At 70.7% G+C, this 54,899-nt stretch carries 54 protein-coding genes and 1 tRNA gene; 27 read left to right on the top strand and 28 right to left on the bottom strand.

The features are described from left to right. Positions 1 to 67 precede the first annotated feature (67 nt). Entirely contained in the window at positions 68 to 859 is a 792-nt protein-coding gene (locus ACBJ32_RS36850; RefSeq protein WP_375130677.1) for a MauE/DoxX family redox-associated membrane protein, read from the bottom strand. A 5-nt stretch (positions 860 to 864) separates the two neighbouring features. After that, a complete protein-coding gene (locus ACBJ32_RS36845; RefSeq protein ID WP_375130676.1) occupies positions 865 to 1,806 on the bottom strand; it encodes a hypothetical protein in 942 nt (313 codons plus the stop codon). Between the two features lie 217 nt (positions 1,807 to 2,023). Between ACBJ32_RS36845 and ACBJ32_RS36840 the strand changes: the two genes are divergently transcribed. Next, positions 2,024 to 2,521 carry a SigE family RNA polymerase sigma factor gene (locus ACBJ32_RS36840; RefSeq protein WP_375130675.1) on the top strand — a complete coding sequence of 166 codons (498 nt, stop codon included), beginning with the start codon at positions 2,024 to 2,026 and terminating at the stop codon, positions 2,519 to 2,521. On the opposite strand, the gene ACBJ32_RS36835 is transcribed toward ACBJ32_RS36840, so the two are convergent. Then, positions 2,490 to 3,011, bottom strand: a complete 522-nt coding sequence (locus ACBJ32_RS36835; protein WP_357874738.1) for a MarR family transcriptional regulator — start codon at positions 3,009 to 3,011, stop codon at positions 2,490 to 2,492. The two genes, ACBJ32_RS36840 and ACBJ32_RS36835, sit on opposite strands and share 32 nt — an antisense overlap. Before the next feature lie 97 nt (positions 3,012 to 3,108). Here ACBJ32_RS36835 and ACBJ32_RS36830 point away from each other — a divergent pair, with 97 nt between their 5' ends. Both ACBJ32_RS36830 and ACBJ32_RS36825 read left to right on the top strand, forming a co-directional pair. Then, the gene (locus ACBJ32_RS36830; protein ID WP_357874740.1) at positions 3,109 to 3,672 is read left to right on the top strand and encodes a YceI family protein; all 564 of its coding nucleotides are present in this window, start codon (positions 3,109 to 3,111) and stop codon (positions 3,670 to 3,672) included. Positions 3,673 to 3,845: 173 nt separating this feature from the next. Further along, positions 3,846 to 3,935, top strand: a tRNA-Ser gene (locus tag ACBJ32_RS36825). 254 nt (positions 3,936 to 4,189) lie between these two features. On the opposite strand, the gene ACBJ32_RS36820 is transcribed toward ACBJ32_RS36825, so the two are convergent. Next, positions 4,190 to 4,759: a dihydrofolate reductase family protein gene (locus ACBJ32_RS36820; RefSeq protein WP_375130674.1), complete on the bottom strand. Its 570-nt coding sequence runs from the start codon at positions 4,757 to 4,759 to the stop codon at positions 4,190 to 4,192. Between the two features lie 97 nt (positions 4,760 to 4,856). Continuing rightward, positions 4,857 to 5,201: a hypothetical protein gene (locus tag ACBJ32_RS36815; protein ID WP_375130673.1), complete on the bottom strand. Its 345-nt coding sequence runs from the start codon at positions 5,199 to 5,201 to the stop codon at positions 4,857 to 4,859. A 1,005-nt stretch (positions 5,202 to 6,206) separates the two neighbouring features. Between ACBJ32_RS36815 and ACBJ32_RS36810 the strand changes: the two genes are divergently transcribed. The 3 genes from ACBJ32_RS36810 (at position 6,207) to ACBJ32_RS36800 (ending at position 8,579) form a co-directional block, all read left to right on the top strand. Beyond that, a complete protein-coding gene (locus ACBJ32_RS36810) occupies positions 6,207 to 6,530 on the top strand; it encodes a helix-turn-helix domain-containing protein (protein WP_375131010.1) in 324 nt (107 codons plus the stop codon). A 331-nt stretch (positions 6,531 to 6,861) separates the two neighbouring features. Next, entirely contained in the window at positions 6,862 to 7,869 is a 1,008-nt protein-coding gene (locus ACBJ32_RS36805; RefSeq protein ID WP_375130672.1) for an aldo/keto reductase, read from the top strand. Between the two features lie 56 nt (positions 7,870 to 7,925). Then, positions 7,926 to 8,579, top strand: coding sequence for a YoaK family protein (locus ACBJ32_RS36800; protein WP_375130671.1), 654 nt, complete (start codon positions 7,926 to 7,928; stop codon positions 8,577 to 8,579). A gap of 102 nt (positions 8,580 to 8,681) precedes the next feature. Here ACBJ32_RS36800 and ACBJ32_RS36795 read toward each other — a convergent pair whose 3' ends face one another. The 3 genes from ACBJ32_RS36795 to ACBJ32_RS36785 all read right to left on the bottom strand — a co-directional run bounded on the left by ACBJ32_RS36795 (position 8,682) and on the right by ACBJ32_RS36785 (position 10,702). Beyond that, positions 8,682 to 9,047, bottom strand: a complete 366-nt coding sequence (locus tag ACBJ32_RS36795) for a VOC family protein (protein ID WP_375131009.1) — start codon at positions 9,045 to 9,047, stop codon at positions 8,682 to 8,684. A gap of 2 nt (positions 9,048 to 9,049) precedes the next feature. Beyond that, the gene (locus ACBJ32_RS36790; protein WP_357874757.1) at positions 9,050 to 9,427 is read right to left on the bottom strand and encodes a VOC family protein; all 378 of its coding nucleotides are present in this window, start codon (positions 9,425 to 9,427) and stop codon (positions 9,050 to 9,052) included. A 144-nt stretch (positions 9,428 to 9,571) separates the two neighbouring features. Further along, a complete protein-coding gene (locus ACBJ32_RS36785) occupies positions 9,572 to 10,702 on the bottom strand; it encodes a S1 family peptidase (protein ID WP_375130670.1) in 1,131 nt (376 codons plus the stop codon). A gap of 182 nt (positions 10,703 to 10,884) precedes the next feature. Here ACBJ32_RS36785 and ACBJ32_RS36780 point away from each other — a divergent pair, with 182 nt between their 5' ends. Beyond that, positions 10,885 to 11,343 carry a hypothetical protein gene (locus ACBJ32_RS36780; protein ID WP_375130669.1) on the top strand — a complete coding sequence of 153 codons (459 nt, stop codon included), beginning with the start codon at positions 10,885 to 10,887 and terminating at the stop codon, positions 11,341 to 11,343. On the opposite strand, the gene ACBJ32_RS36775 is transcribed toward ACBJ32_RS36780, so the two are convergent. From ACBJ32_RS36775 to ACBJ32_RS36765, 3 genes are all read right to left on the bottom strand, one after another. Next, on the bottom strand, positions 11,332 to 12,480 hold the full coding sequence (locus ACBJ32_RS36775; protein WP_375130668.1) for an MFS transporter: 1,149 nt from the start codon (positions 12,478 to 12,480) through the stop codon (positions 11,332 to 11,334). The two genes, ACBJ32_RS36780 and ACBJ32_RS36775, sit on opposite strands and share 12 nt — an antisense overlap. Before the next feature lie 116 nt (positions 12,481 to 12,596). Then, positions 12,597 to 13,049: a MarR family transcriptional regulator gene (locus ACBJ32_RS36770; protein ID WP_357874769.1), complete on the bottom strand. Its 453-nt coding sequence runs from the start codon at positions 13,047 to 13,049 to the stop codon at positions 12,597 to 12,599. Further along, complete coding sequence (locus ACBJ32_RS36765; protein ID WP_375130667.1) at positions 13,046 to 13,399, bottom strand: winged helix-turn-helix transcriptional regulator; 354 nt, start codon at positions 13,397 to 13,399, stop codon at positions 13,046 to 13,048. Before ACBJ32_RS36765 ends, ACBJ32_RS36770 begins: the two co-directional genes overlap by 4 nt. 87 nt (positions 13,400 to 13,486) lie before the next feature. Between ACBJ32_RS36765 and ACBJ32_RS36760 the strand changes: the two genes are divergently transcribed. Both ACBJ32_RS36760 and ACBJ32_RS36755 read left to right on the top strand, forming a co-directional pair. Next, on the top strand, positions 13,487 to 14,065 hold the full coding sequence (locus ACBJ32_RS36760; protein WP_375130666.1) for an NADPH-dependent FMN reductase: 579 nt from the start codon (positions 13,487 to 13,489) through the stop codon (positions 14,063 to 14,065). A 15-nt stretch (positions 14,066 to 14,080) separates the two neighbouring features. After that, positions 14,081 to 15,364 carry a TIGR04013 family B12-binding domain/radical SAM domain-containing protein gene (locus tag ACBJ32_RS36755; RefSeq protein ID WP_375130665.1) on the top strand — a complete coding sequence of 428 codons (1,284 nt, stop codon included), beginning with the start codon at positions 14,081 to 14,083 and terminating at the stop codon, positions 15,362 to 15,364. 27 nt (positions 15,365 to 15,391) lie between these two features. Here ACBJ32_RS36755 and ACBJ32_RS36750 read toward each other — a convergent pair whose 3' ends face one another. Together ACBJ32_RS36750 and ACBJ32_RS36745 are read right to left on the bottom strand one after the other, a co-directional pair. After that, entirely contained in the window at positions 15,392 to 15,643 is a 252-nt protein-coding gene (locus ACBJ32_RS36750; protein WP_357874781.1) for a hypothetical protein, read from the bottom strand. 39 nt (positions 15,644 to 15,682) lie between these two features. Continuing rightward, positions 15,683 to 16,192, bottom strand: a complete 510-nt coding sequence (locus ACBJ32_RS36745; protein WP_375130664.1) for a VOC family protein — start codon at positions 16,190 to 16,192, stop codon at positions 15,683 to 15,685. A 160-nt stretch (positions 16,193 to 16,352) separates the two neighbouring features. Here ACBJ32_RS36745 and ACBJ32_RS36740 point away from each other — a divergent pair, with 160 nt between their 5' ends. From ACBJ32_RS36740 to ACBJ32_RS36715, 6 genes are all read left to right on the top strand, one after another. Then, positions 16,353 to 16,544, top strand: a complete 192-nt coding sequence (locus ACBJ32_RS36740) for a hypothetical protein (protein ID WP_375130663.1) — start codon at positions 16,353 to 16,355, stop codon at positions 16,542 to 16,544. Positions 16,545 to 16,587: 43 nt separating this feature from the next. Continuing rightward, positions 16,588 to 17,733 (top strand): xylose isomerase, encoded by a 1,146-nt coding sequence (xylA, locus tag ACBJ32_RS36735; protein ID WP_375130662.1) that lies wholly within the window; start codon positions 16,588 to 16,590, stop codon positions 17,731 to 17,733. After that, the gene (locus ACBJ32_RS36730; RefSeq protein WP_375130661.1) at positions 17,730 to 19,163 is read left to right on the top strand and encodes a xylulokinase; all 1,434 of its coding nucleotides are present in this window, start codon (positions 17,730 to 17,732) and stop codon (positions 19,161 to 19,163) included. Before xylA ends, ACBJ32_RS36730 begins: the two co-directional genes overlap by 4 nt. Positions 19,164 to 19,295: 132 nt before the next feature. After that, positions 19,296 to 19,979, top strand: coding sequence for a DUF998 domain-containing protein (locus ACBJ32_RS36725; RefSeq protein WP_375130660.1), 684 nt, complete (start codon positions 19,296 to 19,298; stop codon positions 19,977 to 19,979). 56 nt (positions 19,980 to 20,035) lie between these two features. Next, positions 20,036 to 22,381, top strand: a complete 2,346-nt coding sequence (locus ACBJ32_RS36720) for a nitrate- and nitrite sensing domain-containing protein (RefSeq protein WP_375130659.1) — start codon at positions 20,036 to 20,038, stop codon at positions 22,379 to 22,381. Then, complete coding sequence (locus ACBJ32_RS36715; RefSeq protein ID WP_357874800.1) at positions 22,378 to 22,752, top strand: DUF742 domain-containing protein; 375 nt, start codon at positions 22,378 to 22,380, stop codon at positions 22,750 to 22,752. Before ACBJ32_RS36720 ends, ACBJ32_RS36715 begins: the two co-directional genes overlap by 4 nt. A 6-nt stretch (positions 22,753 to 22,758) precedes the next feature. On the opposite strand, the gene ACBJ32_RS36710 is transcribed toward ACBJ32_RS36715, so the two are convergent. From ACBJ32_RS36710 to ACBJ32_RS36685, 6 genes are all read right to left on the bottom strand, one after another. Continuing rightward, positions 22,759 to 23,331, bottom strand: coding sequence for an ATP/GTP-binding protein (locus ACBJ32_RS36710; protein WP_080043843.1), 573 nt, complete (start codon positions 23,329 to 23,331; stop codon positions 22,759 to 22,761). Continuing rightward, a complete protein-coding gene (locus ACBJ32_RS36705; RefSeq protein ID WP_185111104.1) occupies positions 23,312 to 23,674 on the bottom strand; it encodes a DUF742 domain-containing protein in 363 nt (120 codons plus the stop codon). The genes ACBJ32_RS36710 and ACBJ32_RS36705 overlap by 20 nt, the downstream gene beginning before the upstream one ends. Beyond that, positions 23,671 to 24,078 (bottom strand): roadblock/LC7 domain-containing protein, encoded by a 408-nt coding sequence (locus ACBJ32_RS36700; RefSeq protein ID WP_185111102.1) that lies wholly within the window; start codon positions 24,076 to 24,078, stop codon positions 23,671 to 23,673. The genes ACBJ32_RS36705 and ACBJ32_RS36700 overlap by 4 nt, the downstream gene beginning before the upstream one ends. After that, positions 24,075 to 26,201, bottom strand: a complete 2,127-nt coding sequence (locus tag ACBJ32_RS36695) for a nitrate- and nitrite sensing domain-containing protein (protein WP_375130658.1) — start codon at positions 26,199 to 26,201, stop codon at positions 24,075 to 24,077. Before ACBJ32_RS36695 ends, ACBJ32_RS36700 begins: the two co-directional genes overlap by 4 nt. 164 nt (positions 26,202 to 26,365) lie before the next feature. Further along, positions 26,366 to 27,226: a PrsW family intramembrane metalloprotease gene (locus ACBJ32_RS36690; RefSeq protein ID WP_375130657.1), complete on the bottom strand. Its 861-nt coding sequence runs from the start codon at positions 27,224 to 27,226 to the stop codon at positions 26,366 to 26,368. After that, positions 27,223 to 28,794 (bottom strand): FAD-dependent oxidoreductase, encoded by a 1,572-nt coding sequence (locus ACBJ32_RS36685; protein ID WP_375130656.1) that lies wholly within the window; start codon positions 28,792 to 28,794, stop codon positions 27,223 to 27,225. Before ACBJ32_RS36685 ends, ACBJ32_RS36690 begins: the two co-directional genes overlap by 4 nt. A 249-nt stretch (positions 28,795 to 29,043) precedes the next feature. Between ACBJ32_RS36685 and ACBJ32_RS36680 the strand changes: the two genes are divergently transcribed. Continuing rightward, complete coding sequence (locus tag ACBJ32_RS36680; RefSeq protein WP_357874812.1) at positions 29,044 to 29,718, top strand: hypothetical protein; 675 nt, start codon at positions 29,044 to 29,046, stop codon at positions 29,716 to 29,718. Positions 29,719 to 29,893: 175 nt separating this feature from the next. Here the strand turns inward: ACBJ32_RS36680 and ACBJ32_RS36675 are convergent, their stop codons facing one another. Together ACBJ32_RS36675 and wecB are read right to left on the bottom strand one after the other, a co-directional pair. Then, positions 29,894 to 31,930: a glycosyltransferase gene (locus ACBJ32_RS36675; RefSeq protein ID WP_357874815.1), complete on the bottom strand. Its 2,037-nt coding sequence runs from the start codon at positions 31,928 to 31,930 to the stop codon at positions 29,894 to 29,896. A gap of 54 nt (positions 31,931 to 31,984) precedes the next feature. Beyond that, positions 31,985 to 33,115 carry a non-hydrolyzing UDP-N-acetylglucosamine 2-epimerase gene (gene wecB / locus ACBJ32_RS36670; RefSeq protein ID WP_375130655.1) on the bottom strand — a complete coding sequence of 377 codons (1,131 nt, stop codon included), beginning with the start codon at positions 33,113 to 33,115 and terminating at the stop codon, positions 31,985 to 31,987. A 56-nt stretch (positions 33,116 to 33,171) separates the two neighbouring features. Here wecB and ACBJ32_RS36665 point away from each other — a divergent pair, with 56 nt between their 5' ends. The 8 genes from ACBJ32_RS36665 to hisC all read left to right on the top strand — a co-directional run bounded on the left by ACBJ32_RS36665 (position 33,172) and on the right by hisC (position 44,036). Further along, positions 33,172 to 34,842, top strand: a complete 1,671-nt coding sequence (locus ACBJ32_RS36665) for a glycosyltransferase family 4 protein (RefSeq protein WP_357874821.1) — start codon at positions 33,172 to 33,174, stop codon at positions 34,840 to 34,842. Positions 34,843 to 34,960: 118 nt separating this feature from the next. After that, positions 34,961 to 36,223: a nucleotide sugar dehydrogenase gene (locus ACBJ32_RS36660; protein WP_375130654.1), complete on the top strand. Its 1,263-nt coding sequence runs from the start codon at positions 34,961 to 34,963 to the stop codon at positions 36,221 to 36,223. Positions 36,224 to 36,242: 19 nt separating this feature from the next. After that, positions 36,243 to 37,331: a glycosyltransferase gene (locus ACBJ32_RS36655; RefSeq protein ID WP_357874827.1), complete on the top strand. Its 1,089-nt coding sequence runs from the start codon at positions 36,243 to 36,245 to the stop codon at positions 37,329 to 37,331. 28 nt (positions 37,332 to 37,359) lie between these two features. Continuing rightward, positions 37,360 to 39,180, top strand: a complete 1,821-nt coding sequence (locus ACBJ32_RS36650; RefSeq protein WP_375130653.1) for a DUF4434 domain-containing protein — start codon at positions 37,360 to 37,362, stop codon at positions 39,178 to 39,180. A gap of 88 nt (positions 39,181 to 39,268) precedes the next feature. Then, positions 39,269 to 39,934: an NUDIX domain-containing protein gene (locus ACBJ32_RS36645; RefSeq protein WP_357874833.1), complete on the top strand. Its 666-nt coding sequence runs from the start codon at positions 39,269 to 39,271 to the stop codon at positions 39,932 to 39,934. A 180-nt stretch (positions 39,935 to 40,114) separates the two neighbouring features. Then, the gene (locus ACBJ32_RS36640; protein WP_375130652.1) at positions 40,115 to 41,086 is read left to right on the top strand and encodes a DUF418 domain-containing protein; all 972 of its coding nucleotides are present in this window, start codon (positions 40,115 to 40,117) and stop codon (positions 41,084 to 41,086) included. A gap of 130 nt (positions 41,087 to 41,216) precedes the next feature. Further along, positions 41,217 to 42,956 (top strand): serine/threonine-protein kinase, encoded by a 1,740-nt coding sequence (locus ACBJ32_RS36635; protein WP_375130651.1) that lies wholly within the window; start codon positions 41,217 to 41,219, stop codon positions 42,954 to 42,956. Between the two features lie 21 nt (positions 42,957 to 42,977). Further along, entirely contained in the window at positions 42,978 to 44,036 is a 1,059-nt protein-coding gene (gene hisC, locus ACBJ32_RS36630; protein ID WP_375130650.1) for a histidinol-phosphate transaminase, read from the top strand. A 6-nt stretch (positions 44,037 to 44,042) separates the two neighbouring features. Here hisC and ACBJ32_RS36625 read toward each other — a convergent pair whose 3' ends face one another. Further along, positions 44,043 to 44,954, bottom strand: coding sequence for an SDR family oxidoreductase (locus ACBJ32_RS36625; RefSeq protein WP_375130649.1), 912 nt, complete (start codon positions 44,952 to 44,954; stop codon positions 44,043 to 44,045). Positions 44,955 to 45,044: 90 nt separating this feature from the next. On the opposite strand from ACBJ32_RS36625, the gene ACBJ32_RS36620 reads away from it, so the two are divergent. Continuing rightward, positions 45,045 to 45,617, top strand: coding sequence for a TetR/AcrR family transcriptional regulator (locus ACBJ32_RS36620; RefSeq protein WP_375130648.1), 573 nt, complete (start codon positions 45,045 to 45,047; stop codon positions 45,615 to 45,617). A 52-nt stretch (positions 45,618 to 45,669) separates the two neighbouring features. On the opposite strand, the gene ACBJ32_RS36615 is transcribed toward ACBJ32_RS36620, so the two are convergent. Continuing rightward, positions 45,670 to 46,476, bottom strand: a complete 807-nt coding sequence (locus ACBJ32_RS36615) for a lytic polysaccharide monooxygenase (RefSeq protein WP_375130647.1) — start codon at positions 46,474 to 46,476, stop codon at positions 45,670 to 45,672. 57 nt (positions 46,477 to 46,533) lie between these two features. After that, positions 46,534 to 47,481: an EamA family transporter gene (locus ACBJ32_RS36610; RefSeq protein ID WP_375130646.1), complete on the bottom strand. Its 948-nt coding sequence runs from the start codon at positions 47,479 to 47,481 to the stop codon at positions 46,534 to 46,536. A 132-nt stretch (positions 47,482 to 47,613) separates the two neighbouring features. Between ACBJ32_RS36610 and ACBJ32_RS36605 the strand changes: the two genes are divergently transcribed. Continuing rightward, positions 47,614 to 48,045, top strand: coding sequence for a rhodanese-like domain-containing protein (locus ACBJ32_RS36605; protein WP_375130645.1), 432 nt, complete (start codon positions 47,614 to 47,616; stop codon positions 48,043 to 48,045). Positions 48,046 to 48,424: 379 nt separating this feature from the next. Here ACBJ32_RS36605 and ACBJ32_RS36600 read toward each other — a convergent pair whose 3' ends face one another. The 4 genes from ACBJ32_RS36600 to purD form a co-directional block, all read right to left on the bottom strand. Beyond that, the gene (locus ACBJ32_RS36600; protein WP_148438240.1) at positions 48,425 to 49,714 is read right to left on the bottom strand and encodes a GTP cyclohydrolase IIa; all 1,290 of its coding nucleotides are present in this window, start codon (positions 49,712 to 49,714) and stop codon (positions 48,425 to 48,427) included. Between the two features lie 201 nt (positions 49,715 to 49,915). Then, positions 49,916 to 51,181 carry a UDP-N-acetylglucosamine 1-carboxyvinyltransferase gene (gene murA, locus ACBJ32_RS36595; RefSeq protein ID WP_375130644.1) on the bottom strand — a complete coding sequence of 422 codons (1,266 nt, stop codon included), beginning with the start codon at positions 51,179 to 51,181 and terminating at the stop codon, positions 49,916 to 49,918. 78 nt (positions 51,182 to 51,259) lie between these two features. Further along, entirely contained in the window at positions 51,260 to 52,096 is an 837-nt protein-coding gene (locus ACBJ32_RS36590; RefSeq protein ID WP_375130643.1) for a phosphoribosylaminoimidazolesuccinocarboxamide synthase, read from the bottom strand. Further along, positions 52,093 to 53,307, bottom strand: coding sequence for a phosphoribosylamine--glycine ligase (gene purD, locus ACBJ32_RS36585; RefSeq protein ID WP_375130642.1), 1,215 nt, complete (start codon positions 53,305 to 53,307; stop codon positions 52,093 to 52,095). Before purD ends, ACBJ32_RS36590 begins: the two co-directional genes overlap by 4 nt. A 359-nt stretch (positions 53,308 to 53,666) precedes the next feature. Between purD and corA the strand changes: the two genes are divergently transcribed. Further along, positions 53,667 to 54,776: a magnesium/cobalt transporter CorA gene (corA, locus tag ACBJ32_RS36580; RefSeq protein WP_375130641.1), complete on the top strand. Its 1,110-nt coding sequence runs from the start codon at positions 53,667 to 53,669 to the stop codon at positions 54,774 to 54,776. Positions 54,777 to 54,899: the final 123 nt, after the last annotated feature.

Genomic DNA, 54,899 nt, shown 5'->3' with positions numbered 1-54,899 from the left:
GGAAGCTAGACAGCCCAATAGAGCTATATCGCCACGCCTGTCGAGGGTTGTATATGGCTCTATAGCGTCAGGCCGATACTGCCGTATATTCCGGCAGAGGCGTGCTGCCCTCCGCGCTGACCACGGCCATCCGCACCGCCGGGCGCCGCCCGGTCAGGTAGACGGCGAAGACGACGTCGTCATCGTCGTGGTTGCGGAAGGCGAAGAAACGCCAGCACAGCTCGCGCCAGCTGTCGTGCGGCTCGGCCGAGGCCAGCTCGCCCTGGTGCGCCCGCCACGTGCCGCTGGACCTGAGCCGCGACAGGACGACCGACTCGGCGGGGCCGCGGCGCTGCTCGCAGGGGGCGCGGTACCGTACGCGGTCGATCAGCTCCTCGATCTCGGGCGACAGCGCCGCGAGCACCGCCACCCCCGCCACGAGCAGCCACGACGGCGCGAGCGCCGCCTCCCAGCCCGGCACCGGCGCCCACACCGCCACCGCCGCCATCCCGGTCAGCGCCACCGTCCTGCCGATCGAGCGCAGCCCGACCGGCGCCGAGCTCACCTCGCCGAAGCAGCCGCACCCTGCGTCGGGCCGCCGCCTGCGCAGCTCCAGCAGCACGTACGTGGACAGCGCGAAGAACGCGACCGTGCCCCACCGGAACAGCGGATGCGTCGTGAGCAGCAGCCCCGCGGCCAGCGCCAGCTCACCCGCCGCGCACACGAGCAGCGCCGGGGCCTGGATGCGCTCGGGCACCAGCACCGCCGGCCCCAGCCTGGCCAGCGCACCCGGCTCGCGCCCGGAGCCGACGGTGACCACCTTCGCCGCCGTGCCCAGGCCGAGCATGGCGATCAGGAGCGGGAGCTGCGATTCGAGCACGAGCCTCACCCCAATCCGATCTGCGCGTTGAAGCATCCCTTGACCAGCTCGCCGCCGAGCTCCACGTAGGAGGACGGCGACAACTCCGCGATCCGGCCGCGCGGCGAGGTGTCGCACTCCACGCACCGGTCGCAGAACCGCCCCGCCACACACCCGCACGCGACCACGGGCACGTTCGCGGACCGGTTCGAGCACACGTTCCTGACCTGCAGCAATGACCCCACCGAGAGGTACGGCAGGCCCGCGCACGACACACCCGCCTGGGCGCAGCCGGTGTCGGCACGTTCCAGCATGGGGTAGGCCGCGCCCCGCTCTTCCTCGTCGAACGTGTCCGACCAGGTGGCCGTGCCGGCGATGCGCGCCTGCTTGTAGACCGGGGACGGGGGCGGCACGGAACGCGCCGGATACGGCGGCTGCGAGGTGGCGGGCAGCAGGGCCAGGCTCGCCCCGTCGCGTCTGACGCCGATCGCGTCGAAGAGGTAGCCGGGCTCGAACTTGGGATGGCGCACCTGCAGCCGGCCCGACGAGCGGTAGGGGACGACGACCGTACGGTGGCCGCGGTGCGGCCCGCAGTCGAGCTCGACCGTCAGATCCCTGCGGCCCTGGATGGATAGGATCGTCCCGGTGATCCGGGTGGTGTCGGCCCAGATCCGCTCGATCACGCGGCCGTCGCGCAGCGCGCGCATCAGCACCATGGCGCCGATGGGCAGGCCGGCGGGGGCGACCTCGGCACCGTGCCAGGCGGTGGCCCAGGGGGCGATCACCAGCCGCTCCTCGGCGCCCGCGGGGGTCTCGATGGTGATCAGGTGCGGGCTGACGTCCAGCACCTCGCCCACCACGGCGCGCAGCGGCTCGCCGTCGCCCGGATCGGGGCCGGGAACGCCGCTCTCGCGCCCGAGCGCGGCCGCGGCGAGCACCCGGCGGCGCTCAACGCTCGGATACCCCATCCGCCCTCCCTCGCTCGGGTACTAGATTCACATGACTTGGGGGCGGCTCACACCGTAGTGGCCCAGAACAGAGCAAAATACGCATCCCCGGGGAAGTGCCTTCACCTACGGCGGCGTACAAACCACCACCGACCTTGACGGACCTTTATCCTCGGCGGGCCGAAACCTGAATTGCGGTTCAGGCCCAATAGGGCATCAGGCTGCGATTCTGGCCACGATGCAGACCACCAGCTGGGAAGACGAGTTCCGCGAGTACGTCATGGCCCGCGGCCCCGCGCTGCTGCGCGCGGCCCATCAGCTCACCGGGCATCCGCTGGACGCGGAGGATCTGTTGCAGAGCGCGCTGACCAAGACGTACCAGGCCTGGGAGCGGATCGAGGACCGGGGTGCCCTGGACGGCTACGTGCGGCGGGCCATGGTGAACATCAACATCTCGCAGTGGCGGCGGCGCAAGCTGGAGGAGTACCCGTCGGACGAGCTGCCCGAGCCGGTGACCTGCGACCCGGTCACGTCGTCGGAGATCCACGAGGCGCTCGAACAGGCCCTGCGGGAGCTCCCGGAGCGCATGCGGGCCGCGATCGTGCTGCGCTACTACGAGGACATGACCGAGCCGGAGATCGCCAAGAAGCTCGGGATCAGCGTCGGCACGGTCAAGAGCACGGTGTCGCGCGCGATGGCCAAGCTCAGGGCCGCGCTGGCACTTCCCTCTCAGTAGGGCACGAGCCTTCCGCCGCGGAACCGGCGCCGGCGGTGGCGCACGGGCGCACGACGTCCCTGATCTTGCGCAGGCTCTTGAGGAACGTCTCCAGCTCGTCGGAGCCCAGCAGCCCGGTGAAGCACTCCTCGATGTCGCGCAGGTGATCGGGCAGCACCGACTCCAGCCGCTCCCGGCCCGCGTCGGTGAGGGCCGCGTACGAGGCCCGCCGGTCGCTGGCACACGACTCGCGCCTGACCAGCCCCTCGCGTTCGAGCCGGTCGACGACCCGGGTCACGCCGCTCGTGGACAACTGGGTCTGCGCGGCGAGATCGCTCATCCGCAGCCGCTGGTGCGGGGAACGTGCCAAACGGATGACGGTCTCGAAGTCGATCTCCGACAACCCCGCGGCGTTCAGGACCGGCTGGAACCGGCTCATCAACCCGGAGTGGACCTCGGTCAGCAGTCCGATCGCCGTCAGCCGGGAGTCGTCGAAGTTCGTCACGCTCATACCTTAGCCGACGTTAGTTGACGTGCGGAATATTCCTCATGTAGAAAGTTGTTGCCGCAGACATCCACGCAACAGCTACTCTCCGAGGAGAACCCCGATGACCACCCGCACCTGGGAGTCCCTGACCATCCCCGCCGCCGGCACGTACAACCTCGACGTCGCCCACACCACCATCGGCTTCGTCGTCAAGCACATGATGGTCAGCAAGGTCCGCGGCCACTTCGGCGCCTTCAGCGGCTCCGTCACGATCGCAGAGAACCCGCTCGAGTCCGGCGCCGAGCTCTCGATCCAGGCCGACAGCATCTCGACCGGTGTGCCCGACCGCGACGGCCACCTGCGCAGCGACGACTTCCTGTCCGCCGAGAAGTTCCCGCAGATCACCTTCAAGAGCACCCGCGTCGTCGGTCACTCCGGTGACGAGTTCGTCGTCGCCGGCAACCTGACCATCCGCGACGTCACCAAGGAGGTCGAGCTCGCGGTCGAGTACGGCGGCGTGGGCACGAACCCCTGGGGCCAGGAGGTCTGGGGCTTCTCGATCAAGACGGAGATCGACCGCGAGGAGTTCGGCCTGACCTGGAACCAGGCACTGGAGACCGGTGGGGTGCTCGTGGGCAAGAAGATCAAGATTGAGATCGAGGGCGAGGCCAACCCGGCCGCCTGATGCCCGTCGCGGTAGGTTATCCACAGGCCCGAAGCCCGTCCCAGCTCTGGGCGGGCTTCGTCCACAGGGGGTTACCCACAGGCTGTTGATAACTCTTGGTGAAGACTGCCGCGGTTATCGCTTTGCCGCCTCGCCAGAAGGCCGGTACGCTGTGCTGAGCCGCGGTGGCTCCTGGAGGATTCGCCTAGTCAGGTCTATGGCGCCGCACTGCTAATGCGGTTTGGGTTTACCGCCCATCCGGGGTTCAAATCCCCGATCCTCCGCACGTGAGAGGCCCTCTCCCCGAGTTCGGGGGGAGGGCCTTTCGATCTTCCCCGGGCGTCGTAGTCGTAGTGCTGATTGCAGCGGCTACGGGGATCTCCTGTGTGCCACGTCAGGCAACGTTTGCCCTGTCGCTACCGGAACCTCGGGGCGATGTCCCCCGTCGATATGTCCGCGCGTTCAGGAACGCGGCCAGCGCGACCCCGGGCCGTCGTTCCGTCGCGAGGGAGCGGTCAACGTGCCAGGATAAATCACGTCAAGCCGTAACTCGCATGGGCCGGTATCGCAGGGCGACCGCCCCCGACCGGAACTCACGGCGGTCCACGGGCTCGAGCTGGATGCGCTCGCGCAGACCGGCGAGCAACGTCGGCCCGTGTCCGGCAAGGATCGGCTGCACAAGGAACTCGTACTCGTCGATCAGCCCCAGATCTGCCAACGCCAGGGGGAGCGTCACGCCACCCACCCACAGGCCCTCGCCTGACTCCTGCTTGAGCCGCTGAACCGCTTGTCCCAAGTCGCCTCGCACCAGCTCGGCATTCCAATCGACCCCGATCAGCGTGCTCGACACGACGTACTTCTTCGCCCGGTCGATGGTTTCGGCGAACGGGATCTGCCACTCATCCATCCAGTCAGGCCACGTGTCCGTGGCCGGCTTCCGCCACGCCGACTCCATCATCTCGTAGGTCACCCGGCCGAATAGCAGGGCATCGGCTCGCTCCATCTCAGCGGTCCAGTAACGCATCGACTCCTCGTCCGGGGGGAGCCCTGCCTCGTGATGGCAGCAGCCGTCGAGCGTGACGTTGATCGAGTATCGAAGTGGTCTCATCTCGTTGCTCTCCCTTGATGCGCGCAGCGCGTTTTCACCGGACGTCTACTTAGACGACTGTCGGCGCCATTTCTCATCGGCGCCCGATCCCACCTGCTCAACACCGTCGCGATGCACTACCCCACTGGAAGAAGCCGTCGGGCTCTGGCCACATGGCAAGGGAATGCTCTTCTGGGGAGTCCTCTCTCCACTCTCGGTAGTAGTCCATCTCTTGAGGCATCTGAGCACACGCCTCTTTGCTGAGGAGGCGCATGTCGTGGATGCCGAGCCAGCGAGCGAACCGACAGCTGCCGTAGCGCTCGATGAAGGCGACGTAGTCGTCCGGAAGCCGGATCCCGATATCCGCGAAGAGCTCATCCCATGCGCGAGTACCGAAGCGCGGCGACGACGGCGGAGGGACCAGAGCAACGAGCTGATCCAGAGTCGCGGAGTTGTATGCCACGGCCCCGACGCTAGTGGTAGCGACAGACAAACCCACGCCTCCAGCGAGAGCCTCCGGCTCCGGGAAGCCGGACGCGGACCTTGAGGTCCTGGAGGAGCGTCGACCCGCCTGAAGGGGGGAAGCGGGCCAGGGCCGCGGAGTCAAGGTGGAGCGCCCCGACGGCAGACAGGATGTGAGGTGAGCAGGGAGTGTCTCGGAGGGCGTGATCCATGTGATTACTGACCACCTTCAGTGACTCGGGTGTAGCCGAGGGCCTTCTGGACGACGCGGGTGTGGACGCCCTGCGCTCGCGAGGGTTGCGGTGGTGCGGCGGGTGTCGCGTGCGTCGGCCTGCTTGGGGGGCCTCCCGCTGCCCTCCTGTCCTCGGTGCGTTCGATCGGGCCGTCGAGGTACGCCTCCGCCCGGCGACGTGCCTCGACGGCAACGCCGGAAGGCGGTGTTAGCGCGTACCGAAAATCTGTCATCGCCGTAGTAGACATTCGCGTTCGATGGCGCTAGTGTTTGTGACATCGCAAGGAACGGATCCACCGGGCAGCAGCAACACCAGCACCACGACGAACTGCCCGCAGCAGAATGAAGTCAGTAGTTGGTCGGCAGAAGGTCGGACGTGAAGGGCCAGCGTAGTGGTAAGGGGCCCAGATCGTGGACGCGCTGCTGAAGGTTGAGTTGGACAGTGGTCCGGAAGAGAAAGATGAAGGGAGTGTTGACGCCATCGGGATCGCCCGTTGCCGGCTGAGTTTCGCCGCTCGGGTACCGCAGTTCCACGGGATTGGAAGGTGGTCTACGGTCACGCATCCGCGATCCGCGCATCACCGCCGCTCAGTACGGCGGATGCGGTAAACAGTAAGCCGGCCGATTGGCCGGTAGATGGTGTTGAACTCTTCGGGGCCCCGGCGCAACAGGCGCCGGGGCCCCCTGTGCGCGTGTTCGGGAAAGGAATGCATGGATCAACGTCGCTCGGCTGCCGAGGGTGACACGCTGGCTCGCGGCAGGATTACGGAAACAATGGCCGAACGTACGGCCGAAGACCGGTTCGACGATGAGGACTACCCCGCTTACAGCATGGGTGCGGCCGCCGAGATGCTCGGCGTCACCCCCACGTTCCTGCGAGCTCTCGGCGCCGCCCATCTGATCGAGCCGAAACGCTCCAGCGGCGGCCACCGCCGCTACTCCCGCTACCAGTTGCGTCTGGCCGCGCGTGCCCGGGAACTCGTCGATCAGGGCACTCCCGTGGAAGCCGCCTGCCGGATCATCATCTTGGAAGACCAGCTCGCCGAGGCGCTGCGCATCAACGCCGAATACGAACGTGAGCGCGCGGCTAGGGACTGACACCGCCGGCCTGGTCTCCGACTTTGTGGGCCAGGCCACACCGCTCACCCGGGCACACGGCGACAGGTTCGATCCGCAGAACGCGTGAAGTGCCGGCCAGCGCGCCTTGCACGTCGTCGATTTCAGCGGGACAGCCCTTGGACCGTCCGCCGGCGGACACCCTTGACCTGGAGCGCACTCGAGCTTCTAGCGTCGGTGGCACGGTGGAACGCCGCCCTCGTCGGGGCCGGCGGCCACACGGCTCCGCAGCGGGCCGACGTCCAGGAGGTGCCTCGCAGCGCCTCCCGCTGCTCATCCAGCTTCTGACGCCATCGACGACAGGAGAATTCGCATGAAGACCGTACAGCTCGGCCGCACCGGCGAACAGGTCAGCCAGCTCGCCCTCGGGTGCATGATCATGGGCACCGTCACACCAGAAGACGAGGCCGTCACGATGCTGGACCGGTACGTGGAGGCCGGCGGCAACTTCCTGGACACCGCCGACTGCTACTGCTGGTGGGAGAACCAGGGCAGTTACGGAGGGGAGAGCGAGGAGCTGATCGGCCGCTGGCTGGCCAGGTCCGGACGGCGGGAGGACGTGTTCCTGGCCACGAAGGGCAGCGCCGTCGTACGGGACCTGGACCTGGTCTGGGCCGACGGCCGGCCCGACTGGGGCGCCGCGTACCGGAACTTCGTCGGGGCCGGGGCGAAGACGTTGCGGGATGCGATCGACGGGAGCCTGCGGCGGCTCGGCACCGACCACGTCGACCTGTACTACGTGCACGTCGACGATCGCGCCACGCCCCTGGAGGAGACGCTGGAGGCGCTCGCCGGCATCGTCGAGGCGGGGAAGGCGCGCTACATCGGCTGGTCCAACGTGCGGACCTGGCGGCTGGAGCGGATCCGGCAGTTGTGCGCCCAGCACGGCTGGCCGGCGCCGGTCGCGCTCCAGCAGCAGCACTCCTACCTGCGGCGCCGCGCCGGGCTCCGGCACCTGTCCATCGTGGACGACGAGCAGCTCGACTACCTGGAGACGCACGACGACCTGACCCTCGTGGCGTACTCCCCGATCCTCAAGGGCATCTACGACGACCCGGCCAAGCGCAAGGGTCACGGGGCGATGGGGGCGTACGAGGGGCCGGATGCCGAGGCCCGGCTGGCCGCGCTCGCAGAGGTGGCCGCCGAGGTCGGCGTGACGCCGAACGCGCTGGTCCTCGCGTGGCTGATGCACCAGGCCTCGCCGGCGATCGTGCCGCTGATCGGGCCGCGCACGCTCCAGCAGTACGAGGCGGCGCTGCCGGCGCTGGACGTCAAGCTCACGGGCGAACAGCTCGGCCGCCTCGACGCCGCCGGTGCCTGACGCCGGGTCATGGGGCGATCGCAGGGAGTGATCGATATAGTGCCGGGAGCATGCGGATGGCGCGGTTCTCGGTGCTCGGCCTGGCGCTCGCGGCGGGGGCCGTCGATGCGCTGAGCTTTCTGGCGCTCGGCGAGGTGTTCACCGCGAACATGACGGGGAACGTCGTTCTGCTCGGTCTGGCGGTGGGCTACGGGCGTACGGCGCACGTGATGGGGTCCGGGCTGGCATTCGCCGGGTTCTGCGCCGGGCTGGCGGCGGGCTTCCTTCTGGTCGGACGGAGGGCTGCCGGCGGCGCGGTGCGGGGCCCGGCCGCCACGCTGGGCCTGGAGCTGGTGCTGCTCGCCGGGATCGCCGTGGGGTGGGCGGAGCAGGTGCCGCGTCCCGCGCTCGTGGCGGGGTCGGCGGTGGCGATGGGGTTGCAGAGTGCGGTCACGCGCTGGGCCGGTGGGTCGGGGTTGTCCACGACGTACGTGACGGGCACGGTGACGGGGCTGGCGGGGCAGGTGCTCGCCTTGCGGAGCCCCGGGAGCGGTCAGGACAAGGGCGGTGGGGTGGGGCGGCCGCTCGGGGTGGTGCTGGCGCTTGCGGCGGGTGCGGTGATCGCGGCCCTGGCCTTGCGGCTGTACGAGCCCGCGGCGCCGTTGATCGCTCCGGTCGCCGTGGCGGTGGCGGCGGGTTGGTGGGCCTGGTCCGCGAGACGCGGCCGGTGAGATCCCGGGCGGGGGTTCATGGGGCGCGGGGGCGGCTGGATCGGGTATCGGCCACGGAGGGGGCCCGGCCCCTGGCGCAGGAGGAGCCGGGCCCGCGAGGCGCTACTGCTGCAGCACCGACAGGATGTTCCCCGACGGGTCGGTGAACCAGGCGATCGGCGGGCCGTCGCCCCTGGCGACGCCGCGCTCGTCCTGCTCCATCCCGTCGTAACGCTCGAACCGCACGCCCCGCGCCGCCAGCTCGTCGACCGCCTGGTCGATGTCCTCGACGGGGAAGTTGAGGACGGTGTAGGTGGCCGGCGCGTGAGCGGCTCCCTTGGGGTAGACGAGCACGTCGCTCCCGAGGTGCAGGGTCAGCATCCCGTGCTCCTCCGAGACGCGGACGCCCAGCGTCTCGCCGTAGAACTTCTTCGCGGCCTGGACGTCGTTCACCGAGAATCCGCTGAACGCCTTGCCGGTGTCGAGCATCGTCACATCCCCTGCCGGTGTTCCTCGCTGAGCTGAATGATCTGTACGTAGTTGCCGTCCGGGTCGATCGCGGTGGCGAACAGGCTGCCGTCGCGGTCCTCGAGCTCGGCCAGCCACTGCGTGCCCGCTCGTTCCATCCGGGTGGCGACGGCGCGGGCGTCTTCGACGTCGAAGTTCAGGATGACCCTTCCGGGCTCCGGATTCTTGTCCGACACGTCCGTCCGCGTGTCGATGAACAGGAAGAACTCCCCGAACTTGAGCACCCGGTACCCGTTGACGTCGCTCGTCTCGCCCGGGTCGAGCGCGGCGGCGTACCAGGTGCTCAGGCGCTCGGGGTCGGTGCTGGACAGCAGCAGGCTGCCGAGTACGGGTCGCTTCATCGCGAGTTCCTTTCTCTTTTCCTCGATGTGCAGACCGAGCCGGCGGCCGGAAGTCATCGGTGCGGGACAAGAGAGTTCGGAGCGGGACGAAAAAAGAGCGCGGCGCGCCCGGGGAAGGACGCGCCGCGCGGTATCGAGAGCCGGCTAGCCGGTGGTGAGTGTGAGGCCGTATGCACCCAAGGCCTCGTTGACCGGCTGGTGGTACGTCGTGCCGCCGATGCTGCAGTTGCCGGAGCCGCCGGAGGTCATGCCCTGGGCCTGGTTGCCCGAGATGAACGAGCCGCCGGAGTCGCCGGGCTGCGCGCACGCGCTGGTACGGGTCAGGCCGGTGACGGTGCCCTGCGCGTACCTGACGGTGGCGTTGTGCTGCTGGATGGTGCCGCAGCGCCAGCCGGTGGTCGAGCCGGAGCGGCAGATGGACGCGCCGACGGAGGCCTGGGTGGAGCCTCGTACGGTCACGTTCGCGCCGCCGGAGCCGCGCACGTAAGGCGTCGGCGTGTTACCGGGGGCGGCCACCCAGGCGTAGTCGTTGCCCGGGAAGGACGAGCCCTGGAAGGTGCCGGTCGGGTTGGTCGTCCTGGAGCCGGCCCGGCCGCAGTGCCCGGCGGTGACGAAGCCGGGGGTGCTGCCGCGCGTGACGGAGAAGCCGATGCTGCAGCGGCTGGAGCCGATGTAGTACGCGGCGCCGCCGATGATGTTGATGAACGTCGTCGGCCGCTCGGCCGTCGCCGACACGACGACCGCGTTCCTGTCCACGCCCGCCGCGGCGACGAGGGCCTCGGCGGCCTCGACCGTGGGAGCCTGGACGGAGACGGTGTTGGCCTTGACGTCGACGAACCAGAGCGAGGCCGCGGCCGAGACCCGCCTGGGGGCCCGGTCGAGCTGCTGCATGATGCCGTTGAGCTGGGTCAGCGAACGCTGGACCACGACGGGCTGAGCGCCCTGCGCCTCGATGGTCGGTGCGGCCGCCGGGTCCGTGGTGGCGACCATGAGCTTGGAGGCGTCGTCGTTCAGCCAGGCGCCGCCGAACGTGTCACCCAGTGCGGGGGTGAGGCTCGCCTCGGCGGCGGCGGCGCGCTCCTCGTTGGCCAGGCGAGTGATGACCTGCGCCTCGGAGAGGCCCAGGTCGCGTTCGAGCGCGTCGATCATGGAGGGGGGTGCGGTGGGAGGCGCGGCGGCTTGTGGCGCCGTGTCGGCTGCTGCCGTGCTGAGGGGGGTGGCCAGGCAGACGGCGAGGATGGCGCCGCCTACCAGCGCACAGCGTTTACTCAACATGTGCACTCCTCGGGTGGGGGTGCTGTCAAGCTAACGGTTGCTTCGGTCCCTGTTAGATACCAAACGGGCACTATTTCGGTGTTATGGACCCTTTACGGCCTCCGACTTGAATATGAAATTTTCAGCCTTTAAGGCGCAGGCGCTGATGGGTGGGTAAGGTGCCGTGGCTGGAGGTGTTCTCTGTGCGTAATGGTGTTCGTCATCTGCTCGGCGCCGGCGCAGGACTGCTGGCCACACCGCTGATCGCGGCCGGCCTTCTCTACTTCGCCGGCGGCCGGGCCCTGGCCGCCTGGATCGCGGTCGCCGCGCTCGGCGCCACGATGGTCCTGGTCGGTGTCCTGGCCGGGTCGCGGATCTCGCCGATCGGATCGCTGGTGCCCGGGCTGGCGCTGGCCGTCGTGGCGGGGCTGGCGTACGTGCCGGGGGTTCCGGTGGCGGGCCTGGTGCCCGCCGAGTACGCCGAGCCGTACGCGAGGCTGGCCGGGACCTGGGCCCTGCCCCTGGCCTGCGTGCTGCTGGCCGCCTCGGTGTTCCCCGCGCGCTGGCGGGGCGCCACGCGTCCGGAGCCGCCGGCTGAGCCCGAGGAGGAGGTCGTCCCCGAGCCGCCGCCGCTCCCCAAGCGCATCCCGTCACGCTACTGACCGGCGCGCCCGGGTGGTCGCCAGGGCGATGACCAGGTACGGCAGCGCCAGCAGGGCGAACGTCGCCCCGTGCGACACCTGGGACGACGCCGTCCCGTACGCGGTGTAGACCCCGAGCGTCACCACGTTCGTCCCCAGGCCGGCCACCGAGGTCATGGTGGCGCGCGCCGGGCCGGTGATGCGCTCCTGCAGCCGCACGTCCGCCAGCACCTGGGCGAGCTGGAACGCCCCGACGGCCGGCGCGATCGCCACGAACCCGGCGGGGTGCCCGCTGAGCGCGCCCGCGGCCATGGCCAGCGCCGCCAGCCCGAGCAGCGCGGCGTACCCGCGGGACCGCAGGCGCTCGGCCGGGCCCGCCAGCAGGCCGCCGGCCGTGGCGCCCACCCAGACCAGGAGGATCAGCAGCGGGATCGTGGCCTTGGCCACGCCCGTCTCCGCCCCCAGGTACGGGACGTACTCCTCCAGCGCGCCCCAGATCGCCGTCACGAACGCGACCAGCAGCATCGCGCGCAGCACGCCCCGATCCGCCCGGGCCAGGCCGATCCCCTCACGCAGGGTCGCCAGGTAGCCCAGGCCCCCGGCGGCGGCCGGCGTGCGGTGATCGGGGAGGGTCAGCGCCGTGGCCGCGCACAGGACGCAGGCCAGCACGCTGGCCGCGGCGACGGCGGGATAACCGCCGGCCGCCAGCACCGGCGAGGCCAGGCCGATGGCCGACGCGCTGCCGGCCAGGCCGAGGGCGGTCGCGCGGCCCATGACGGCCGCGTACCTGCCGGAGTGGCCGCGCCGCTCCAGCTCCTCGTAGGCGAGCGCCTCGTACGCGCCGGAGATCAGTGCCTCCCCGGCGCCCCACAGCACGAACCCGGCCGCGAACACCCAGTAGGAGGGGAACATCACCCAGAGGGCGAAGCCCAGGCCGCTCAGCAGCGGGCCGAGGAACAGCAGCAGCCGCCGGGAGACCGTGTCGGCCCAGGCGCCCGAGGGGACCTCCAGCACCATGCCCGTCACCGACCAGATGACGAACAGGGAGGAGACCTCGGCGACGGAGATCCCGGTGTCGGTGAACAGCAGGGCGTACACCGGGTAGATCAGGATGAATTCGCTGAGGAACGCGTAGACGTACAGCGATACGACAAGCATGAGGCCTTCCAGGGGGACGAGTGGGGACTCCGAGTGCTTGCCGTCATCTCGGAGGCCCGCGCGCCCCGCGCCGGCCCCTGGTTATGGATCAATGTCGCCAGGTCATGTGAGCGAGTCTAGACGTTGACGTCCCCGATGCGCTCGCGGAAATTCCGGCGCTCCAGCGCCTGGAGCGTGGCCGTCATGAGCTGCTCCAGCGGCACGGGCAGCTCGGCGTCCAGCTCGCGCACGGCCCGCTCCGTGGCCGCCCACTCGGCCTCGATGAGGGGGAGCGCGGCGCGGGCCCGGTCGGTGAGGTGGACGATGCGGTGGCGGGCGTCGGTGCCCTTCTCCAGGGTGACGAAGCCGCTGCGGCGCATCTGGACCACCGTCTGGCTGGCGGCGGAGTGGGTCACGCCGATCTCCTTGGCCAGGTCGCGGATGGCGAGCGGGCCCCGCGCCACCAGCGTGCGCACGACGGGGGAGTAGCGGGGCCGGTAGTCGGGCAGGCCGTGCTCGGCGTAGATGCCGGCGACGGCGCCGTCCATCAGCTCGTGCACGTGCCGCATCAGCGTGCCAAGGGCGATCACGACACCAAAGTAACAGTGCTGTCGGACTCCTCGTCTGGGAGCGGGATCCACTTGTGGGACCACTTCACCAGCTCGTCCAGCACGGGGCGCAGCTCCTGGCCCATCTCGGTCAGGTGGTACTCGACCCGCACCGGCGAGGTGGCCAGCACCCGCCGCTCGACCAGGCCGGCGGACTCCAGCTCGCGCAGGCGCCTGGCCAGCATCGTGTCGTTGATGCCGGGGATGGCCGCCTTGACGTCGGCGTAACGGTGGGCGCCCTTGAAGATCATGTGGATCACGGCTCCGCTCCAGCGGGCGCCGATGAGCTCTAAGGCGATGTGGAAGCGGGTGCAGACCTGGTCAAGGCTCATGCCTCACAGTCTAGCGTTTGCTAAGGAATCTGTAGTTACTAAATAATGTTGAGGAGCTATCGCACATCGCCACGTATGGGAGCAGTCATGGACAAGCCCGTCCTGCAGGTCATCGTCGCCAGCACCCGACCGGGCCGCGCCGGCCGCGCGGTCGCCGACTGGGTGCACGGCAAGGCCGTGGCCTCGGGGCTCTTCGAGGCGGAGCTGGTCGACCTGGCGGAGGTGAAGCTGCCGTTCCTGGACGAGCCGCACCACCCCAGGCTCAAGCAGTACGTGAACGCCCACACCAAGGAGTGGAGCGCCACCGTGGACCGGGCCGACGCGTACGTGTTCGTGACGCCCGAGTACAACCACAGCTACCCCGGCGTGCTGAAGAACGCCCTGGACTACCTGCACCACGAGTGGCAGCACAAGCCGGCCGGGTTCGTCAGCTACGGCGGCGTCTCGGGCGGCACCCGGGCCGTGGCCGCCCTGCGTCACGTGGTCAGCACGCTGAAGATGGTCCCGCTGCTGGAAGGCGTGATCATCCCGTTCGTGCCGCAGCACCTGGGCGAGGACGGCACGCTGCGCCCCAACGACGTCATGGAGGCCGGCGCCGACGCCATGCTCGCCGAGCTGGCCAGGTACAGCGGCGTGCTGGGCGCGATGCGGCAGCCGGCGGCCTGAGCTACGCTGCGGGGCGTGGCGCTGGCAGTGTGTGTGGTGGTGCGATATCGCAAGGCGGTGACGTACGGCGTGCACGCGCTGCTCGCCGCCCTGGAGACCGCGGGGGTCGAGCACGAGCTGCGGCTCGGCACCACCGCCGAGGAGACCGCCGGGCACATCCTGGCCAGCGAGGCCGACCGGGTCCTCGTGCTCTGGTCGTTCTACTCGCCCGACGCCGAGGCCATGGCCGCCGAGCTGGCCGAGGTCAGGGCGCGCAGCGGCGACCGCGGGCTGCACATCGCGGGCGGCGTGCACGCCACCGCCGAGCCGCAACAGGTCATCGACGCGGGCTGGGACCTGGCGGGCATCGGCGAGGGCGAGTCGACGATCATCTCCCTCGTCCGGGCGCTCCAGGAGGACACGCCGCTCACCGCCGTCCCCGGCCTGGCGATCAAGGACTCCGACGGCGTCGCGCTGCGCACCAGGCCCGCGCCGCAGCTTCCGCTCGACACGTTCCCCTCGTTCGTCGGCAGGAGCGGGCCGATCGAGATCACCAGGGGCTGCCGCTACACGTGCCGCTTCTGCCAGACGCCGTTCATGTTCGGCGGGCAGTTCCGGCACCGGTCGGTGGCCAGTGTGCGTGAGCACGTGCGCGGCATGGTCGAGCGGGGCCTGCGGGACGTGCGGTTCATCACGCCGACCTCGCTGTCGTACGGCTCCCCCGGGCCCGACCCCGATCTCGGGGCGGTGGAGGAGCTGCTGGCCGGGGTCAAGGAGGAGCTGCCGCCGCACGGGCGGGTCTTCTTCGGCAGCTTCCCCTCCGAGGTACGGCCCGAGCACGTCACCCCCGAGGCCATGCGGCTGCTCAGGCGGTACGTCGCCAACGACAACCTGATCATCGGGGCGCAGTCGGGGTCCGACCGGGTGCTGGCCGCCTCGGGGCGCGGGCACGACACCTCGCCCGTACGCGACGCCGTCAGGATCGCCGTCGAGCACGGCTTCCGGCCGAACGTGGACTTCATCTTCGGCATGCCGGGGGAGTCGGAGGCGGATCAGGCGCAGTCGCTCCGGCTCGCGGGCGACCTGGCCGACCTGGGGGCCCGCATCCACACCCACACGTTCATGCCGCTGCCGGGCACGCCGTGGCGTGACGCCGAGCCGGCGTTCATCCCGCTGGCCACGATGAGCGAGCTGGACCGGCTGGCGCAGCGCGGCGACGCCTACGGGCACTGGCGCAGGCAGGCCGAGCACGCCGTACGCCTGGCCGAGGCCGCCAAGGCCTACCCCCGCAGGGCCCGCCGCAGGCGTACCGCCGACTGAGCCCGCAGGGCCCGCCGCAGGCCAGCGTCAGGTCGGCCGCGGCCCGCCGTCGTCCTCGTCGTCCAGCATGCGCAGCGCCCGCTCGAAGGCATCGCTCACCGGCCGCAGCGCCTGCGAGAACGCGTTGACGAGCGGGCCGAAGATCTCGCTCACCTCGGTCATGAGGTCGGGACTCTTGTTCTCGGGAGGCGCCCACCGCATGGCGTCGGCGCTCAGCGTCTCCCACTCGTCGACGACACCGTCGATGGCGTCGAGCACGTGATCAGGGTCGCTTGGCATGACGTTTCTCCGTGAAAGGGCCGTCAAGCCCACGGTACGTCAAGCGGGGACGGACACGCCCACTCCGCCCCGGGTCCGCGCGCCGTAGCGCTGCTTGTCGGCGTTCAGGTCGAGCGGCCGGATGCTCGCGCGCCCGGCGAGGATCTCGTCGGTCAGCAGCGAGGCCGGCACCAGCCACGACACCTCGAACTCCAGCCCGTCGGGGTCCCTGGCGTACAGCGCCTTCGTCGTGCTGTGGTCGGAGGAGCCGACCAGCGCGCCGAGCTCGGCCAGCTTGGCCTGCACGCGCTCCAGCTCCTCCAGGGTGTCGACCTCCCACGCCAGGTGGTAGAGGCCGACGGAGGTGCGCCCGGCGGGCGAGGGGGAGGCCTGCTCGCCGACCTGGAACAGGCCCAGGTCGTGATCGTTCGAGGAGCCCGGGGCCTGGAGGAAGGCGGCGCCCCGCATGCCCATGACGACCTCGAAGCCGAGTGCCTCCCGGTAGAAGGCCACGCTGCGCTCCACGTCGCGGACGTAGAGGACCGCGTGGTTGAGCCGCTGTACCGGCATGGTGTGCCCCTTTCAACAGAGTCCCCTTCCAAACTAGTTGAACGCGCATATATCTAGCGATGGCCAGATGAGGACGAACCGACACGCGGGGCTGGAGTAGCGAGCGAACTGTCGGGCCGAGGCCGTAGCGTTCTCCGGGTACCCGACCGAGGAGAGGCCGATGCACGACACCGACGATGCAGCGCTGTTCAGTGTGGTTCACGGGGTCGCGGGGCGGTTCGCCGGCCAGCCCGTCCCCGTGGTGATGGAGGCCTTGCTGCGCCACCTGCCCCCGGCTTCGGGCGTCGAGGTGACGGACATCCGGAGGATCGCCGAGGAGATCAGCGTGGGGCGCGATCCGTCGGGCTTGTGAACAACCGCTTGTGAACAACTGGTCGCCAGGGGAGCATCGAGTCATGTACGAGCCAACCCCTGACGATCGATTCACGTTCGGTCTGTGGACGGTCGGCTGGCAGGCGCGCGATCCGTTCGGGGACGCCGCCCGGGCGCCCCTCGACCCGGTCGAGAGCGTGCACCGGCTTGCCGAGCTCGGGGCCTACGGCGTCACCTTCCACGACGACGACCTGCTCGCCGTCGAACCCGATCGCGAGCGGGCGGTCGCGTCCTTCCGGAAAGCGCTTGCCGAGACCGGGCTGAAAGTGCCCATGGCCACCACGAACCTGTTCACCCACCCCGTCTTCCGCGACGGCGCCTTCACCAGCAACGACCGTGACGTGCGCCGCTACGCCCTGCGCAAGGTCATGCGCAACCTCGACCTGGCCGCCTCGCTGGGCGCCTCCACCTACGTGTGCTGGGGCGGCCGCGAGGGGGCCGAGTCCGACGCGGCCAAGGACGTACGCGCCGCGCTCGGCCGCTACAAGGAGGCCATCGACCTGCTCTGCGGCTACGTACGCGAGCGCGGTTACGGCCTGCGCTTCGCCATCGAGCCCAAGCCGAACGAGCCCCGCGGCGACATCCTGCTGCCCACGATCGGCCACGCCCTGGCGTTCATCGGCGAGCTCGAACATCCGGAGATGGTCGGCCTCAACCCCGAGGTCGGCCACGAGCAGATGGCCGGGCTCAACTTCGTGCACGGCGTCGCCCAGGCGCTGTGGCACGGCAAGCTCTTCCACATCGACCTCAACGGCCAGCACGGCCCCCGCTTCGACCAGGACCTGATCTTCGGGCACGGCGACGTGATGAGCGCGTTCTTCCTGGTCGACCTGCTGGAGCACGGCGGTTATGAAGGGCCGCGGCACTTCGACTACAAGCCCTTGCGCACCGAGGACCCCGAGGACGTGTGGGTCTCGGCCGCCGCCAACATGCGGACGTACCTGATACTCCGGGAGAAGGCCCGGAACTTCCGCGCCGACCCGGAGGTGCGCGAGGCGATGCGGGCCTCCCGCGTCGGGGAGCTCGGCCTGCCCACGCTCAACCGCGGCGAGACGCTGGCCGATCTGGCCGCGGACGACTTCGATCCCGAGGCAGCGGCCCGGCGCGGATACCATTTCTCCCATCTGAACCAGCTTGCGCTGGAGCACTTGTTAGGAGTTCGTGGGTGACGCTGGTCGCTGGGGTCGATTCCTCCACGCAGAGTTGCAAGGTCGTCATTCGTGACGCGAAGACGGGAGAGCTGGTTCGGCAGGGCCGCGCCGCTCACCCCGCGGGCACCGAGGTGCACCCCTCCCACTGGTGGACCGCGTTGTTGCGGGCCATCGAGGAGGCCGGTGGGCTCGACGGTGTGGCCGCGATCAGTGTGGGCGGGCAGCAGCACGGCATGGTCTGCCTCGACGAGTCGGGAAATGTCGTACGCGATGCGTTGCTGTGGAACGACACCCGCTCCGCCCAGGCCGCCCTCGACCTGATCGCCGAGCTGGGCGGTCCGCAGGCGTGGGCCGACGGCGTGGGCTCGGTGCCGGTGGCGTCGTTCACGGTGACCAAGCTGCGCTGGCTGGCCGAGCACGAGCCGGACAACGCCCGCCGCACGGCCGCCGTGTGCCTGCCGCACGACTGGCTCACCTGGCGCCTGTCGGGCGCGCTCGCGTCCGGCGTCCCGTTCTCCGCCGCGGCCTGGGCGGACGCGCCGCTGCCTCCCTTGTCGCACCTGGTCACCGACCGGGGTGACGCCTCGGGCACCGGCTACTGGTCGCCCGCGACGGGCGCCTACCGTACGGACCTGCTCAAGGCCGCCTTCGGCGCGGTCCCGCTGCTGCCCAAGGTGCTGGGGCCGGCCGAGGAAGCGGGCGCGGCCGTCGCGGGAGGGGCCGGTCCGGTCCTGATCGCCCCCGGCACGGGCGACAACATGGCCGCCGCGCTGGGCGTGGGAGCCCGGCCGGGCGACGTCGTGGTGTCGCTCGGGACGTCCGGCACGGTGTTCGCGGTCGCGGAGACGCCCAGCGCCGACCCCACGGGCGCCGTCGCCGGCTTCGCCGACGCCACGGGCCGCTTCCTGCCGCTGGTGTGCACGCTCAACGCCGCCCGCGTCATGGACGCCGCCGCCCGCATCGCCGGGGTCTCCCTGGACGAGCTCGGCGCCCTGGCCCTCCAGGCGCCTCCCGGTGCCGACGGCCTCACGCTGGTCCCGTACCTGGAGGGCGAACGCACCCCGAACCGCCCGACCGCCACCGGCTCCGTCCACGGCCTCACCCTGGCCACCTCCACCCCCGCCCACCTGGCGCGGGCCGCCATCGAAGGCATGCTCTGCGGCCTGGCCGACGCGCTGGACGCGCTGGCCCTGCGGCCGGAGCGGGTGCTGCTGATCGGCGGCGCGGCCCGCTCGGAGGCGGTCCGCCGGATCGCCCCCACGATCTTCGGCGTGCCGATCACGGTGCCGCCGCCCGCCGAGTACGTCGCCGACGGCGCCGCCCATCAGGCCGCCACGCTGGTGACCACCCCTGATTGGCAGTCGGGCGACACGGCCGTGTACGAGGGCGAGGCGATCCCCTCGATCCGCGACCGCTACGCCCGCGCCACGGGGCACATCCTCGACTGACGCGTCGCCCTGCGCACCCCCGAGGGCTCCCCGCCTTCGGGGGAGCGGGAAGCGTGACTCAGGGGAGGGTCAGGGTCGGGTGGGGGACGGCACCTGATGTGGCGGGCAGGGGCCGATCGCGACAGTAGGGGCATGACCGCAGTGAAGAGGCTCTCCCCCTGGATCGCCTGTGCCTCCATCCTGTTCTCGGTGGTCGCGGTGGTGGCGGGCCAGTTCGGCCCCGACCCTGCCCTCGACCCCATGAACGTCACCATCAGCGAGTACGCCGTGTCCGACCGCGGGGGCGTCACGGAGGTCGCGATGGCGGTGCTCGGGATCGGATCCCTGGCGCTGCTGGCGGGGCTGCGGTCTGCGGGGGCGCCCGTCAAGGGGGCGCCGCAGTGGTTGCTGACGGTGTGGTCGGGCGCTCTCGTGGTGGCCGCGGTGGTCCCGACCACCCCGCTCGGCCACGACCTCGACCTGGCCGCCCAGATCCACCGGTACGTCTCGATCGCGGCGTTCGTGAGCCTGCCGGCCGCCGGCGCGCTGATGGTGCCCAGGCTGGCCTCAGACGCCTCCTGGAAGCCCGTTGCGAGGGTGGTGGAGTGGGTGGCCCTGGCGGGGGGTTTCGGGCTGCTGGCCATCACGTACGTGGCCATGCCGGGCGAGCGGGTGATGATCGGGCTCGTCGAGCGGTTGCTGCTGGGCGCGGAGGTGGCGTTGCTGGCCGTCCTGGCGGGCTGGCTGGTACGGCTCACCTGGCGGCAGAGCGCCACACGGGCCGCCATGGCCGCAAATTTCCCGACATATCACAGATTTATCGCTAGTCGATCTTAAAAGCATCTGTTTCGGTGCTATTCTCTCCCGCGATCTTCTATCCGGGAGCAGGTGTCATGGCATCGGGCAGATCCATCAGATTCAAGATCTCGACGCTGCTCGTCATCCCCTTGATCTCCCTGATCGCGCTCTGGGGCTTCGCCGCGAGCACCACGTCGGGGGAGGCTCTCAACCTGCTCAAGGTCGAGACCATCTGGACAGATGTCATCAACCACACCGACGGCCTGGTCGGCAACCTCCAGACCGAGCGCCTGGCCTCGGCCGAGCGCCTGGCCGGCACCGGCGGCGACCCGGACGCGCTGGCCAAGGCGCGGGCCAAGGTGGACAACAACAACAAGACGCTGCGCCAGCGGGCGATGGGCGAGGACGCGCAGTCGGCGCTCACGGACGACATGAAGACCCAGCTCCAGACGGTCTTCGAGGCGATCGACCGGCTGCCGGACATCCGGCGCAAGGTGGACGACCGCCGGCTCACGCCGGGTGGCCTCGTCACGGAGTACGCGAAGATCTCCGACGAGGTCCACCTGTTGTACTCCCGGCTGACGACGAGCACGGACCTGGAGCTGGCGCTGCAGGCGCAGGGCCTGATCTCGGCCGACGAGGTGCGCGAGCTGCTGTCCCGCGAGCACGCCCTGATCATCGCCTCGAACGGCCGGGTGAGCATGCACGACGTGCACCTGCTGGCCGGCATCGACGGCACCCGCAGGCACCTGTTCCCCAAGGCGCTGGCCAACCTCGACACGGAGCTGCGGGCCCCGTTCGAGAAGCTGTACTTCTCGCCCCGCTACGTCACCATGGAGAACCTCCTGGAGGCCTACATCGGCGGCGAGCCGCTGGACCTGGACCTCTGGCGGGGCATCTCGGACCAGGTGCAGAAGGAGTACCGCGAGTCGATCTGGCGCACCGGTGACAAGCTGCTGGCCCGGATGGAGCCCGCGGGCGTGGCCATCGCGGTGCGGGCCGGGGTCGCCGGCGCGCTCGGCCTGATCGCGGTCATCGTCTCGATCGTCATCTCCGTCAAGATCGGCCGCAGGCTCACCCGCGAGATGGGCGCGCTGCGCCGTACCGCGCTGGACCTGGCGGAGATCAGGCTGCCCGACGTCGTGGCCAAGCTGCGCAAGGGCGAGCCCGTGGACATCGCGGCCGAGGCCCCGCCCATCACGGTGAGCCGGAAGTCGACCAGCGAGGTCCGCGACCTGGCGGCGGCGTTCGACAGCGTGCAGAGCACGGCCGTGGACGCCGCCGTCGAGCAGGCCAAGCTGCGCGAGGGCGTCTCCGAGGCGCTGCGGAACCTGGCCAGGCGCAGCCAGTCGCTGCTGCAGCGCCAGCTCAGGCTGCTGGACGAGATGCAGCGCCAGACCGAGGAGCCCGAGGCGCTGGAGCGCCTGTTCAAGCTCGACCACCTCACCACCCGCATGCGCCGCCACGCGGAGGGCCTGGTGCTGCTCTCCGGCGGCGCGGCGGGCCGCAGGTGGCGCGGCGTCATCCCGATGGAGGACGTGCTCAGCGGCGCCGCCGCCCAGGTGGAGGAGTACACCCGGGTACGCGTCTACCCGATGCCCGAGGCGGGCGTCTCCGGCGCGGCGGTGGCCGACCTCATGCACCTGTTCGCCGAGCTGATCGAGAACGCCACCACCTTCTCCTCGCCCAGCAACGAGGTCTCCGTGCACGGCGAGATGGTCGGCAGGGGCTTCGCGGTCGAGATCGAGGACCGCGGCCTGGGCATGGACGAGGCCACGCGCAGGGCCGTCAACGAGCGGCTGGCCAGCCCGCCGGAGTTCGACGCGTCGCAGACCGAGCGGCTGGGGTTCGCGGTGGTCGGCATGCTCGCGGCCAGGCACGGCATCAAGGTGACCCTCAAGCCGTCGCCGTACGGGGGGACCACGGCCATCGTGCTCGTGCCCGGCACGCTGGTGGAGCCGATGGCGACGCCAGTGCAGCCGGTCGAGTTCGAGCCGGTGCCGGTGTCGATGATCCGGCCCGACCTTCAGGACGCCACGGGGCCGGGCGAGCTGCCGCGGCGCGTCCGCACCAGCAGGCGCAACGGCGCCGCGTCCTCCCCGCCGGCCCTGCCGCAGCAGGCCCCGCCGCAGGACGACGCGCCGCCGCAGCAGCAGGTGCCCCGCCACGAGCGCCCCGCGGGCCTGCCGCAGCGCCAGCGGGCCGCGGGGCTGCCGCAGCGGGAACGGCAGACGGGTTTGCCGCAGCGGGAACGGCAGGCAGGGTTGCCGCAGCGGGAACGGCAGACGGGGCTGCCGCGGCGGCTCGACCAGGAGCCGCCCGCCACGCCACCGATCGCAGAGCGTTCGCCGGAGGAGACCAGGGCGCTGCTCTCCTCGCTCCAGTCCGGCTGGCAGCGCGGACGGCAGGAAAGTGACCAGGATGGGGGATCTCAATCGTGAGCCGCGAGCACGAGTGGGTTGACGAGGAGGCCGGGCCTGTCGTGCGGCCGTACGCGGTCGCGCGCGGACGCACGAGGTCCGCCTCCTCCGAGGTCGACCTGCTGGCGACCGTCGTCTCGACGGGGCTGCCCGTCCCGGCCAAGGCCGAGCTGAGCGCCCAGCACCGGCGTCTGCTGTCCTGCGTGGGGGGCAGGAGCAGGCCCGTCGTGGAGGTGGCCTCCGATCTGGGCCTGCCCGTCGGCGTCGTACGGGTGCTGCTGGGGGACCTGCTGGAGCACGGCCTGGTGACGGTGCGCCCGCCACGGGACAAGGCCGCCACCCCGACGGAGAGCCTGCTCCGCGAGGTGATCAACGGTCTCCGGGCGTTGTGAGCCCGCTCAGTTGGCCGAGGTGAGCGTCCTCAGGGAGTGCTCGACCAGCGTGATCATGACCTCCTTGGCGGAGGTCCTGCGGCGTACGTCGCAGAGCATGACCGGGACGTCGTCGTCCAGGTCGAGTGCGATGCGCACGTCGTCCACGCTGTGCTGCTCCGCGCCGTCGAAGCAGTTGACGGCCACCACGAACGGCGTGCCGCGCTGCTCGAAGTAGTCGACGGAGGGGAAGCAGTCGGTCAGCCGCCGGGTGTCGGCGATCACGACCGCGCCCAGCGCACCGTAGGACAGCTCGTCCCACATGAACCAGAACCGCTCCTGCCCCGGCGTCCCGAACAGGTAGACGACCAGCCCCTCACGGATCGTGATGCGGCCGAAGTCCATCGCCACGGTGGTGGTGGTCTTGGCCTCGACGCCGTCGAGGTCGTCGACGCCGATCCCGCGGTCGGAGAGCACCTCCTCCGTGCGCAGTGGCTTGATCTCGCTGATCGACCCGACCAGGGTGGTCTTGCCGACGCCGAACCCACCCGCGATCAGGATCTTGAGCGCGACGGGGTCCTCAGAGAGCACGGAGTCCATTGATCACTTCCTTGAGAATGCGCTCATTCGACCGCGCGCCTCCGGCTGAGGGCGACGTCACCGAGATGAGGCCGTGGTCACGCATGTCACCGAGCAGGACCCGGATGACGCCGACGGGCAGGTCGAGCTCGACGGCCAGGTCGGCCAGCGAGATCGGTTCACGGGCCGCCCGCAGGATGAGTTGCTGTTCGGGCCCGAGGTCGCCAGGGGGGTCGCCGATGGCGCGCACGGTTGCCACGAGGTCGAACGCGTCTCCTGATGAGCGTGTGCGACCGCGAATGAGAGCATAAGGCCGGACGACGGGTCCCGCCTCCTCATCGAACCACTGCGGGCTATCGCTCATGACGCTCCAGCGCGCGGGTTGGTGGTGATGTGCTGGCCCACCCGCTTGACCAGCATCGCCATCTCGTAGGCGATCTGGCCGACGTCCACGTTCGCCTCGGCGATCACTGCCAGGCAGGTGCCCTGGCCCGCCGCCGTCACGAACAGGAACGCCGACTCCATCTCCACAATGGTCTGGCGCACGTCGCCGCCGCCGAAATGCCGCCCGGTGCCGCGGGCCAGGCTCTGGAACCCGGCCGCCACGGCCGACAGGTGCTCGGCGTCCTCGCGGGTCAGCCCCTTGGAATGACCCACGGCCAGGCCGTCGGTCGACAAGATGACCGCCTGGCGCACGGCGGCGACCCTCGTGGCGAGGTCGTCCAGCAGCCAGTTCAGCTCACCGGCGTTGGTGGTCGGCGCACTCATGCGTCCCCCTTACTCATGGGCCCCTCCTGGGAGGCTTCTTCTCTGGCGCGTTGGGTCCCCCGCTGGAAGGCGGAGAACAGGTCGCGTACCTCATCGGGAGAGCGTTCGGCCGGCTCGGGCGCCGGCTCCTGCTCGGGCTCCTGCGGGGTCTCCTTGAGCTGCGGCACCAGGTTCGCCTGCCGCACCCGCCTGGGCAGCCCCGCGTGGGTGCCGGAGCTCACGACCGCGAGCGCCTTCTTCCTCGTACGGCTGGGCAGCGCGGCCTTGCCGTCACCGCCGGCCGCCTCCAGCGCGGACTGCTCGGTCACCAGTGAGCGCGGCACCAGCACGATGGCCGTGGTGCCGCCGAAGGGCGAGCGGCGCAGCAGCACGTTGATCCCGTGCCGCTGGGCCAGCGTGGCGACCACGAACAGGCCGAGCTGGTCGCTGTCGGCCAGGTCGAACTCGGGGGGCGCGGCGAGCAGCGCGTTGAAGCGCGCGTACTCGTCGGCCGACAGCCCGAGCCCCTTGTCCTCCACCTCGATGGCGTAGCCGTTGCTCACCAGGTCGCCGCGCACCTGGACCACGGTGTCGGGCGGCGAGTAGATGGTGGCGTTCTCGACCAGCTCGGACAGCAGGTGGGTGACGTCGGCCGCGGCGGTGCCGTCGATGGCGCCCGCCGGCATCGTCCCCACGGAGACCCTCGTGTAGTCCTCGATCTCGGCGACCGCCGCCCGGACGATGTCGATCACGGGCACCGGCTTGCGCCAGGCCCGCCCCGGCGCGGCGCCGGACAGCACGATCAGGCTCTCCGCGTGCCGCCGCATGCGCGTGGTCAGGTGGTCCAGGCGGAAGAGCTCCTCCAGCCTGTCGGGGTCGTGGGTGCGCCGCTGCATGCCGTCGAGCAGCGCGAGCTGGCGGTGCAGCAGGCCCTGCTTGCGCCGGGCGAGGTTGAGGAAGACCTGGCCGATGCCGCGCCGCAGCGCCGCCTGGCCGACCGCCGCCGTCACGGCGGTGCGCTGCACGTACCCGAAGGCCCTGGCCACGTCGGTGATCTCAGCGGAACCGCTCACCTTGATCGCCTTGGCCTCCTTCCGCACGTCGACGTCCTCACCCCGGCGCAGCCGCGCCACGATGTCGGGCAGCCGCCTGCCCGACAGCTCGACCGCCGCGGCACGCAGCCCGGCGAGCTCTCCGGCCAGGCGACGACCGAAGCGTACAGAGATGATGATCGACGCGAGCACGGCGATCAAGCCGACGCCGCCCGCGATGCCGATCTCGACGACGGTGCCGGTGGCGGCCTGCGACGTACGGGCGGCCAGGGCGTCGGAGGAGGTCTTGCCGAGGTCGTCGAGGCGGCCGGTGAGCTTGTCGACGGCCCGGTGCCAGCCCTCGGCGTCGGGGGGAGGCGCGCCGGTCTTGATGACGCGCGACTCCATGGTGGCGAAGGTGAGGAACGGCTCGGTGGCGAAGACCTGCTCGTACGGCCTGCGCAGCGTCACGTCGAGCCCGGCCAGGCCGCGCGAGTGCAGGAACTTCCTGGAGGCCGCGTACTCGGTGAAGGCCGCCGTCTCCTCCGGGGTGAGCCGCGCGTCGGCCAGGGCGCCGATGGCCAGGGCGTGCTCCCTGGCGATGTACTCCCTGGCCATGCCCATGGCCTGCAGCGACGACGCCTGCTGGAAGATCTCCAGGTCGGAGACCGTGATCAGGTGGTCGTAGAGCTGGAAGAGGGCGTCGAGCACGCGGTTGTACTCGGTCAGGCCGGCCAGGCGGGAGCTGATCCCGTTGTCGATGTCCGACCGGATCAGGGCGAGCCTGTCGAGAGCCATGTCGAGGTTGTCGAGCGGCCGTCGCAGGTCGTCTCCGACCGCGCCGCCGGCGTCCGTGACGGCCTGCCTGAAGTCGGCGACCGACTTGTCGGTACGGGCGCGCTGGCCGCCGAGCACCTCGGTGAGCTCACGCGTCGTGAGCGCCTCCGCGGAGCGCACGCGCTCGGCCTGGAGCTGTAATCCCAGGTCGGTGGAGGTGACGCCGATCGTTTCGTAGAGGGTGTTCGCGCGGAGCAGTGACTGGGCGTCGCCCATGGTGAGGTTGAGGACGAAACCCCAGAGCGCGCTCAGAGACAGGAGGGGTAGCAGCAGCAATAAAAAGATCTTGAACCGAATTGACCGGTTTCGCGAGCCCATGTCCCAACCTCGAGTCGGGGGCATTTCCACACCTTGTGTAAATACACCTCCGGAAGATCGCACAGGAGACTAGCATCGATTATGCTTCCGGCGCAGTGGGAGGAAGGCGTTCATTACCGTGATTATTGGGACAAGATCCCCCGATCCCGGCGCCCCGTGGCCACCGTCGTCCACAGCCACCCCAGCGCGACCAGCGAGATCACGATGAGTCCCGCCCAGTTCAGCAGCGTGTACACGTGCACCTGCCACTGCGTCACGTGCGGCACCCGGCCGATGCGCAGCAGCTCGAACTGCCATGGCCGCCCGGTCAGCACCAGCGTGACCGCGATCGCGATGGCGCTCATCGAGTCCCACAACGCGTGCAGCAGCGAGACGCCCAGATAGGTCAGCACGACCGGCCCGGTCACCCGCCCGCCCGCGCGGAACAGCGCCCCGCCCGCGATCGCGGTCCACAGGCCGTGCCCGACCGGGGTCAGGATGCCGCGCAGCACCTCGGTCTCCACGAGCTGCGTCAGCGACAGGCCGCCCGCGGTGAACAGGGCGTTGAAGGCGTACCCCGCGCTCTCGAAGGCGGCGAAGCCGAAGCCGACGGTGGCGCCCAGCACCACGCCGTCCCTGGTCGCGCGCCTGGCCACGTGCCGGGTGACGAAGACCAGGGCCGCCAGCTTGACGCCCTCCTCGATCAGGCCGACCAGCACGTACATGAGCAGCGACGGCCGCAGCAGCCAGCTCTCCAGCAGCGACGCGCCCAGCACCCCCAGCACGCCGCCCACCACGAACGCCACGAACAACCGCTCGACCGTCACCTCGGGCGAGCGTTCCCGCCCGTACGCCCACACCACGAACGTCACCGGCACCAGGAAGCTGCCGAACAGCACCACGGTCGGCACCAGGTTCGCGTTGCCCGTCCAGGCGGTCACGATCACCGTGGCCAGCCAGAGGGCCAGACCCGTCAGGAAGATCCGCGACCACAGGGCCGTCATCGCGCCAGCTCCGCCACGGCCCGCAGCGCGGCCGCGACGGCCGCCTCCTCACGCGCGGCGGGCTCGGTGTCGGAGCCCGCGATCGCGATCCTGCCGAACCGGCCGCGCGCCGCGTCCGCGGGGAACGGCCCGTCCGGGTAGAACGCGTGCCACGGCCGGCAGTACTCGGGCGCCAGCGCGTGACCCCACCGGCGTACCGTGATCGCCGCGATGTCCCCGCCAGGATCGAAGCCGGCCGGGCCGAGCAGCCGGGCGAGCTGGTCCCTGACGGTGTGCTCCAGCGTGCTGTACGGCGTCATGAGCAGCTCCCGCCTGCCCGCCGCGGACCCCGCGCCGGGGCCCAGCTCGGACCGGCACGGCGTGGCCAGCATCCGCACGGTGTCCGGAGGCGTGAACGCGCTCGCGCACCAGTACGCGCCCGTCCACCGCACCCGCCGCACGCCCAGCCGCCGCCAGGCGCCCGGGTCGCGCAGCCGTACGGTCGCCTCCAGCAGCGGCACCCGCGACGCCTGCCGCAGCGCCCGCCGCCGCTCCGGCGGCAGCTCGGGCACCAGGTACGGCACCACGGCGCTCCAGCAGGCCAGGATCACCGCCCCGGCCTCCACGGTGCGCACCTGATGGCCGTCGAAGTACCCCACGGTCGCGGACCCGGCGCCGTCCCGTACGGACACCACCGGGCTGGACGTCCTTACGCGGGCCCGCCCGTCCAGCGCGGGCACGGCGGCCACGGGAACGGGCCCGTGCCAGCGCCGCCGCACGGTCGGCGAGTTGTACCTGGACGGCTGCTCCCTGCTGAGCCCGAGCCCGGCGAACCCCGGATAGCCGGTGCCCCAGGCGTCGATCGCGCCGAACGCCCGCGTGTCGTACCCCCAGTCCGGGCACGACATGGTCCTGCAGAACCGTTCGGCGTCGGGATGCGCCCCGCACACCTCCCGCAGGAACTCCGCGTACGTCAGCCCCGCCAGCCGCTCCTGCTTGCCCTCGGCCGGCAGCCCGGGGAACCAGTCGGGCGGATCCTCGTGCAGCGCGCGCAGGTCCCGCCGCGCCTGCCAGGCGATCGGCAGCCGGTCGATCCAGCCGGGGGAGGCGGTCGCGACCAGGGTGTCCGCGCCGAAGCTCTCCGCGTCGCACATCACCGCGTCGAAGCCGGCCCACCCGGCGGCCGGCTCGTGCCCGCCGGGCTCGTCGTGGTTGCCGAGCAGGTCGTGGTTGCCGAGGACGTCGTGGTTGTCGAGGAGCAGGACACTCGCTCGCGGGCGGCGGCGCAGCCACTCGGCCGCCGCGCTGCGCCCGCCGCGCCCTCCTCCGACCACGACGAGGTCGTAGCGCTCCCCCGTGGCCACGGGGGAGCCGGCGTGCCGCCAGAAGCGGCCGTCCCGCAGCGCGTGCGCGACGCTGAGCGCCTCGCTGGTGTCCCCGCTCACCGTGAAGGGGTCCGGCGGGGTCTGCGGCTTGGGGGCCGCACTGCCGGCCACGCTGCCGGCCACGCAGCTCACGGCGATGCCGTCGAAGAAGTCCCTGCGGGTAATGGGCACGTCCATGCCGAGCGCTCGCGGAGTGAAGCTCATGCCGCGATCATCAGCAGCCGGGAGAAAAGCCGCATCCCGACGCGCAGGGCCCGGGAAACATTTTGCCCGCCCTATTACCGCGAGGCCGATTTGGCGGGTGATGCCGATCTCGCCCGCATCATCCCAGGTAGTGGCATGGCGGCGAATCGGGAATCCGCTGAATCCCGCGAATACCGGCGTTACTCTCTCTTGCGCTCCCCGCTTCCTCTAGCGTTTTGACCAATGTCCATGTAGCGAAATGGAGCGGCCATGCATAAAGCAATTCCCGGGATATTCCTGAGCACTCTGGTCATTGCCGGATGCTCCTCGGCGGAGGAGCCCAAGCCGCCCGCCGCCTCGGCGCCGCCCGCGTCGGCGTCCGCCGCCAGCGCCAAGCTGCGTGCCGCGCTGCTGCCGGTGCCCAAGGGCATGAGCGTGGCGTACGGGCCCGAGCTGGGCGAGTTCGGCATGCTCAAGTCCACCCAGCAGGGGCTGGAGGCCGTACGCAAGGCCAGGGCGCAGCACCCCGAGTGCGCGGGGGCCGCCCAGCTCGACGCCGCCAAGCCGGAGGTGGCCAAGTCGCCCGCCGCCGTCGTCGCCTTCTCCGCGGCCCGCGGCTCGATCACGCAGGCCGTGGTCGCGCTGCCGAAGGCCGCCTTCCCCGAGCCGCTGCCCAAGCAGTGCGCCGACTACACGGCCGACGTGGGGGGCACGAAGGTCACGTACAAGACCAAGACGCTGGACATGCCCACCAAGGGCGACCAGTCGCGGGCCTACCTGACGACGGCGGCCGGCGACAAGAACAACGCGCAGATCGGCTCGGTCATGATCAGGCGGGGGAACCTGGTCATGAGCATGCTGGTGGTCGGGCAGCGGGTCAAGCCGCAGGGCCTGTACGAGCTGGCGAACCTGGCCGACCAGAACCTCGCCCGCGTGAAGCCGTAGGCTTCACGATCTTCGGAAGCGTCGGAGGCGGCTCCGCGGCCCTTGTTGACGTCCCGAACGTTGATCAGGACCGACTTCTCAGGGGGATACGTGAACGTTCGCCGAGCCGCCGCCCTCCTGGCCGGATGCGCCGCCGAGCTCCGCGCCGGCCGTGCCCGGCCGTACGTACGGGCCGCTAGATGAGGACGTGCGCGTCCGGGCGGCCGACGAAGGAGAACTGGGCGTTCCTGGTCAGCTTGATGTGGTCGGCCTGCCAGGTGTGCATCGCGGTGTCGGCGCTGCGCCAGTAGACGAAGTTGAACCGGTCCGCCGAGTAGATCTTGACCCCGTCCTCCTTGAGCCGCCGCACGAGGTGGGTGTCCTCGCCACGGGTGATGTCGGCGAACGGGTACGTGCGGAACAGGTCCGCCTTGCCGAGGAACGTGCCGCCCTGGACCAGCCACGAGTAGCGGTGTTCGAGCCCGGGCAGCCGGAACATCGTGGTGTTGCTGCCCTCGAAGTAGGCGTAGTGCGCGCCCTTGCCGGTCATCTCCGCGTCCGAGAAGTCGAAGGAGCGCACCAGGTCCGACAGGTAGTGCTCGCCGTACAGGTTGTCGTCGTCCATCTTGGCGATCAGCTCGCCCTCGGCGGCGGCGATGCCCAGGTTCATGCACGCGCCGAGCGACAGCGAGGAGTCGGCGGGCAGGACGGTGACGTCCGTGATGCCCGCCATGCGGGCCTTGTCCGCCACCACGACGGGGTCGATGTCCAGCCCGTGCAGCACCATGACGAGCTGCAGCGGCCGGTGGATCTGCTTGGCCACCGAGGAGATCGCGTGCTCGATCTGGGAGGCGCGGTTGGTGGGCAGGACCACGGTGATCGAGCGCGACCGGGGCGTCACGTGGTGCCCGAGGTCCTGGAGGATCTGGTCCACGCGGTGCGAGAACAGGTGCTTGTCGAACACCTCGCGCATCGCCAGGTGCCCCATCCTGGCCCGCAGCTCCGGGCTGTTGATCAGGTGCAGCACCTGGTTGTACGACTCGACCGGCTCGCGCGCGATCGGGATCAGCTCGCCGAACGTCTCCTCGATGGCCCGCGACCACCCCGACACCACGGGGGTCGAGCAGGCGGACAGCTCGAAGACGCGCCGCGCGCACATGGTCGGCGAGTCGAGCACGGAGTTGACGTTGAGGAAGACCTTGTACATCCGGTACGCGGCCAGCATCTGGTCGTAGGGCAGCTCGCCCACGATGTGCGGCCGGTACTTCTCCGGCCAGGCGTACTTCTCGTCCACCTCGCCGTTGCGCGCGAAGATGTGCAGCCCCAGCTCCCTGACCGGGTCGAGCACGGTCTCCATCTGCTCGCGGCGCTCGGGGTGCTTGTCGCGGAAGTACATCCCGGCGAAGACGACGTCGTGCAGGCGGCCCTTGTTCTGCTGGATCGGGTTGTGCACGCGGGGCTGGGCGGCGAACTGCAGCACGTCCACCCGGTCGTGTCCCAAAATTTCCCGATATTTCGGCACCATGTCACCGTCGCAGGTGAACACGTAGTCGAACAGCTTGGCCGTGTCGATGAAGAAGTCGAAGTTCGGCGGGTCCTCCTTGTTCCAGAAGACCGTCGGGATGCCCTCGCTCCTGCACCAGGCCACCAGGTCGCGCAGCGGGTCCTTCGGCGCGTTCGTGCCGGTCATCTGGTAGCGCCAGCGGCCCTGGTTCCCGTGCCAGGCCGACTCGCAGAACAGCAGGTCGGGCCGCTTCTCCGCGAAGATCTCCGGCCAGTCCTTGAGCCCGAACTCGATCTGGTCCCACTCGTAGCGGAAGGCCATCCTGGAGAAGTCGTCCAGGATCACCGCCACCTTGAGGTCGGGCCGGTTCACCGGGCCGTTCGGCCACTTCACCGCCGGCACCTCGACCAGCGGCGGCCGGTTCTCGGCCGCCGCGGTCGCCAGGCTCACCGGGATGGGGGCCTTGGGCGCCCGGTCCTTCGACCGCACCGCCTCGACGATCTTCCCCGGGCTCTTCGAGCCGAGGGCCTCGCCCAGCTTGAACGTGCGCTTGGCCTGCGTGGCCTCCAGCTTCCAGGTGGCGTACGCGGCCTTGGCCTCGGCGATCTCCAGCCGCCGGCGCAGCTCCCTGACCTCCGCCTCGTACCGCTCGACGAGCTTGCGCTCCTCGGGCAGCCAGTTGACGGGGCCGAGACGCTGGTAGGTGGGCTGTTCAGGGGTTTCGGCCATGGTGGTACGCCAATCGCTCAGCAGAGGTAAGTCATAGTACGGCGGATATCGCCGTTATTCGGGGCGTTTGCCCTGAGAGGCGGGCGCGAGGTTGTCCCCCTTGAGCCAGGCGGCGATCACCGTGGCGATGCGCGGCCCGGACTTGCCGTCCCACAGCACCGGCAGCTCGCCGGCCGGCGTGGCGGCCCCGTCGGCCAGCGCCTTCTCCGCCGCGGCGGGCAGCAGCGCGGGCGTGACCAGGCGGTTCGTGCCGTGCGTGATCGTGATCGGGCGCTCGGTGTTGGGCCTGACGGTCAGGCAGGGGACGCCCAGCATGGTCGTCTCCTCCTGGACGCCGCCGGAGTCCGTGACGACCAGCGCGGCACCCCGGACGAGTGAGAGGAAGTCCACATAGCCCAGCGGGTCGACGACCTTGATCGACTCGCCGTCCACGAGGCCCGCCTCGGCCAGCCGTACCTTGCCGCGCGGGTGGATCGGCACCACGACCGGGACCTGCCGCGAGACCTCCAGCACCGCGTCCACCAGCTCCTTGGCGGCCTCCGGGCTGTCCACGTTCGCGGGGCGGTGCAGGGTGGCGACCGCGTAGCGCTCCGGCAGGCCGAGCCGCGCCACCACGGGCGCCGGGTCGAGCTTGGGCAGCGCCGAGAACAGGCTGTCGATCATCGGGTTGCCCACCAGGTGCACCTTGGCCGCGGGCACCCCCTCGTTCGCCAGGAACGCCAGCGCCTCCGGCGAGGTGGCGAAGAGCAGGTCGGCCAGCGCGTCGGTGACGACCCGGTTGACCTCCTCGGGCATGCCGCGGTCGAACGAGCGCAGCCCCGCCTCCACGTGCGCGGTCGGCACGCCGAGCTTGGCGCAGACCAGGATCGCGGCCAGCGTGGAGTTCACGTCGCCGTAGACCACGACCAGATCGGGCTCGTGCTCCTGGACGACCTCCTCCAGGCCCACGAGCAGCGCCGCGGTCTGCTTGGCGTGGCTGCCGGAGCCCACCCCCAGGTTCGCGACCGGCTCGGGCAGGCCGAGGTCGGCGAAGAAGACGTCGGACATCAGCGCGTCATAGTGCTGACCAGTGTGGATGATGCCCTGCCGCACGCCGAGCTCGCCGAGTGCCCGCACCACCGGGGCCGCTTTCACGAAATTGGGACGAGCACCCAATACGTGCAGGACCAGGGGGTTCTCCCTCATTGACCTCGCCTTTCATAGCGGAAGGGAAAAAACGCTGCCTATGGTACGGTCCCACCGTGGCATCCGACGCCAGTCGTCAAGACTCCTCCAAGGTTTCCGCGAAGTCCGCCCGTGCCGGCGTCGGTGGGCTTCTCAAGGGATTCGTCCAGCACCCGATCATCGTCTCCCGCGTGGTGATGACGAAGGTCAAATCCGATCCCGTGCGGGTGGCACAGGCCGCCGCCGACACACTCCCGCCCAGGTTGCGGCCCATCGTCGGCAGCGTCGCCTGGCCGGCCGCCCGCCGGGCCCGGCGCATGGTGCGCAAGTTCGGCATGCGCGTGGTCAAGGGGCCGTGGAACGAGGCCAAGGAACACTGGGACGCCGGCCGGGTCAGCGAGGCCGCCGCCGTGCTCGAGGCCCACACCAAGTACCCGTTCGTCAAGCGCAGGGCCGCCTACTACCGGGGCGAGCTGGCGGCGATCAGCCCCGACCCGATCCCTCCGGGCCCCAAGGTGGCCATCCTGAGCCGGGTGCAGAACCGGGTCCTGCACGTGGTCACCAACGCCCTGCCGTACACGCAGGCCGGCTACACCGTGCGCACCCACCGCATCGTCACCTCGCAGAAGGCCGCCGGGATCGACCCGCACGTGGTGACGAGCTGGGGCTGGCCGATGCTGCAGGGGCACGCGGACGCGACGCCGTACGAGGAGCTCGACGGCATCCCCTACCACCGGCTGCTGCCCGAGCCGCACCGCGAGATGCCGTTCGAGACCCAGGGCCGCATCGTCAGGGGCGCCGACCGGGTCACCAAGCTCACGGCCGAGCTGCGGCCGCAGGTGCTGCACGCCGCCACCGACCACCGCAACGGCTCGATCGCGCACGCCGTGCGCGACAGGACGGGCACCCCGTTCGTCTACGAGGTCCGCGGCTTCCTGGAGGAGACCTGGGCCTCCCGCGACCCGAAGCGCATCGGCAGCCAGCGGCACGTGCTCCAGCGCGAGCGCGAGGCGTTCCTGATGCGCGAGGCCGACGCGGTCGTCACGCTGGCCGAGACCATGGCCGCCGAGATCGTCGAGCGCGGCGTGCCCAGGGAGAAGATCCACCTGGCGCCCAACGCCGTGGACGACACGCTGCTGACGGCCCACTACGACGGGGCCTCCTTCCGCCGCGAGTACGGCATCGGCGACGACGAGATCGTGGTCGGCTCGGTGTCCAGCATCGTGGCCTACGAGGGCTTCGCCACCTTGCTGCGGGCCGCCGCGCTGCTGCGCGACCAGCGAGCCCCCGTGCGCGTGCTCATCGTGGGCGACGGCACCGAGCGCCCCAACCTGCTCGAGCTGGTCGAGGAGCTGGGGCTGAGCACCGCGATCCTGCCGGGACGCGTCGGCCCTGACGAGGCGCTGCAGGCGCAGGACGCCATCGACATCTTCGCCTGCCCGCGTGAGGATCTGCGGGTTTGCCGACTTGTTACGCCATTGAAACCGGTCGAGGCGATGGCGCTCGGCAAGCCCGTCGTGCTCAGCGATCTGCCCGCGCTGTCCGAGCTCGTCGGCTCCGACGGCGCCGGGATGCTCGTGCCCGCGGGCGATCCGGCCGAGCTGGCCAAGGCGATCGCCGGGCTGCGGGAGGACCCGGCCAAGCGCGCCGAGATGGGCGAGGCGGGCCGCGCGGAAGTCGCGGCCAAGCGGACCTGGAGCCGCGTTGCCGAGACTTATCAAGCCCTATACCGCTCCCTTGCCGATTGATGACCATGAATCTTGCTTCCGTTTGGGACGGGTTCGGTCGCATTAGGCGTGAGCTAGGTGGACTTGAGATAACCTTTGCGACCATGAAGTGTTGTTTCCGGCTCCCAAAGGCACAGCTGTGACAGAAATCGACTTGACTGTCATCGGCCTGGGCTACGTCGGCATGCCTCTCGCCAAGGAGGCTGTGGCCGCCGGCCTGCGGGTCGTCGGCCTGGACGTGGACCCCACCAAGGTCGACGCGCTCAACGCCGGGCAGTCCTACATCGATGACCTGACCGACGCCGACCTCGAGCACATGCTGGCCAACGGGTTCAGCGCCACGCTCGACGAGGCCGTGCTGGCCAGGAGCAACACGATCGTCATCTGCGTGCCCACCCCGCTGGACGACGACCACCGCCCCGACCTGTCCGCGGTCGAGGGCGCCACCAAGACCGTCGCGCGCAACCTGAACAAGGGCACGCTCGTCGTGCTGGAGTCCACCACGTGGCCCGGCACCACCGACGAGCTGGCCAGGCCCCTGCTGGAGAGCTCGGGGCTGAAGGCGGGCGAGGACTTTTACCTGGCCTTCTCGCCCGAGCGCATCGACCCGGGCAACCCCAAGTTCGGCCTGCGCAACACCCCCAAGGTGGTGGGCGGCTACACGCTGACCTGCCGCGACCGCGCGACGGCGTTCTACGGGCAGTTCATCGAGCAGGTGGTGCCGGTCAGCGGCACCCGCGAGGCCGAGATGGCCAAGCTGCTGGAGAACACCTACCGCCACGTCAACATCGCCCTCGTCAACGAGATGGCGATCTTCTGCGACGAGCTCGGCATCGACCTGTGGGAGGCCATCGAGGCGGCGGCCACCAAGCCGTTCGGCTTCCACAAGTTCCTGCCCGGGCCCGGCGTCGGCGGGCACTGCATCCCGGTGGACCCGTCGTACCTGTCGTACACGGTGCGCAAGCTCGGTTACCCGTTCCGGTTCGTCGAGCTGGCGCAGGAGATCAACGAGCGGATGCCCTCGTACGTGGTCGCCCGCGTACAGCGGTTGCTCAACAGGCATAAGAAGCCCGTGAACGGCGCCAAAGTCGTTATGCTCGGCGTCACCTACAAACCGGATATCGCCGACGAGCGGGAGACCCCGGCGCTCCCGGTGGCGCGTGCGCTGCTGGAGCTGGGCGCGGAGCTCTCGTTCGCGGACCCGTACGTCAAGGAGTGGGCGGTGGACGGCACCCCGGTGCCGCGTGAGGAGGATCTGGCCGAGGCCGTGATCAACGCGGACGTGACGCTGCTGCTGCAGCAGCACGCCGCGTTCGACCTCGACATGGTCGAGGCGAAGGCCAAGCTCGTGCTGGACACCCGCGGCGTGCTCGCCGAGGGTGAACGCGTCGAGCGGCTGTAGCGACGGAGGGCTGCGCGCAGTGCACGTGCTCGTCATGACGGTGGTGCATAACCCCGAGGACGCGAGAATTCTGCATCGGCAGATCCGTGCCCTTGTGGATGCCGGTCATGAGGTCACGTACGCCGCGTCGTTCACCGCGCACGGCGTCGTCCCCAGACCGTGGGTCAACGGGGTCGATCTGCCGCGGGCCGTCCAGCGCAAGCGGATGGCCGCGGTCTGGGCCGCCCGGCGGCTGTTCAAGCGCATGCGCGACAAGGTGGACCTCGTCCTCATCCACGACCCCGAGCTGCTGTTCGCGGTGTGGGGCATCCGCAACAGGCCGCCCGTGGTGTGGGACGTCCACGAGGACACCCCCGCCACGCTCTCGCTCAAGCCGTGGCTGCCGTCGCTGCTGCGGCCCCCGGTGCGGTTCCTGGCACGGATGCTCGAAGGCACCGCCGAGCGCCACATGCACCTGCTGCTGGCCGAGACGGCGTACGCGGGCCGGTTCAAGCACGCCCACCTGATCGTGCCGAACGAGACCTGGGTGCCCGACTCCGTCACCCCGCCCGGCGACGACCGGATCGTCTACCTCGGGTGGCTGTCCAGGGCTCGCGGCGTGGTCGAGGCGGTCGAGGTGGCCAAGCTGCTGCAGCCGTACCGGGTGGCGGTGGAGCTGATCGGGTACGCCGACCCGCAGAGCCGTCCCATGCTCAACCAGGCCGTCACCGAGGGCCTGCTGGAGTGGCGCGACTTCATGCCCAACGACGAGGCGCTCAAGCGGCTCGACGGGGCGCTGGCGGGTCTGTCGCTGCTGCACGACGAGCCGAACTACCGGCACTCCATGCCGACCAAGATCGTCGAGTACATGGCGCACGGCATCCCCGTCATCACGACTCCGTCGCCGCGCGCGGTCGAGCTCGTGGAGCGCTACGACAGCGGTGTCGTGGTGCCGTGGCAGGACCCGAAGGCGGTCGCGCAGGCCGTGCTGACGCTGCGCGACGACGTACGGGAGCGGCGGGCCCAGGGTGCGCGGGGCTATGCGGCGGCCCGCGCGAACCACCACTGGCCCAACTCGGCCAAGCGGTTCGTCGCACAGCTGGAGTCCTGGGCCGGGGTCAAGCCGTAACTTCCGAGGGCGGAGTAGGTTCCTGAACGTGCGCTGGCTCTTCGTGGTCGCGGGCGCGGCCGTCCTGGCCGTGGTCGCCGCCGTGATCATCGTCCTGCCGTCCGGCGACCCGGAGCCCGTGGCGGTCAGGTCCGCCGCGCCCAGGCCGTCGAGCACCGAGCCGACGCCGGCGGTGAGCGAGTTCACCGACCCCTGTGGAACGTTCGACACCGACAAGAAGGCCCCGTACGCGGTCACCGGCTACTGGATCACCCCCAAGTCGAACCCCTGCACCTGGCGCAAGCAGCTCCAGGAGATCCACAGCGTCGGCGGCGACACGATCATCAGGATCGGCTACGGCCTGCAGTTCCGCACGGTGAACGACGCCGGCGAGATCTTGAAGGACGGCACGGTCGACTCGCTCTACGAGCCCTGCGAGGAGGACGGCCTGAGCTGCCACGACGCCGCCGTCCAGGATCTGCAGGAGGCCAACCCGGACAACCGCGTCGGCCGCGTGTACGTCTACCGCACCGACGAGCTGTTCGGCCAGGACCTGTTCCGCTGCCCCGCCATGGAGCACGCCGTCGAGGTCGGCAAGCGGACCTACTACCGGCTCATCACCCAGCCGGACGGCTCCGACGACGCCACCTGCGACTTCAGCAGCAAGGCCAGGTCGTACGACCTGATCCTCGTGGCCGGCTCGAACCAGGGCAAGGACAGCCTGACCCAGCTGCTCGACCTGGGCGACCAGTTCGGCATGCGCGTCTTCCCCGCGCTGCCGCTCGCCCCGCGCGACTCCAAGGCCAAGATCAGGGCCGAGAAGCGCCACCTCGGCACGCTCACCACGCTGACCCGGCGCATCCTGCAGGACTACGGCGTGCGCTTCGCCGGGCGCGACTCGCTCGGCGGCGTGTACCAGCCGTTCGAGGTGCAGATGTCGGCCACCCTGGCCACCAACCCGACGCTGGAGGTCTACGCCGACCAGCACACGATCGTCGAGCAGGAGCTCGGCAAACCGATCCTCATCAGCCCCTACCTCGACGCGCGCAAGCGGGTCGCCTTCGGGCAGACGCCCAGGCAGGTGGCCGAGGGGTTCAAGGCGCTGGTGAAGACCGGGGTCGGGATCATCGCACCGCAGGACAGCCGGGGGACGGGCAAGGTCGGGCTGTTCTGGCCCGACGAGCGGGACAGCGAGGTGGACGAGCGGCTGCGCTCGATGGTGGGGGAGTCCACGTACGACACCGCGTACCACGGGTCCACGCGCGACTACTACCGCGAGATGGCGGCGGCCCGCGAGGAGATGATCGACCAGGGCTTCCACGTGGAGCTCTGGGCGAACGTCGAGGCCTTCGAGCCTTCCGGGGAGCAGCCCTGCGCCCCCACGGGCACCCGCGGCAAGACGGACAAGAAGCGCCTGGACCAGGCGGTGACGATGGCCGGGCGTTACGTGCAGAAGATCGTCTCCTATATGTGGAGCGATTTCATGACATGTGGTGATCCGTCGCTTGAAACGGAGATCTCCCGGGACTGGCAGCGGCCGATCGCGGTGGACGCGATCCGGCGGCCGCGCGACATCCAGGACGGGGTCGAGGTGCGCGGCTACAACCTCAAGGACGGCACCGTCACCATCACGTGGTCGGGGGGGACCAAGGAGATGGTGGTGTCCGCTGTCGGGTGGCTGGACGAGGACCCGATCGAGGAGGAGCTGCCGGTGGGGATGGCGACGGCCTGGGTGCCGTTCGACTGGGCCCAGGTGCCGGCGGGCGAGTGGGTGCAGATCGGCGTCAAGCTGCCCTCGGGGCAGGCGACCACGGAGCCGCTGCACGTACGCATCTCCACGCAGGCGGCCGGGACAGAAGGAGCAAACTGACCGGGCGGAGGTTTCCCCGGTAGGCGCCGGCCGGGGGCGGCTGTCATCCGGTTCGCTGGCCCGTACTCCTGCGTGTAACGTGCCTGCCATGGTCCCGAGCATCCCGGTCAGTGTCGACCTGGTCGTGCTCACCGTACGCAACCAGGCGTTGTGCGCCCTCGTGTGGCGCCGCGACAACCCGCCGTTCCTGCGCCGCTGGTCGCTGCCCGGCGGCTTCATCCAGCTCGACGAGGACCTTCCGGCCGCCGCCCACCGCCTCCTGTCCGAGCGGGCGGGCCTGCCGGGCGTCCCGGTCCACCTGGAGCAGCTCCAGACGTACGGCTACCCGGACCGCGACCCGCGCCAGCGGGTCCTCAGCGTCGCCTACCTGGGGCTGGCCCCCGACCTCCCGGCCTCGGAGAAGGCCCACATGAGCTGGCAGCCGATCGACTCGCTCGCCGTCATGGCCTTCGACCACCGCCGCATCATGGTGGACGGGATCGAGCGGGCGCGGGCGAAGCTGGAGTACACGTCGCTGGGGGCGGCGTTCTGCCCGCCGCAGTTCACGGTGGCGGATCTGCGCAGGGTGTACGAGATCGTCTGGGGCCGCCAGCTCGACCCTCGCAACTTCCACAGGAAGGTCACGAAGGCGGAGGGCTTCCTGGTGGAGACGGGCGGCACGACGACCCGCGACGGCGGCCGCCCGGCCAAGCTCTACCGCCGCGGCCCCGCCGAGCTCCTCCACCCCCCGATGCTGCGCAGCCTCAAGGAGTAGCCGCGGGCGGCACCGGCTCCCCGCCCACCGCCCGTCCCGCGCGGAGCACGCCCGGTTCCGGCCTCGACCGCGCAGGGAAGCCGGTGACCCCGTTGGTCCCGGCCGAAAGTACCGTCGGGGACCGCGAGCCCCGTCTCGCGGTCGATGCCCGCCTCCGGCCGCATCCACAGGATGAGGCCCATGCCGTACGAAAAGCACGCCCCCTCCTCCGGCCGGCCGCGGATCGCCGCGCTCGACGTCCTGCGCGGGTTCACGCTGTGCGAGATCCTGCTCGCCAACATCCAGCTGATGGCCGACGGCGGCAGCGCCGTCGCGGCGCAGCCCATGGGCGCCTGGGACCCCTGGCTCGGGCTCCCGATCTTCTCCCTGCTGTTCGGCATCGGGTTCTCGCTGCTGCTGGACTCCGCCGCGAGCCGGGCTCCCCGTCCATGGCTGGTGCTGCTGCGCCGGTTGGTGGCACTGCTCGCGATCGGCCTCGCGCACATGCTGCTGTGGCCGGGCGAGATCCTGCACACCTACGCCGCCGTCGGCCTGCTGGTGCTGCTGCCCTCGACGTGGCTGCCGCGATGGGCCGTGGCGGGCCTGTCCGCCGCGCTCCTGGCGGTGGCGGTGATCGGCGGGGGCGGTCCCCTGCTGATCGCCGGGCTGTTCCTGCTGGGCTCCGCACTGGTCCGGTACGGGGTGGCCGACAAGATCGGGACGTCCACCCGAGGGCCGCTCCTGCTGGGCCTGGCCTTCGCGGCGGGACTGGCCGCCGCCCTGTGGGCGCGGGCCGGGGCGGGCACGAACCCGCCGGCCCTCATCACCACCCTGGCCGATCTCCTGCTCGCCGGTGTGTACGTGTGCGCCCTGCTGGTCCTGCTCAGGACGCCGCTGCGAGCGGTGCTGGAGCTCGTCTTCGTGCCACTCGGGCGGATGGCGCTGACCTGCTACCTGACCGCCACCCTCCTCGTCGTGGCGGCCGGTCGCCTCCTCGGCCTGCCGATCGGCCAGTCCCTGACGGTGGCGTACCTCGCCGCGGGAGCCGTCCTGGCGGCCCAGTGGCTGTTCTGCACCCTCTGGCTGCGCCGCCACCGCCAGGGTCCCGTCGAGTGGGCCTGGCGGTGGGCCACCTGGGCTCGCCGCCCCGCCCCGCGCCTCCCCACGAGCTGAGACGCCGCGTCGAGACCGCCGCAGCGCGGCCACAAATGGTGATGAACCGGTGACGATGTCGAGTTGCGCCCCTTAGGATCTACGCGTACCCGGCGACAAGGAGACGACGGTTGATCGCGACGGCGGCGCGGTGACGTTGCTCGCGGGCCGTTACCGGCTGCTGGCGCAGCTCGGGCAAGGCGGCATGGGCACCGTCTGGCGGGCGATGGACGAGCTGCTCCGGCAGGAGGTGGCGATCAAGGAGGTCAGGCTCCCGCCGGACCTCGACGAGGCGGCCAGGACGGAGCTGGCCGACCGCACGCTGCGCGAGGCGCGCGCCGCCGCGGCGCTGCGCGACCACCCGTCCATCGTGACCGTGCACGACGTGGTGCTCGACGACGGGCGGCCCTGGATCGTCATGGAGCTCGTACGCGGCCGCTCCCTCGACCGGGCGGTACGCGACGAGGGCCCCCTGCCGCCGGCCCGGGTCGCCGGGATCGGCCTGCGGATGATCGAGGCGCTGTCCGCCGCCCATGCGACGGGCATCCTGCACCGCGACGTGAAACCCGCGAACGTCATGCTCACCGGCGACGGGCGGGTGCTGCTGACCGACTTCGGCATCGCCACCATCGCCGGCGACGTCGCGCTCACCCAGACCGGGCTGCTGAGCGGCTCGCCTGGCTACATCGCCCCCGAGCGGCTGCGCGGCGAGCCCGACGGGCCGCCCGCCGACCTGTGGTCGCTCGGCGCCACCCTGTTCACGGCGGTGGAGGGCGCCGCGCCGTTCGCCCGCCACAACGAGGCCGCGGTGCTGGCGGCCGTGCTGATGCAGGAGCCCGCGCCCTTCCGGCTGGCGGGGCCGCTCGGGCCGGTGCTGGCCGCGATCCTGGAGAAGGACCCGGCCCGCCGCTGCTCCCCGGAACAGGCGACCGCCTGGCTGGCGCCCATCGCCCAAGGCGATCACCCGACCGGCGGGCACGGCGCCCACGTGACCGGCGGGCACGGCGACCGGTTGACCAGGGGGCACAGCGGCCAAGGCGTAGGTGGGCAGGGCGCAGGTGGGCAGGGCGCAGGTGGGCATGGCGTAGGAGGGCAGGGCACAGGCGGGCTGGGCACAGGCGGGCTGGGCACAGCCGGGCAGGGGGGCCGGGGCGCCGGCACGGCTCCCGGGCGGCAGGGCCCGCCGTTCCTCGGAGCGGAGCCGGCCACGCAGGGCAGCCGCCCGCGCCGGCGCCGCACCAAGGTCCTCGTGGCCGCCGCGCTCGCGCTGGTGCTGACGGTGACCGCCGGCGTCGTGGTCGTGCCGCGACTGTTCCCGAACGCCGTCCGGCTCATCGGCTACGCGCTGGCACCCCGCAGCACCTTCACCTTCACCCCGTCCCCGAAACCGAGCGCGACCCGCTCCACCCCCGCCCCGCAGCTCGTCGGCGAGTTCGACGCCTGCGACCTGCTGACGAACGCGCAGGTCCGCTCGTTGTTCGGCCATGCGGTGAAGCGCCAGTGGCTGGTGGAGTCGACCTGCTCGTGGCGCGGCGGCAGCTTCCAGGTGCTGACCCTCACGGCGTACCGGGCGCCGAGCGCGTCGATGGCGGCCCTGGTGCACAAGCAGACCGTGAGTTACATGAAGGACGAGCCGAAGCGCACCCCGGGCACCAAGGTCCGCCAGGGCCCGGCCGTCGGCTACGACGCGTACAGCCACACGGGCCCGATGGGCGGCCTCGTCTGGCAGGGCACCCCGATCCACACGACCAAGGTCGCGTTCACGCTGGCGAACGTCTCGGTGAACATCACCGTCCAGGGCGGGGGCCGGGGCTTCGGCGCCGCCGACAAGGCCGCCGAGCTGGTCGAGAGGGCGCTCGGCAAGCGCAAGCGGGCCGCGGGCACGGGTTGAGGCCTCATCTAGAGTGATGCCATGCCTCGTTTCCGCCACATCCTGGACACCATGGCCGCCTACAAGCCGGGCAAGGCGGTCGCCGCCCCCGATGGGCGGTCGTACAAGCTGTCCTCCAACGAATCCCCGTACGACCCGCTGCCCTCCGTGGTCGAGGCCATCGCCGAGGGCGCGCGGCAGGTCAACCGCTACCCCGACCCCGGCGCCGTCCGGCTGACCGAGGCCATCGCGGAGCGCTTCGGCGTGCCGGCCGAGCACGTCGCGCTCGGCCCGGGCTCCGTGACGGTGGCGCAGCAGCTCTTCGAGTCGGTGGGGGAGCCCGGCGTCGAGGTCGTATACGCGTGGCGGTCGTTCGAGGCGTACCCGCTGCTCGCGGACCTGGCCGGGGTGCGGTCCGTCATGGTGCCGCTGGCGGGCGAGGACCACGACCTGGACGCCATGGCGGAGGCGATCACCGACAGGACCCGCATGGTGTTCGTGTGCAACCCGAACAACCCGACGAGCACCGCCATCCGCCGGGCCGCGCTGGAGTCGTTCCTCGACCGGGTGCCCGAGGACGTGCTGGTGGTGCTGGACGAGGCCTACCGCGAGTACGTGCGTGACGAGGACGTGCCCGACGGCATCACGCTCTACCGCGACCGGCCGAACGTCGCCGTCCTGCGGACCTTCTCCAAGGCGTACGGGCTGGCGGGCCTGCGCGTCGGCTACCTGATCGCGCCGGAGCCGGTGGCGACGGCCGTGCGCAAGACGATCATCCCGTTCGCGGTGAACCATCTCGCCCAGATCGCCGCCATCGCCTCGTTGCAGGCCGAGGACGAGCTGCTGGAGCGGGTGGAGGCGGTGGTCAAGGAGCGCACCCGCGTGCGCGAGGCGCTCATCGCGCAGGGCTGGACGGTGCCGCCCACCGAGGCGAACTTCGTCTGGCTCCGCCTCGGCGAGCGCACCCCCGCCTTCGCCGCGGCGTGCGCCGCGCAGGGCGTGGCGGTGCGGCCGTTCGGCGAGGAGGGCGTACGCGTGTCGATCGGCTCGCCCGAGGCCAATGACGCGTTCCTGGCCGCGGCGCAGGAGTTCCGCCGGTAGGGCGCCTCAGCCGAAGTAGTGGCCGAGGTCGAGGTCGGCGAGGAGGCCGGGGTGGGCCGGCTGCCAGCCCAGCAGGCGCCGCGTGCGCTCGCCGGACGTCGGGTTGTCGAGCGGGACGACGGCCGCGAGGAACCCGAAGTGCGCCTCCGCCTGGTCGGACGGGATGGCGGCGACGGGCACGTCCAGCTGACGGCCGATGGCTTCGGCGATCTGACGGAACGGCACGCCCTCGTCGCCCACGGCGTGCAGGCGTGATCCGGCCGGAGCCTGCTCCAGGGCCAGGCGGTACACGCGGGCGGCGTCGAGCGTGTGCACGGCGGGCCAGCGGTTGGCGCCGTCTCCCAGATGGCCGGACACGCCCGTGGCGCGGGCGGTGGCGATGAGCATCGGGACGAAGCCGTGCCGGTCGAGCGCGCTGTGCACGGTCGGGGGAAGCCGGACCACCGACGACCTGATGGCACTCTCGGCGAAGTCGATCGCCAGGTTCTCGGCCGCGGCCCTGGCCAGCAGCCCGGGGCCGGGGGCCAGCACGACGTCCTCCGTGGCGGTGCGTCCCGACGCGTGCGACAACACCCCCGTCCCCGAGGTGCCGACGAAGGGCTTGCCGGTGCCGGCGAGCGCCTCGTGGAACGCCCGCAGCGCCGCCAGATCGGCCTCGACGGCGCTCGCGTAGTCTCCGGCGACCATGGCGTCGTGCTTGAACGCGAGATGGATGACGCCGTCGGCGGACGTGGCGGCCTCGCGCAGGCCGTCCAGGTCGTCGAGATCGCCGAACCTGGCCTCGGCGCCGAGTGCCTTCAGCGCGGCGGCCGAGGTCTCGGAACGGGCGAGGCCGACGACCTCGTGCCCGGCGGAGAGCAGCTCGGGGACGACGGCCGAGCCGATGTGCCCGGTCGCTCCGGTGACGAATACACGCATGGGGAAGCCTCCTGGGCCCTGAGTGATAGGACTTGGTCTTGTCAACGTAGCATGCGATAGGACCAAGTCTCATCACGTAGACTGCGACGCATGGGGCGATGGGAGCCGAACGCGCGCGAGCGCCTGGAACGTGCGGCGCTGGAGCTGTTCGTCGAGCGGGGTTACGACAGCACCACCGCGGCGGAGATCGCCGAGCGTGCCGGGCTGGCGAAGAGCAGCTTCTTCCGGCACTTCACCGACAAGCGGGAGGTGCTGTTCGGCGGCCAGGACGTGCTCAACCGCCTGTTCGCCGACGCGATCGCGGGCGCGCCCGACGGGGCGACGCCGATCCAGGCGCTCGGCGCGGCGCTGGAGGCCATGGCGGACGTCTTCACCGCCGACCGGCACGCGTGGGCACACCAGCGACAGGCGATCGTCACGAGCCACGACGACCTGCGCGAACGCGAGCTGCTCAAGCTCGCCGCGCTCAGCGGGCGGATGGCGGACGCGCTGCGCGAGCGCGGAGTGCCGGATCCCGCCGCGAGCCTGGCCGCCGAGCTCGGCTGCCTCGCCTTCCGCAACGCCTACGCGCGGTGGGCCGACCCGGCCAACGAGCAGGGCTTCGCCGACCTCGCACGCCGGGAACTGGACGACCTGAGAGCGGCCACCGCGACCCTCACCTGAGCCGGCCCGCGCGCCTCGCCGATCACCTGAGCCGGCCCATGCGCCTCACCGATCACCCCTGCCAGCGGTGGCGCCGGCGCTTGACGAGCAGGCCCGTGGCCCCGGCGCAGCCGGCCAGCACGACCGACCCGCCGACCAGCCAGCTCGCGTCCTCGCGCCCGGCAGCGTCCGCCCGGTTCGCCGCCACGGGCCTGGCCGGGGGCGCGGCAGCGGCGGCAGCGGCGTTGGGTGAGCGTCGGAAGACCACGTCCGAGCAGGAGTAGTAGGTGTCCGGAGTGTCGGAGTTCTGCCAGATCGTGTAAATGAGGTGCCGGCCGGTCCTGGCGGGGAGCCGGCCCGAGATCGTGTACGACCCGTCCTTCAGCTGGGGGTCGGTGGCCGTGAGGAACGGCTTACGTTCGAGGTCGGACCACTTCAAGGGCTCGCCGGGGTCGTAGCCCTTCTTCGTGACGTACATCCGGAAGGTGCCCCGGTGCGGGATGGTGCCGCGGTACTTGAAGGCGAAGCGGGCGCCGGGCCGCACCGTCGTGGCGGGCCAGTCGGCGCGCGCCAGGTCGAGGCCCTGGTACGCGGGCAGGCCCCCGCTGCACAGCTTGCCGTCGGGGATCACCTGGCGGTCGCGCCCCGCCACGTTCGCGACCCGGAGATCGTCCCAGGCCCGGGGCAGGACGCCGCCGCTCGCCCGTACCGCCGCCCGGCAGGCCGCGGAGCGGGCCGCCTGCCTGGGGCCCTCCGCGCCGCACGCGGCGGCCCGGCTGAGCGGATCCTCCAGCGCGCCGTGCGCGCCCGCCGGTCCGGCGGACCCGACGGCCCACGGCATCGACGCGACGATCACGAACAACATCCGGTACGACCACATCCGGCAGCCCTCCCGCCCTCGTCCCACGAGGAGGTACGGACTTGCGGCGGCCCGGGTTCAGTTCGAGGCGGGGACCTTCTCGGGAGCGGGGGCGGATCTGGCCCGCGCGCGCCGCTCGGTGGAGACGACCAGGGCGACACCGACCAGGATCACCAGGCCGCCGAGCACGATCTGCACGGTCACGTGCTCGTTCACGACCAGCACGCCCAGGATGACGGCGACGATCGGGTTGACGTAGGCGTACGTCGAGACCAGCGAGATCGGCGCGTTGCCGAGCAGCCACGTGTACGCGGTGAACCCGACCAGCGACCCCACCAGCACCAGGTACGCCAGCGCCGCCCACGAGCGCCCCGACACGGCCGACACGTCGAACCGTTCCCCGACGGAGGCGCCGACCAGGGCCAGCCCCACGCCGCCTGCCAGCATCTCGACGGCGCTGGCCGTCCACACGTTGGGCGGCATCGGGATGCGCGACGACAGGAACGAGCCGATCGACCACGACACCGACCCCAGCAGGATCACCACGATGCCGGTCGTGCCGGCGCTCTCGCCGCCGCCGTTCAGCGACAGGGCGGCCACGCCGCCGAACCCGACCAGCACCCCGACCAGCGTCAGCACCGCGGGCCGGTCCCTGACCGCGAGCCTGAGCAGCACCAGCCAGAGCGGCACCGACGCCACGAGCAGCGCGGCCAGGCCGCTGGAGATGTGCTGCTCGGCCACGGCCACCATGCCGTTCCCGCCGGTCAGCAGCAGCAGCCCGACCACCGCCGCGCCGCCGGCCTGCTTGAGCGTCATCCTGAAGGGCGCCAGCCCCTTGGTGACCAGCAGGAAGCCGGCGAGCAGCAGGGCGGCCGAGACGAACCGGAGCGAGCCGTGGAACAGCGGCGGCATGGTCTCGATGGCGATCCTGATGCCGAGGTACGTCGAGCCCCACACCACGTAGACGATCCCGAGCGCGCCCCAGACCATGAGCGTCCGGCGGCCGTCAGCAGTGTTCGAACTCATGGCTCATGAACCTACAGGGAGATCCCGACAAAATGCCCGCGAGTATCAGACTTCGGACTGTGGCGGGATATTAGCGATAGGCGGCTTTCACGCCGCTGGTGGCCGCACCGGCCCGCCGGGCAGGATCGAGCCATGTCGAACACCGCCGCCATCGCGCACTTCACCGCCCGCCTGTCCTTCGAGACCGACGTCTCCGACGTGGCCGCCGACCTGGCCGCCTCGGCCCCCGGCCTGGTCGTGGTCGACTCGCGCAACCGGGAGAGCTGGGACCAGGGCCACATCGAGGGCGCCGTGCACCTGCCGCACCGCGAGATCGCCACCAGGGCGGAGGCGATGATCCCGAAGGACGCGACCGTCGTCACGTACTGCTGGGGCCCCGGCTGCAACGGCGCCACCCGCGCCGCCCTGGAGTTCGCCAAGCTGGGTTACCGCGTCAAGGAGATGATCGGCGGCTTCGAGTACTGGGCGCGGGAGGGCTTCGCGGTGGAGACCGCCTCGGGCCTCGCCCGCCGCCCGGTGGACGCGCTGACGGCGCCGATCTCCGGCGCCGTCTGTGCGTGTTGACCGGAGCGTGAACGGCGCTCCAGCGCCCCCCACAGCGCCGTACAGCCGCCTTTCCGGCCCCGTTATGCCGCAACTCCGCCCGAAACCCGCCAGATCGGTACCACCGGACAGGCCGGCTGCGCGAAACCGCCTGTAAGCCATCGGAATCGTTCATCAAGAACGACACCTCTCGGCGGAGGCCGGCGGGGGAAGGATTTGGTGCCCCCGTCCGAATCCCGTCGATCGGGGGCGTCGGAGAACATACCCCCATCTACACGGGCCAACCAATGAGTTCACCAGAGTCAAATGGCAAGTTCGCGAAGCTGACACCTTCCGTCAATGTCCTGGGCATGCGCAGGAGCGGGCCCGCGGCTGGCGGACCCGCTCCATGGCGGCCGGCTCAGCGCGGACCGAGCTTCTCCACGATCAGCCGGTAGAGCTGGCGCGGCCTGCCGGGCTGCGGCGTACGGTTCGGCGGTAGCGGCCACGCGAGTCCCTCGTCAACCAACGTGCGCAGCAATCGCCGGGCCGTGCGAGGCGTGACCCCGAGCATCTTTCCGGCGCCCTCGGCGTCGACCACGGTGTCACCGCCTTCGAGCTTGGCCGCCAGCCTGGCCAGCACCTCCACCCCCTTCGGCTTCAGTGCGGTGGCCCCGGTCGGCGGCATCCGCGGGGCCGGGATGAGCGCCCGCCCCTCGCGGTCGACCGCGAAGCCCTGTGCCTGCTTGCCCGCCTGCGTGCGGGCCAGCGCGGCTCTGGCGTGCGACTCGGCGTCGTGCGTCGTGCGTCCCATGCCCACGCCGACCTCGACCGCCAGCCCCAGCTCGTCCCTGATCCTGGCGGCGAACGGCAACACCCTGAACCCGTCGGTCGCCGCCGCGATCGAGCCCCTGGTGGCGGTCACCAGGTAGCTGTGATCGTCGATCGGCCAGACGGTGGCGTTGATCCGGTTCGCCTCCTGGACCAGGAGCCGGTGCAGCGACAGCCGCAGCTCGTCGCGCCAGTAGCGCGGCGCGGCGCGGCGTACGGGCTCGCGCAGCGTCGGCACCTCCACCAGCACCACGGTGAGCTGTGACTCCTCCAGCCGGTGATGCGCGCCGAGCAGCGCGGCCGTGTGCAGCGCCGTGCGTACCGCCGCGGAGGTCGGCCTGATCCGGATGACCGGCACGCCCGCGGTGTGCAGACGTTCGGCCACCGCGGGCAGGCACGTCAGGGCTCCCGTGGTGGCGCCCTGCCGGGCCAGGCGTTCGTGGTAGGCCGCGATCGTGCCGGTGGCGCCCGGCTCGTCGCGGCTGTGCACGTCCGCCGCGGGGATGCCGAGGTCGGTGTAGGCCTCCTCGACATCGGCCCTGCTGACCACGTCGATGCTGACCCGTTGCGGGTCCATGCGGGTGTCCAGCGCGGCCTTGGCCAGCGCCGCCACCAATGCTGCTCCGCCGAGTTGCACGTACGTCGCGGGCATCGTCAGCACGCCGGATCGCCTGGCCAGGTCATAGGGGACCGGGCTGGCGAACAGACATGCGTCGACACCGGGACCGAGCCGCGTCACCTTGTCGGGCGCCTCCTGTTCGTCGCGGTAAGCGGCCGCGACCAGGCGACACGGCAGCGGTGCCGCGGCGTGACCCATCAGCATGACTCGCTCGACCAGGTCGTGGGGTCCGACCACGCCGATGGTGAGGTCCGGTGTCATAGCGCCCGGGCGTGACACTCGGGGAGTTTCTTCGGCCCTCTCGACCAATGTTCGTCCCATCCTGCCGTCCGTTGCAGTGCTCTCTTTTGGAACGATCGCTCGCGGGGGCCGTAATGTCACGCCCGACTTTTCCGGAAAGCCGTTCTGCTTGACCGCCCGACATCATGTTTTAGCAGCTCAACGAGGTATTTCTTGCGTTTTTTAGCGCTCGGAAATCTCTCGTGTAATGTCCGCCCCGAGAGCGCGCATTCGCGCGGCGAGATGCGCGTGACCGCGGTCGATCAGGTATCCCGAGTCGATCAGGGTCTCGCCTTCGGCCGCCAGACCCGCGAGCACGAGCGCGATCCCGGAGCGCAGATCGTGCGCCGTCACCTCGGTGCCCTTGAGCGGCGTGCGGCCGCGCACGATCGCCCGGCTGCCGTCGACCTCGACGCTGGCGCCCATCTTGTTCAGCTCGCCGGCCAGCGCGAAGCGGCCGTCGAAGATGCGCTCGTGGATGTAGCTGGTGCCCTCGGCCAGCGCCGCGACGGTCATCATCGGCGACTGCAGGTCGGTGGCGAAGCCGGGGTAGGTGTCGGTGATGATGTTGATCGGGCGCAGCGGGCCGTCGCAACGGACGTGCAGGACGGCACCCTGCCGGTGGAACTCGACGCCCATCTGCTCCAGCTTGTAGCGGACGACCCCGAGGTCGAGGCCGGTGCCCACGAGGCTGACCTCGCCGCCGGTGAGCGCCGCCGCCATCGCGAAGACGCCGGCGTCGAGGCGGTCGGGCATCACGGTGTGCTCGACCGCGTGCAGCTCCTCGACGCCCTCGACGGTGATGAACCCGGTACCGCCGCCGCTGATGCGCGCGCCCATCTTGGTGAGCATGTCGATGACGTCGAGCACCTCGGGCTCCAGCGCCGCGTTCTCGATCACGGTGGTGCCCCTGGCCAGGGCGGCGGCCATGATGAGGTTCTCCGTGCCGGTGTGCGAGGGGGTGTCGAGGTAGAGCGTGGCCCCGGTCAGGCCGGACGCCTTGACGTGGATGACGGTCTCGCCCTCGTCCACGATCGCGCCCAGCCGCTTGTAGCCGAGATAGTGGAAGTCGAGGTTGCGGCTGCCGAGGTTGCAGCCGCCGACCCCTTCGACGATCGCCTCGCCGAGGCGGTGCAGCAGCGCGGGGGTGAACAGCACCGACCCGCGGAACCGCCTGGCGATCTCGGCGGGCAGGACGGGGCTGTTCACCCGGGAGGCGTCGATGACCAGCGTGCGCTCGGACTCGTGCAGCTCGACGTACGCCCCGACCGCCTCGGCCAGCTCGACCGCGCGGCGGACGTCCTCGATGATCGGCACGTTGCGCAGGACGGTGCGGCCTTTCGGGGCGAGCAGGGCCGCACCGATCATGGGAAGCACGGCGTTCTTCGCGCCCTGAATGAACGCGGTTCCACGCAGTGCGTTGCCACCGCGCACGCGGTAACGGACCATTCGTGCGGCTCCTTGAAATCAGCGGTGAGGGCTCGATCGGGCCAACAGTAGTCGCTAACACCACATGACCCAGCCGAATCATCCGCTAAAGGAAGACCCCGTGACGCGCTCATACGCTTCTAGGTATCGCTGCCTGGTGCGCTCGACCACGTGGTCGGGGAGCCGAGGTGGTGGGTTTCCTGAGGCTTTGTCCCATCCTGATTCGGGCGATAGTAGCCAATCGCGTACAAATTGCTTGTCAAAAGAAGGTTGCGACCTTCCCGGCTGCCATTCGTCGGCCGGCCAGAAGCGCGAGGAGTCGGGGGTCAGCACCTCGTCGCCCAGGGTCAGCACGCCGTCGGTGTCCCAGCCCAGCTCGATCTTGGTGTCGGCCAAGATGATGCCCCGCTCGCGGGCGATCTCCGCCCCGCGCGTGTAGACGGCCAGCGTGATCCGCCGCAGCTCCGCCGCCACCTCGGCGCCGACCTCGGCCTCGACCCGCTCGTACGGGATCGGCTCGTCGTGCTGCCCCATGGGCGCCTTGGTGGACGGGGTGAAGATCGGCTCGGGCAGCCGCGACCCGTCCTCCAGCCCATCGGGCAGCCGCACGCCGGACACCGTGCCGTCGGCGCGGTACTCGTTCAGCCCGCCCCCGGCCAGGTAACCCCTGGCCACGCACTCGACCTGGACCATCCTCAGCGGCCTGCACAGCACGCTGCGCGAGTCGTCGCCGGGCGCCACGACATGGTTGGGCACGACGTCCTTGAGCTGGTCGAACCACCACAGCGACATCTGCGTGAGAATGGCCCCCTTGTCGGGGATCGCGGGCTCCAGAATGAAGTCGAAGGCCGACATGCGGTCGGAGGCGACCATCAGCAGCAGGCCCTCGTCGGTCTCGTAGAGGTCGCGTACCTTGCCGGAGTGCAGGTGCTTCATCGGGCGATGTCCGTCCTGTGGAAGGAGCCGCGCATCGTGATCCGGCCGACGAGGTCGTAGGCCGCCTGCCGCGCGCTCTCCTGATCGGGGCCGTGGCCGACGACGCTGAGCACCCGCCCGCCGTTGGAGACGACGGCGTCGCCGTCCTGCTTCGTGCCGGCGTGCAGCACGTACGCGTTCTCCGCCGGCTCCAGCCCCGTGATCACGTCGCCCTTGACCGGCGACTCCGGATAGTTCTCCGCCGCGATCACCACGGTCACCGCCGAGCCGCCCCTGAACACCGGGTCCAGCCCCAGCTCGCCGGTCGCGGACGCCATCAGCAGCCCGCCCAGCGGCGTCTCCAGCCGGTCGAGGATCACCTGCGTCTCCGGGTCGCCGAACCGCGCGTTGAACTCGACGACCTTCGGCCCCTTGGCGGTCAGCGCCAGCCCGACGTAGAGCACTCCCTGGTACGGCAGCCCGCGCCGCGACAGCTCGCCGATCGTCGGGTGCACGACCTCCCGCATGACCTGCTCGGTCAGCCCGTCGGGCGCCCACGGCAGCGGCGTGTAGGCGCCCATGCCGCCGGTGTTGGGCCCCTCGTCGCCGTCGTAGGCCCGCTTGAAGTCCTGGGCGAGCTGCAGCGGCACGGCCGTGCTCCCGTCGCACAGCGCGAACAGCGACACCTCGGGCCCGTCGAGGTACTCCTCGATCACCACCCGCTCGCACGCCACCGCGTGCGCGAGCGCCTTGGCCCTGTCGCCGGTGACGACCACGCCCTTGCCCGCGGCCAGCCCGTCGTCCTTGACCACGTACGGGGCCCCGAACTCGTCGAGCGCCGCCGCGGCCTCCGCCTCGGTGGTGCACGTCCTGGACCGCGCGGTGGGCACGTCGGCCGCCTGCATGATCTCCTTGGCGAACGCCTTGGAGCCCTCGATCATGGCCGCGTCCCTGGACGGCCCGAAGCAGGCGAAGCCCGCCTCGCGCACCGCGTCGCTCACCCCCGCCACGAGCGGCGCCTCCGGCCCGACCACCACGAGGTCGACCCGCAGCCGCCCGGCCAGCGCGGCGACCTCCCCAGGGTCGAGCGGATCGACGGCGTGTACGGTCGCGACCTGCGCGATGCCAGGGTTGCCTGGCGCGCAGTGGAGCTCGCTGACCTGGGGATCGAGGCTGAGTGAACGGCACAGGGCGTGCTCACGCCCTCCGGAACCAATGACTAGAACGCGCACGCGCTCCATTGTCGCAGGCCCGCCGCCTGGCGCACGCTCAGGTCGCCAGGACACCAAATGCCGGAATGGGCAAGGAACTTTGTGGAGTTCTACCTGAGCCAAGGCCCTCCAGCCGAGTATCGTCGGTTTGGTTCACCCGCCTGTGGTAACTTAGGGCGGCTTTGTGGCGTCTCGTGCGATTGGAGGTGGTCCGGGATGAATCCTGGTGATCCCAGCAGTACGTGCTTCCGCACGTACGGCTCGCGTACCCCCGACCACTCCAATTCGGCAGCCTGATCGTGCCTCCACGCCATATCTGTGTTGATTGAGGTGACTTCATCGCGCGTGGAGCGTCCCTGGTCGGGCGGAAAGGGACTGCCATGCGCTCGTCCACCCTTCTCCGTCGCATCAACCGTCACCCGGTGCCGTCGCGCGCCCCGCACGCGCTCACGAAGCCTGTGCGCGAGGTCTGCGTGCCGCCGGTCGATTCGCTAGTCGAGTTCGGCGCCTACATCCAGGGCAAGAAGGTCACGTCTCCTGGCATCGTCGAGGCGCTCGGCCTCGTACGCGCGCACAACGAGAGCAACGACGGCGCCCGCGCGTTCGTCTGGGTGGGCCTGCACGAGCCGGCCGCGCCCGAGGTGGAGTGGCTCTCCGAGGTCTTCGGCCTGCACCCGCTGGCCGTCGAGGACGCCGTCAAGGCCCACCAGCGGCCCAAGGTCGAGCGGTACGGCGAGTCGCTGTTCATGGTGCTCAAGACCATCGCCTACCTCGACCACGACGAGCTGACCGCCACCAGCGAGATCATCGCCACCGGCGAGATCATGGTGTTCCTCGGCCCGGACTTCGTGGTGACGGTGCGCCACGGCGCGCACTGCTCGCTCGCCGGGGTCCGCGAGCGCCTGGAGGACAAGCCGAAGCTGATGAACCGCGGCCCGGCGGGTGTCCTGCACGCCATCTCCGACCATGTCGTCGACCAGTACCTGCAGGTGGCCGACCTCATGCAGTTGGAGCTGGAAGAGGTGGAGGCGACCGTGTTCGCGGACGTCAGCTCCCGCGACATCAACCGGATCTACCAGCTCAAGCGCGAGATGCTGGAGATGAAGCGGGCCATAACGCCGCTGCAGGCGCCCATGGCCGCGCTGCCCCAGCGCCGCGTCATCCCCTCGGAGATACGCGACTACTTCCGCGACGTCGGGGACCACCTGTCACGCGTGTGCGAGCAGGTCGAGTCCTCCAACGAGCTGTGCAGCTCGATCCTGCAGGCCGCGCTGGCCCGCTCGAACGCCCTCGCCAACGAGGACATGCGGAAGATCTCGTCCTGGGTGGCCATCCTGGCCGTGCCCACCATGATCGCCGGCATCTACGGCATGAACTTCGACTTCATGCCGGAGACCAAGGCGGTCTGGGGGTACCCGGCGGTGCTGGCCGTGATGGTCACGGTCTGCGTGCTGCTGCACCGCGGCTTCCGCCGCAACGGCTGGCTCTAGGACCCCTCTGAAGATGTTGCTGGCGTGATGGATCACGGGCTGAGGGTCTGGCGATCGAGGTTTGATGGTGAAGCGGCCCTGGGTTGTTGCCCGCTGGATGGCCTCAGCCGGTGGCCGGCTGTA

The sequence above is a fragment of the Nonomuraea sp. GTA35 genome (assembly GCF_041950525.1).
Taxonomy (GTDB): Bacteria; Actinomycetota; Actinomycetes; order Streptosporangiales; family Streptosporangiaceae; genus Nonomuraea.
Note: the sequence above shows the minus strand (reverse complement) of the source record. Positions and strands in the feature narration are given on the sequence as shown.

Coding starts and splice junctions, on each gene's coding strand:
- ACBJ32_RS36845 (WP_375130676.1), bottom strand. CDS start 1,806: ATGGGGTATCCGAGCGTTGAGCGCCGCCGGGTGCTCGCCGCGGCCGCG.
- ACBJ32_RS36840 (WP_375130675.1), top strand. CDS start 2,024: ATGCAGACCACCAGCTGGGAAGACGAGTTCCGCGAGTACGTCATGGCC.
- ACBJ32_RS36835 (WP_357874738.1), bottom strand. CDS start 3,011: ATGAGCGTGACGAACTTCGACGACTCCCGGCTGACGGCGATCGGACTG.
- ACBJ32_RS36830 (WP_357874740.1), top strand. CDS start 3,109: ATGACCACCCGCACCTGGGAGTCCCTGACCATCCCCGCCGCCGGCACG.
- ACBJ32_RS36820 (WP_375130674.1), bottom strand. CDS start 4,759: ATGAGACCACTTCGATACTCGATCAACGTCACGCTCGACGGCTGCTGC.
- ACBJ32_RS36810 (WP_375131010.1), top strand. CDS start 6,207: ATGGCCGAACGTACGGCCGAAGACCGGTTCGACGATGAGGACTACCCC.
- ACBJ32_RS36805 (WP_375130672.1), top strand. CDS start 6,862: ATGAAGACCGTACAGCTCGGCCGCACCGGCGAACAGGTCAGCCAGCTC.
- ACBJ32_RS36800 (WP_375130671.1), top strand. CDS start 7,926: ATGGCGCGGTTCTCGGTGCTCGGCCTGGCGCTCGCGGCGGGGGCCGTC.
- ACBJ32_RS36795 (WP_375131009.1), bottom strand. CDS start 9,047: ATGCTCGACACCGGCAAGGCGTTCAGCGGATTCTCGGTGAACGACGTC.
- ACBJ32_RS36790 (WP_357874757.1), bottom strand. CDS start 9,427: ATGAAGCGACCCGTACTCGGCAGCCTGCTGCTGTCCAGCACCGACCCC.
- ACBJ32_RS36785 (WP_375130670.1), bottom strand. CDS start 10,702: ATGTTGAGTAAACGCTGTGCGCTGGTAGGCGGCGCCATCCTCGCCGTC.
- ACBJ32_RS36775 (WP_375130668.1), bottom strand. CDS start 12,480: ATGCTTGTCGTATCGCTGTACGTCTACGCGTTCCTCAGCGAATTCATC.
- ACBJ32_RS36765 (WP_375130667.1), bottom strand. CDS start 13,399: ATGAGCCTTGACCAGGTCTGCACCCGCTTCCACATCGCCTTAGAGCTC.
- ACBJ32_RS36760 (WP_375130666.1), top strand. CDS start 13,487: ATGGACAAGCCCGTCCTGCAGGTCATCGTCGCCAGCACCCGACCGGGC.
- ACBJ32_RS36750 (WP_357874781.1), bottom strand. CDS start 15,643: ATGCCAAGCGACCCTGATCACGTGCTCGACGCCATCGACGGTGTCGTC.
- ACBJ32_RS36745 (WP_375130664.1), bottom strand. CDS start 16,192: ATGCCGGTACAGCGGCTCAACCACGCGGTCCTCTACGTCCGCGACGTG.
- ACBJ32_RS36740 (WP_375130663.1), top strand. CDS start 16,353: ATGCACGACACCGACGATGCAGCGCTGTTCAGTGTGGTTCACGGGGTC.
- xylA (WP_375130662.1), top strand. CDS start 16,588: ATGTACGAGCCAACCCCTGACGATCGATTCACGTTCGGTCTGTGGACG.
- ACBJ32_RS36725 (WP_375130660.1), top strand. CDS start 19,296: ATGACCGCAGTGAAGAGGCTCTCCCCCTGGATCGCCTGTGCCTCCATC.
- ACBJ32_RS36720 (WP_375130659.1), top strand. CDS start 20,036: ATGGCATCGGGCAGATCCATCAGATTCAAGATCTCGACGCTGCTCGTC.
- ACBJ32_RS36710 (WP_080043843.1), bottom strand. CDS start 23,331: ATGGACTCCGTGCTCTCTGAGGACCCCGTCGCGCTCAAGATCCTGATC.
- ACBJ32_RS36705 (WP_185111104.1), bottom strand. CDS start 23,674: ATGAGCGATAGCCCGCAGTGGTTCGATGAGGAGGCGGGACCCGTCGTC.
- ACBJ32_RS36700 (WP_185111102.1), bottom strand. CDS start 24,078: ATGAGTGCGCCGACCACCAACGCCGGTGAGCTGAACTGGCTGCTGGAC.
- ACBJ32_RS36690 (WP_375130657.1), bottom strand. CDS start 27,226: ATGACGGCCCTGTGGTCGCGGATCTTCCTGACGGGTCTGGCCCTCTGG.
- ACBJ32_RS36685 (WP_375130656.1), bottom strand. CDS start 28,794: ATGAGCTTCACTCCGCGAGCGCTCGGCATGGACGTGCCCATTACCCGC.
- ACBJ32_RS36680 (WP_357874812.1), top strand. CDS start 29,044: ATGCATAAAGCAATTCCCGGGATATTCCTGAGCACTCTGGTCATTGCC.
- ACBJ32_RS36675 (WP_357874815.1), bottom strand. CDS start 31,930: ATGGCCGAAACCCCTGAACAGCCCACCTACCAGCGTCTCGGCCCCGTC.
- wecB (WP_375130655.1), bottom strand. CDS start 33,115: ATGAGGGAGAACCCCCTGGTCCTGCACGTATTGGGTGCTCGTCCCAAT.
- ACBJ32_RS36645 (WP_357874833.1), top strand. CDS start 39,269: ATGGTCCCGAGCATCCCGGTCAGTGTCGACCTGGTCGTGCTCACCGTA.
- ACBJ32_RS36640 (WP_375130652.1), top strand. CDS start 40,115: ATGCCGTACGAAAAGCACGCCCCCTCCTCCGGCCGGCCGCGGATCGCC.
- hisC (WP_375130650.1), top strand. CDS start 42,978: ATGCCTCGTTTCCGCCACATCCTGGACACCATGGCCGCCTACAAGCCG.
- ACBJ32_RS36625 (WP_375130649.1), bottom strand. CDS start 44,954: ATGCGTGTATTCGTCACCGGAGCGACCGGGCACATCGGCTCGGCCGTC.
- ACBJ32_RS36620 (WP_375130648.1), top strand. CDS start 45,045: ATGGGGCGATGGGAGCCGAACGCGCGCGAGCGCCTGGAACGTGCGGCG.
- ACBJ32_RS36615 (WP_375130647.1), bottom strand. CDS start 46,476: ATGTGGTCGTACCGGATGTTGTTCGTGATCGTCGCGTCGATGCCGTGG.
- ACBJ32_RS36610 (WP_375130646.1), bottom strand. CDS start 47,481: ATGAGTTCGAACACTGCTGACGGCCGCCGGACGCTCATGGTCTGGGGC.
- ACBJ32_RS36605 (WP_375130645.1), top strand. CDS start 47,614: ATGTCGAACACCGCCGCCATCGCGCACTTCACCGCCCGCCTGTCCTTC.
- ACBJ32_RS36600 (WP_148438240.1), bottom strand. CDS start 49,714: ATGACACCGGACCTCACCATCGGCGTGGTCGGACCCCACGACCTGGTC.
- murA (WP_375130644.1), bottom strand. CDS start 51,181: ATGGTCCGTTACCGCGTGCGCGGTGGCAACGCACTGCGTGGAACCGCG.
- ACBJ32_RS36590 (WP_375130643.1), bottom strand. CDS start 52,096: ATGAAGCACCTGCACTCCGGCAAGGTACGCGACCTCTACGAGACCGAC.
- corA (WP_375130641.1), top strand. CDS start 53,667: ATGCGCTCGTCCACCCTTCTCCGTCGCATCAACCGTCACCCGGTGCCG.